54 protein-coding genes and 2 tRNA genes are annotated in these 55,462 nt (G+C 31.3%); 39 read left to right on the forward strand and 17 right to left on the reverse strand.

Annotated features, from left to right (window positions below; translation table 11 throughout):
* Positions 1 to 53: 53 nt before the first annotated feature.
* From IX290_RS01640 to IX290_RS01650, 3 genes are all read left to right on the forward strand, one after another.
* Complete coding sequence (locus IX290_RS01640) at positions 54 to 218, forward strand: hypothetical protein (protein WP_211491461.1); 165 nt, start codon at positions 54 to 56, stop codon at positions 216 to 218.
* A 43-nt stretch (positions 219 to 261) separates the two neighbouring features.
* Positions 262 to 321: transfer RNA gene (locus IX290_RS01645), tRNA-OTHER, on the forward strand.
* 90 nt (positions 322 to 411) lie between these two features.
* Entirely contained in the window at positions 412 to 582 is a 171-nt protein-coding gene (locus IX290_RS01650; protein ID WP_211491462.1) for a BC1881 family protein, read from the forward strand.
* Here the strand turns inward: IX290_RS01650 and IX290_RS01655 are convergent.
* Positions 579 to 857, reverse strand: coding sequence for a KTSC domain-containing protein (locus tag IX290_RS01655; protein WP_211491463.1), 279 nt, complete (start codon positions 855 to 857; stop codon positions 579 to 581). The genes IX290_RS01650 and IX290_RS01655 overlap by 4 nt on opposite strands.
* A 93-nt stretch (positions 858 to 950) precedes the next feature.
* On the opposite strand from IX290_RS01655, the gene IX290_RS01660 reads away from it, so the two are divergent.
* From IX290_RS01660 to IX290_RS01785, 26 genes are all read left to right on the forward strand, one after another.
* A tRNA-Lys gene (locus IX290_RS01660) sits at positions 951 to 1,023 on the forward strand.
* Between the two features lie 200 nt (positions 1,024 to 1,223).
* Positions 1,224 to 2,078: a replication initiator protein A gene (locus IX290_RS01665; protein WP_211491464.1), complete on the forward strand. Its 855-nt coding sequence runs from the start codon at positions 1,224 to 1,226 to the stop codon at positions 2,076 to 2,078.
* Positions 2,078 to 2,689, forward strand: a complete 612-nt coding sequence (locus IX290_RS01670; protein ID WP_211491465.1) for a DUF6475 domain-containing protein — start codon at positions 2,078 to 2,080, stop codon at positions 2,687 to 2,689. Before IX290_RS01665 ends, IX290_RS01670 begins: the two co-directional genes overlap by 1 nt.
* Complete coding sequence (locus IX290_RS01675; RefSeq protein WP_211491466.1) at positions 2,690 to 3,049, forward strand: hypothetical protein; 360 nt, start codon at positions 2,690 to 2,692, stop codon at positions 3,047 to 3,049.
* 183 nt (positions 3,050 to 3,232) lie between these two features.
* Positions 3,233 to 3,472, forward strand: coding sequence for a hypothetical protein (locus tag IX290_RS01680; protein WP_211491467.1), 240 nt, complete (start codon positions 3,233 to 3,235; stop codon positions 3,470 to 3,472).
* Positions 3,473 to 3,733: 261 nt separating this feature from the next.
* On the forward strand, positions 3,734 to 3,961 hold the full coding sequence (locus IX290_RS01685; RefSeq protein WP_211491468.1) for a hypothetical protein: 228 nt from the start codon (positions 3,734 to 3,736) through the stop codon (positions 3,959 to 3,961).
* A 9-nt stretch (positions 3,962 to 3,970) separates the two neighbouring features.
* Positions 3,971 to 4,594: a hypothetical protein gene (locus IX290_RS01690; RefSeq protein ID WP_211491469.1), complete on the forward strand. Its 624-nt coding sequence runs from the start codon at positions 3,971 to 3,973 to the stop codon at positions 4,592 to 4,594.
* A gap of 238 nt (positions 4,595 to 4,832) precedes the next feature.
* Entirely contained in the window at positions 4,833 to 5,450 is a 618-nt protein-coding gene (locus tag IX290_RS01695) for a hypothetical protein (protein WP_211491470.1), read from the forward strand.
* Entirely contained in the window at positions 5,443 to 6,702 is a 1,260-nt protein-coding gene (locus IX290_RS01700; RefSeq protein ID WP_211491471.1) for a PBSX family phage terminase large subunit, read from the forward strand. Before IX290_RS01695 ends, IX290_RS01700 begins: the two co-directional genes overlap by 8 nt.
* Positions 6,703 to 6,705: 3 nt before the next feature.
* Positions 6,706 to 7,125 carry a hypothetical protein gene (locus IX290_RS01705; protein ID WP_211491472.1) on the forward strand — a complete coding sequence of 140 codons (420 nt, stop codon included), beginning with the start codon at positions 6,706 to 6,708 and terminating at the stop codon, positions 7,123 to 7,125.
* On the forward strand, positions 7,100 to 7,612 hold the full coding sequence (locus tag IX290_RS01710) for a cell envelope integrity protein TolA (RefSeq protein ID WP_211491473.1): 513 nt from the start codon (positions 7,100 to 7,102) through the stop codon (positions 7,610 to 7,612). The genes IX290_RS01705 and IX290_RS01710 overlap by 26 nt, the downstream gene beginning before the upstream one ends.
* Positions 7,613 to 7,620: 8 nt before the next feature.
* Complete coding sequence (locus tag IX290_RS01715; protein WP_211491474.1) at positions 7,621 to 9,273, forward strand: portal protein; 1,653 nt, start codon at positions 7,621 to 7,623, stop codon at positions 9,271 to 9,273.
* The gene (locus IX290_RS01720; RefSeq protein WP_211491475.1) at positions 9,263 to 9,469 is read left to right on the forward strand and encodes a hypothetical protein; all 207 of its coding nucleotides are present in this window, start codon (positions 9,263 to 9,265) and stop codon (positions 9,467 to 9,469) included. Before IX290_RS01715 ends, IX290_RS01720 begins: the two co-directional genes overlap by 11 nt.
* Positions 9,469 to 10,191: a hypothetical protein gene (locus IX290_RS01725; protein WP_211491476.1), complete on the forward strand. Its 723-nt coding sequence runs from the start codon at positions 9,469 to 9,471 to the stop codon at positions 10,189 to 10,191. Before IX290_RS01720 ends, IX290_RS01725 begins: the two co-directional genes overlap by 1 nt.
* A 19-nt stretch (positions 10,192 to 10,210) precedes the next feature.
* Positions 10,211 to 11,059: a phage major capsid protein gene (locus tag IX290_RS01730; RefSeq protein ID WP_211491477.1), complete on the forward strand. Its 849-nt coding sequence runs from the start codon at positions 10,211 to 10,213 to the stop codon at positions 11,057 to 11,059.
* Positions 11,060 to 11,120: 61 nt separating this feature from the next.
* Positions 11,121 to 12,665 (forward strand): tail fiber domain-containing protein, encoded by a 1,545-nt coding sequence (locus IX290_RS01735; protein WP_211491478.1) that lies wholly within the window; start codon positions 11,121 to 11,123, stop codon positions 12,663 to 12,665.
* Positions 12,649 to 13,068, forward strand: a complete 420-nt coding sequence (locus tag IX290_RS01740; protein WP_211491479.1) for a hypothetical protein — start codon at positions 12,649 to 12,651, stop codon at positions 13,066 to 13,068. The genes IX290_RS01735 and IX290_RS01740 overlap by 17 nt, the downstream gene beginning before the upstream one ends.
* A gap of 12 nt (positions 13,069 to 13,080) precedes the next feature.
* A complete protein-coding gene (locus tag IX290_RS01745) occupies positions 13,081 to 13,791 on the forward strand; it encodes a penicillin-binding protein (RefSeq protein ID WP_211491480.1) in 711 nt (236 codons plus the stop codon).
* Positions 13,791 to 14,333: an N-acetylmuramoyl-L-alanine amidase gene (locus IX290_RS01750; RefSeq protein ID WP_211491481.1), complete on the forward strand. Its 543-nt coding sequence runs from the start codon at positions 13,791 to 13,793 to the stop codon at positions 14,331 to 14,333. The genes IX290_RS01745 and IX290_RS01750 overlap by 1 nt, the downstream gene beginning before the upstream one ends.
* Positions 14,330 to 14,707, forward strand: a complete 378-nt coding sequence (locus IX290_RS01755) for a hypothetical protein (RefSeq protein WP_211491482.1) — start codon at positions 14,330 to 14,332, stop codon at positions 14,705 to 14,707. The genes IX290_RS01750 and IX290_RS01755 overlap by 4 nt, the downstream gene beginning before the upstream one ends.
* A 3-nt stretch (positions 14,708 to 14,710) precedes the next feature.
* Positions 14,711 to 15,037: a hypothetical protein gene (locus IX290_RS01760; RefSeq protein WP_211491483.1), complete on the forward strand. Its 327-nt coding sequence runs from the start codon at positions 14,711 to 14,713 to the stop codon at positions 15,035 to 15,037.
* Positions 15,038 to 15,060: 23 nt separating this feature from the next.
* The gene (locus tag IX290_RS01765; protein ID WP_211491484.1) at positions 15,061 to 15,564 is read left to right on the forward strand and encodes a hypothetical protein; all 504 of its coding nucleotides are present in this window, start codon (positions 15,061 to 15,063) and stop codon (positions 15,562 to 15,564) included.
* Positions 15,565 to 17,412, forward strand: a complete 1,848-nt coding sequence (locus IX290_RS01770; RefSeq protein WP_211491485.1) for a hypothetical protein — start codon at positions 15,565 to 15,567, stop codon at positions 17,410 to 17,412. It begins immediately after the preceding gene.
* A 9-nt stretch (positions 17,413 to 17,421) separates the two neighbouring features.
* On the forward strand, positions 17,422 to 18,330 hold the full coding sequence (locus IX290_RS01775; RefSeq protein WP_211491486.1) for a hypothetical protein: 909 nt from the start codon (positions 17,422 to 17,424) through the stop codon (positions 18,328 to 18,330).
* A 9-nt stretch (positions 18,331 to 18,339) separates the two neighbouring features.
* Positions 18,340 to 20,169, forward strand: a complete 1,830-nt coding sequence (locus tag IX290_RS01780; RefSeq protein WP_211491487.1) for a hypothetical protein — start codon at positions 18,340 to 18,342, stop codon at positions 20,167 to 20,169.
* A 3-nt stretch (positions 20,170 to 20,172) separates the two neighbouring features.
* Positions 20,173 to 23,970 carry a hypothetical protein gene (locus IX290_RS01785; RefSeq protein WP_211491488.1) on the forward strand — a complete coding sequence of 1,266 codons (3,798 nt, stop codon included), beginning with the start codon at positions 20,173 to 20,175 and terminating at the stop codon, positions 23,968 to 23,970.
* Between the two features lie 40 nt (positions 23,971 to 24,010).
* On the opposite strand, the gene IX290_RS01790 is transcribed toward IX290_RS01785, so the two are convergent.
* A complete protein-coding gene (locus IX290_RS01790; protein WP_211491489.1) occupies positions 24,011 to 24,412 on the reverse strand; it encodes a hypothetical protein in 402 nt (133 codons plus the stop codon).
* 451 nt (positions 24,413 to 24,863) lie between these two features.
* Here IX290_RS01790 and lepA point away from each other — a divergent pair, with 451 nt between their 5' ends.
* The 5 genes from lepA to IX290_RS01815 all read left to right on the forward strand — a co-directional run bounded on the left by lepA (position 24,864) and on the right by IX290_RS01815 (position 32,444).
* A complete protein-coding gene (lepA, locus tag IX290_RS01795; protein ID WP_211491490.1) occupies positions 24,864 to 26,666 on the forward strand; it encodes a translation elongation factor 4 in 1,803 nt (600 codons plus the stop codon).
* A 105-nt stretch (positions 26,667 to 26,771) separates the two neighbouring features.
* Positions 26,772 to 29,618, forward strand: a complete 2,847-nt coding sequence (gene uvrA, locus IX290_RS01800; RefSeq protein ID WP_211491491.1) for an excinuclease ABC subunit UvrA — start codon at positions 26,772 to 26,774, stop codon at positions 29,616 to 29,618.
* Positions 29,618 to 30,208 carry a Holliday junction branch migration protein RuvA gene (gene ruvA, locus IX290_RS01805; RefSeq protein ID WP_211491492.1) on the forward strand — a complete coding sequence of 197 codons (591 nt, stop codon included), beginning with the start codon at positions 29,618 to 29,620 and terminating at the stop codon, positions 30,206 to 30,208. Before uvrA ends, ruvA begins: the two co-directional genes overlap by 1 nt.
* A 9-nt stretch (positions 30,209 to 30,217) precedes the next feature.
* Positions 30,218 to 30,706 (forward strand): thioredoxin family protein, encoded by a 489-nt coding sequence (locus tag IX290_RS01810; RefSeq protein ID WP_211491493.1) that lies wholly within the window; start codon positions 30,218 to 30,220, stop codon positions 30,704 to 30,706.
* A 331-nt stretch (positions 30,707 to 31,037) separates the two neighbouring features.
* Positions 31,038 to 32,444 (forward strand): alanine/glycine:cation symporter family protein, encoded by a 1,407-nt coding sequence (locus IX290_RS01815; RefSeq protein ID WP_211491494.1) that lies wholly within the window; start codon positions 31,038 to 31,040, stop codon positions 32,442 to 32,444.
* A gap of 116 nt (positions 32,445 to 32,560) precedes the next feature.
* Here the strand turns inward: IX290_RS01815 and nhaC are convergent, their stop codons facing one another.
* From nhaC to IX290_RS01890, 15 genes are all read right to left on the reverse strand, one after another.
* Entirely contained in the window at positions 32,561 to 33,973 is a 1,413-nt protein-coding gene (gene nhaC / locus IX290_RS01820) for a Na+/H+ antiporter NhaC (protein ID WP_211491495.1), read from the reverse strand.
* Between the two features lie 142 nt (positions 33,974 to 34,115).
* A complete protein-coding gene (locus IX290_RS01825) occupies positions 34,116 to 34,679 on the reverse strand; it encodes a hypothetical protein (RefSeq protein ID WP_211491496.1) in 564 nt (187 codons plus the stop codon).
* Between the two features lie 28 nt (positions 34,680 to 34,707).
* Positions 34,708 to 35,934: a U32 family peptidase gene (locus IX290_RS01830; RefSeq protein WP_211491497.1), complete on the reverse strand. Its 1,227-nt coding sequence runs from the start codon at positions 35,932 to 35,934 to the stop codon at positions 34,708 to 34,710.
* Positions 35,935 to 35,952: 18 nt separating this feature from the next.
* Positions 35,953 to 37,293, reverse strand: coding sequence for a replicative DNA helicase (gene dnaB / locus IX290_RS01835; RefSeq protein ID WP_211491498.1), 1,341 nt, complete (start codon positions 37,291 to 37,293; stop codon positions 35,953 to 35,955).
* Positions 37,294 to 37,311: 18 nt separating this feature from the next.
* On the reverse strand, positions 37,312 to 37,761 hold the full coding sequence (gene rplI / locus IX290_RS01840) for a 50S ribosomal protein L9 (RefSeq protein WP_211491499.1): 450 nt from the start codon (positions 37,759 to 37,761) through the stop codon (positions 37,312 to 37,314).
* A 15-nt stretch (positions 37,762 to 37,776) separates the two neighbouring features.
* A complete protein-coding gene (locus tag IX290_RS01845) occupies positions 37,777 to 38,583 on the reverse strand; it encodes a hypothetical protein (RefSeq protein ID WP_211491500.1) in 807 nt (268 codons plus the stop codon).
* A gap of 20 nt (positions 38,584 to 38,603) precedes the next feature.
* The gene (gene dnaX / locus IX290_RS01850) at positions 38,604 to 40,058 is read right to left on the reverse strand and encodes a DNA polymerase III subunit gamma/tau (protein WP_211491501.1); all 1,455 of its coding nucleotides are present in this window, start codon (positions 40,056 to 40,058) and stop codon (positions 38,604 to 38,606) included.
* Between the two features lie 6 nt (positions 40,059 to 40,064).
* Positions 40,065 to 41,456: a sigma-54 dependent transcriptional regulator gene (locus IX290_RS01855; RefSeq protein WP_211491502.1), complete on the reverse strand. Its 1,392-nt coding sequence runs from the start codon at positions 41,454 to 41,456 to the stop codon at positions 40,065 to 40,067.
* Between the two features lie 29 nt (positions 41,457 to 41,485).
* The gene (locus tag IX290_RS01860) at positions 41,486 to 42,361 is read right to left on the reverse strand and encodes an energy transducer TonB (RefSeq protein WP_211491503.1); all 876 of its coding nucleotides are present in this window, start codon (positions 42,359 to 42,361) and stop codon (positions 41,486 to 41,488) included.
* Between the two features lie 9 nt (positions 42,362 to 42,370).
* Positions 42,371 to 42,802: a biopolymer transporter ExbD gene (locus IX290_RS01865; protein ID WP_211491504.1), complete on the reverse strand. Its 432-nt coding sequence runs from the start codon at positions 42,800 to 42,802 to the stop codon at positions 42,371 to 42,373.
* A gap of 14 nt (positions 42,803 to 42,816) precedes the next feature.
* On the reverse strand, positions 42,817 to 43,428 hold the full coding sequence (locus tag IX290_RS01870; protein ID WP_211491505.1) for a MotA/TolQ/ExbB proton channel family protein: 612 nt from the start codon (positions 43,426 to 43,428) through the stop codon (positions 42,817 to 42,819).
* Between the two features lie 21 nt (positions 43,429 to 43,449).
* Positions 43,450 to 43,794 carry a hypothetical protein gene (locus IX290_RS01875; protein WP_211491506.1) on the reverse strand — a complete coding sequence of 115 codons (345 nt, stop codon included), beginning with the start codon at positions 43,792 to 43,794 and terminating at the stop codon, positions 43,450 to 43,452.
* Between the two features lie 12 nt (positions 43,795 to 43,806).
* Positions 43,807 to 46,635: a tetratricopeptide repeat protein gene (locus IX290_RS01880; RefSeq protein WP_211491507.1), complete on the reverse strand. Its 2,829-nt coding sequence runs from the start codon at positions 46,633 to 46,635 to the stop codon at positions 43,807 to 43,809.
* A 31-nt stretch (positions 46,636 to 46,666) separates the two neighbouring features.
* The gene (locus tag IX290_RS01885; protein ID WP_211491508.1) at positions 46,667 to 47,194 is read right to left on the reverse strand and encodes a DUF116 domain-containing protein; all 528 of its coding nucleotides are present in this window, start codon (positions 47,192 to 47,194) and stop codon (positions 46,667 to 46,669) included.
* A 187-nt stretch (positions 47,195 to 47,381) separates the two neighbouring features.
* Complete coding sequence (locus IX290_RS01890; protein WP_211491509.1) at positions 47,382 to 47,939, reverse strand: hypothetical protein; 558 nt, start codon at positions 47,937 to 47,939, stop codon at positions 47,382 to 47,384.
* 199 nt (positions 47,940 to 48,138) lie between these two features.
* On the opposite strand from IX290_RS01890, the gene IX290_RS01895 reads away from it, so the two are divergent.
* From IX290_RS01895 to IX290_RS01915, 5 genes are all read left to right on the forward strand, one after another.
* Positions 48,139 to 48,756, forward strand: a complete 618-nt coding sequence (locus tag IX290_RS01895; protein WP_211491510.1) for a helix-turn-helix transcriptional regulator — start codon at positions 48,139 to 48,141, stop codon at positions 48,754 to 48,756.
* Entirely contained in the window at positions 48,756 to 51,356 is a 2,601-nt protein-coding gene (ppdK, locus tag IX290_RS01900; RefSeq protein ID WP_211491511.1) for a pyruvate, phosphate dikinase, read from the forward strand. Before IX290_RS01895 ends, ppdK begins: the two co-directional genes overlap by 1 nt.
* On the forward strand, positions 51,347 to 53,305 hold the full coding sequence (locus IX290_RS01905) for a fructose-1,6-bisphosphatase (protein ID WP_211491512.1): 1,959 nt from the start codon (positions 51,347 to 51,349) through the stop codon (positions 53,303 to 53,305). The genes ppdK and IX290_RS01905 overlap by 10 nt, the downstream gene beginning before the upstream one ends.
* An 87-nt stretch (positions 53,306 to 53,392) precedes the next feature.
* Positions 53,393 to 54,787 (forward strand): outer membrane protein transport protein, encoded by a 1,395-nt coding sequence (locus IX290_RS01910; RefSeq protein WP_211491513.1) that lies wholly within the window; start codon positions 53,393 to 53,395, stop codon positions 54,785 to 54,787.
* Positions 54,788 to 54,824: 37 nt separating this feature from the next.
* The gene (locus IX290_RS01915) at positions 54,825 to 55,397 is read left to right on the forward strand and encodes a TetR/AcrR family transcriptional regulator (RefSeq protein ID WP_211491514.1); all 573 of its coding nucleotides are present in this window, start codon (positions 54,825 to 54,827) and stop codon (positions 55,395 to 55,397) included.
* The last annotated feature ends 65 nt before the right edge of the window (positions 55,398 to 55,462 follow it).

The raw sequence follows: 55,462 nt of genomic DNA on the forward strand, positions 1-55,462 counted from the left end.
TTTAAGTTGACAATCAACAACTGAAATTATATAATTTATGTAGAGGTGAGCCGATGAGGTTTGAAGATTTAAAAATAGAGTTAATAAAAAAAAGATTAAAATTTATTGATTTAGTTCGTGCTGATGGTAGAAGTTACCAGTATTTACATAGAGAATGTAGCAGTGAGAACGAAAAAGTATTAAATGAATTATTTAAACTTTTAAAAGATAAGTTTTAATTTTTTTTGCTCACTAAGTTGTTACTTGACAACTTAGTGGTATGGGAGTGTAGCTCAGATGGCTAGAGCTAAAAGGTCGCAAGTTCGAGTCTTGCCACTCTCTATTATTCATAATTAATAAAAAGAGGTAAATCAATCGAAACCAAATATATTAAAAAACATTACTAATTTTATTTATTATTAAGGAGGTACTATGGACAACAAAATATATTCATATTCAACTAAGGAGTTACATGATGAATTAATTAAACGTGAAGCGGTTGAAACATATTTTTTAGATCCGTATGAAAAAATTGAGTTGGTCCTAGAAAATGAAAAAATACAAATTGAAGGACCAGCCACAATTTTAGTTGTTACAGATTAATCTAGTAGTTCATAAGGATATAAATCTTCATGAGATTTTACTAATCTATGAAAACACTTTCCATGAGAAAATTCAAATTTAGGATTTGATTTTGCTTCAATAATTGTTTCATAAATTTCTTGTGGTACATGATAATAAATATATCTTTTTCCAACTTTAATTCTCCCATTTTTAAGAGTGTGGTCCTGAAATCTGATTATCATAGTTTGATTATTTGTATCATATTGTATGTCTCTTAATTGGGAAGAATCCAAATTTTTTTTCATTAACAACATAAATATCCCCTCCTTTCTTAAGTAAATATGTTGTAGCAAATATATTATAACTTTTTAAAGGAGATAAAACAACCCCCTCACGAGGGGATATAAGGGAGTGTAGCTCAACTGGTAGAGCGACAGACTTTTAATCTGAGAGTAGTAGGTTCGACCCCTGCCATTCCCCATTTTTCATAATTTTTCCCAATATGTTAATTTTTTGGTAAGGTTTGGCAGTTTATCCTTAAAACTGCCACCAATTTTTAGTTTTATATCTGTTTATCATTTCCGAAGCCACTAGGTCAAAACTTAGGAGATGGTAGACAGGCATAAGATTAAAAATAAATAGAGGACCTGGTGGCACAGATCCTCAAGGAGGATAAAAAAATGAGAACTATGACAAGTACTGATTTAGAAAATCTTGACTATTATCAAGTGCCGAAATGGTTAATGAGGATGTTTCTTTCTGGGGAAATAACAGCAGGGGGATTTAAAACTTACACTTTAATGTATAACAGATTAAGAATATCTTCTAAAAATGGCTGGGTTAATGCTGAAGGAGAAGTTTATATCAAATATTCTTATGATGAAATGGTAAGCGATTTGAAGTGTAACAGCAAAACTACAGTTTCTAATAATATCAAAGAACTGTTAAAATTAGGTATGATAATACAGAAGAAAAAATTTAATGCAAGTAGTTGTTATTTTTTAACTGTTTATGATGGTGAAAAAAATACTAATAATGAAAGTACAGAAGATTATACTAGTACAGAAAATTGTACTACTACAAAAAATTGTACTACCATTAGTACAGAAGATTGTACTTACACTAGTACAGAAAACTGTACTCACAGTAGTACAGAAAACTTGTACGCTAGTAATAACAACAGAGTAAGAATAACTAAGAGTAAGAATAACTTTAGTAAAAATAACATAGGGGACCAATTACAAAACGAAAACATAAGTTCTGAATTAAAAGAAAAAGTAATTGAGTATATTGCATACAGAAAAGAAATTAAAAAGCCATTAAAAACATATAGGTCTATAAAAGCAATGTTAAATCAAATTGGAAAAGATTTTATAGATGAGCAGCACTTAATTGAAAGCATAGATGCCAGCATAGCAAAAGGATATCAGGGAGTTTTCCCAACCAAAATACATAATTATAAAAATGCCAATACAACAGTAGACCAGGAAAGTTATATTGATAAATGGTTAAGAGAAAACGGGGGTGCAAGATAATGGAAAAGTTACTATTTATGCAAGGTATGAAACTAATAGAAACTGTACATAGAGCAACGAAAGGAGAAAAAGCGAGTTTTCTAACACCCGAACAAACAGAACTATATAAAGCATTGCTTGATGATATCCCAGGAGACCAATTTATTACAGGGATAAACATGCTTTTAAGAGAGAGGGTATATAGTAATATACCTAGCCCTGGAGAGATACGAGAATTCTGTTTAGGAATGAAGGACAATGAATTGAGTATAAAAATATTAACAGCTAAGAAAAAAATAAAAGATGCAATAGGGTTGGTCGGCGTATATAATTCAGTTGCATTTGATGACCCAGTAATTCACTTAGTAATTAGGGATATAGGAGGATGGATAACTCTTTGTAAAATGGATTATGAAGAGTTAGAATCCTTTTTAAAATGGGATTTACCAAAGTTATATAAAGCATATTCAAGCCGTAAAAATACCAATATACCAGTTGAATTCAATGGTATAGGAATTGAAAAAAGAGTCAGATATATTGGAGATAGACAACAGGCTGAAAAATGGATTTTAGCATATAAAAAGGCTAATAACTTAATAGAAAATAAAGAAATAGGATTATTGGAGGCTTAAATGATATATATATCTGGAAATGTACCAAGTTCAAAAAATTCTAAGCAGTGGACAGGAAAGTTTTTAATCTCTTCTAAAACAGTTAGGGAGTATGTAAAAGAACACGATATAGACTGGAAACTGAAAAAAGAAGAGTTTAAAAAGCTAATATCAGGAAAGGAAAAGCCCTATAAAATAGGATTTTACTTTATACGGAGTACCAAAAGAAAATTTGATTATATAAATGCCTGTCAATTACCTTGTGATTTAATGACTAAACACAAGTGGATTGAAGATGATAATTGCGATGAAATTATTCCCGTGTTCCTGGGATATAAAGTTGATAAGGAAACAGCGGGAGTAATAATAAAGGTGTTGTGATATATGAAGATTAAAGTAAGTATATTAACTGATACAGACAGTTATGGGTTAGAAAGGCAAATGAACTTGTATTTAAACGGTGTAAGCGGTGAAATAATAAGCATTAAATATAGTACTTGCCCAATGGGCAATTATATTAAGTATTCCGCGATGATTATTTTTAAAGATTAGGAGGCAAAAGGAATGGAAAGAAGAGAAGTACTAAGAAAGCAAATAAAAATCTTGTGTAGAGATTTAAACTTACAAAGGACACCAGGGCTAGAGCTTGACTCAGTTCCTGAGTGTAGAAAAGAAATTATTAATCTTGTAAAGGCTTATCACAAAAAACAGATGGAGAGTATTGCAAAGCATGGAAATATAGTAGTTGTGGAATTGCAGCAGCAAAAGAAAAAGAACTTTTTAAAACGTTTATTTGGATTTTAAAACAGGCTATAAAATGAGGTAATATGAAATATAGGTGTAGAGGTTGTAATAGATTTATTGGGCAAATAAAAAGCCCAAATAATATGAATTTAAATGGAAAAAGCATTGAAATAAGAAATAATACACTTGTTATCACTTGCAAGTGTGGCGAGGTCAATATAATAGATTTAGAAAGGTATTTAAAAAAGTAGCTTTATTGACAATAAGTAAAAAATAGTGGTATAATTACAATACATATAAAACTATTTGGAAGTGATTTTTTTGTTAGAAACTATAATTTCTGTTTTAACTGAACATAACATAATTTCTGCAGTGTCTTTTGGTTTTGTGGGTATATTCTTTATGCATAGCAGAAAACAGATGGATGTTCTAGTAAAATTACATGAAAATTCGATAAAAGAAATTAAAGAGGCTTATTCAGAGTCCATGAATACATTAAAAGAATTTATAGAGGGGCAAAATGAAAAGCAGACTAAAGATAAGAAATGAGGGAGTGTTATGGAATTATTATTCATAGTTTTTTTCTTAGTATTTACTGCACATTATTATTATTATAAAAGAACAAAAAAAAGAATGATTTTAACTACTGAGTATGCAAAAATTTATAAAAGGTATATTAATGCTCATGTACTTTATCATACTTTAATGAAAAAAAATGCTATGAAAAAGGTACCGCTAACAAGAGAAATCATTGAGGGTAGTTTAAATAAGATGAAAATATTAGATACATCTTATACATTCAGGGAAATATGTTGTGTAAAAGTGTCTTCTTATAAAGGAAAAGGAGAAAGTAAAAGTCGAAATAAATTTATAAAAAAGTTTTGTTCTGAACAAAAACATATACCAGCTAACGTCAAAAAACTATTAGATGACGTTGTAATGATTCAAAGAGATATGCTTAAATATACTAATCCTATGTTATATTGGGTTTGTGAAAATCAGTATGTAATAAGAAATAAATTTATAATTACACTATTTTGCTGTATAGTTGTATTTATAAAAGGTATAATTTATTTACTTAAATTGATAAAAGTTGAACAGATAAAACTTGAAAAGCCGGAACTTAGTTCATGTAATGAAATAATCAAAGAGTATAACTTTTTTGAAAAAATATTAGTTTAAAAAAGAGAGATGTTTTATATCTCTCTTTTCTTTAATTTTTTTTTAAAATTATTGAAAAATCTTGAAATATAAAGGGTTTTAGAGTATAATATATTTATAAAATAAAATAGAAAAGGGATGAAATTTTTAAAAAAGAATATGAAGGTCTAGGAAATAAGGGACTATATTTTTACGTACTAAATGTATGTAGATTTATAGTCCCTTTTTTTATTTGCTTTTTAGGAGGTGTTGAAATGACGTGAGTAATAAAGAAAAAATATTTCTGTTAATTGCAGCAGGTAAAAATAATGAAGAGATAACAAAAGAAACAAATATATCTCTTAGATCAGTACAAAGATATAGAAAGCAATTTAAACAGGCAACAGAAAAACGACACGACAAGACGACACGAGGAATGACAGCGACAAGCGACAGGAAACAGAAAAAAGAGGTTGTCAAGGCATTAATCACAACAGGGGCAACAATAAAAGAAGCAGCGAATAAAGTAGATATTCCACTGGGTACTGTAAATAGATGGACTTATGAAGATGACCTTATAAAAAAGCAAGTTGAATTTTTAAAAGACTTTAGAGATAAGCAAAGAAAAAGAATTTTAAATAATAAACTGAAAAGACTAGAAACAAATGAGAAGGCCTTAGAAGCTATACAACATGAAATAAACAACTATGAGGAGAATGGCCGTATAAGTAAGTCAGCAATGGAAAAATTACTTATAAATGAGCAATTAGAACAGCTAATATTTGAATTAGACAGAATAGAAAGACTGGAGAAAAACGACACGAGCGACACGACAGAAAATAAAGTTATGGAGTACCTGGAAACACTAAGAAACGGGCTTGGTGGTAAAGATGACTAATAACATTAAACTACTTTATACAGATAAACAGATTGAGGCCTTGAAAAGTACAAATAAAAACTTTTGGGTACTTATCCAACACGGAGCAAAGAGAGCAGGGAAAACCATTTCAAATAATGACCTTTTTCTGATGGAACTTATAAGAGTACGTAAAATAGCAGATAAATTGAAGGTCAAAGACCCTCAATATATTTTAGCTGGTAATAGTCTAGGAACATTAGAAAGAAACGTATTGATTGAGATAACAAATAAATATGGAATAAGATTTAAATTTGATAAATTCAACAGGTTTAAATTGTTTGGTGTGTTGGTGTGTTGCTTTGGTCATGGGACTATTAAAGATTTAGAAAGAATACGTGGAATGACTAGTTACGGGGCTTACATCAATGAAATTACAACATCAGTAGAGGCAGTATCAAGAGAGATTTTTAACCGTTGTAGTGGAGAAGGGGCAAGACTTCTTATAGATACCAACCCTGAGCACTGGGTAAAAAAAGAGCTGGTAGATAAAGCAGACGGAGAAAAAATAATCTCTATACATTACACACTAGAAGATAATACTTTTTTAAGCCCTAGATATATAGAAAATATCAAATTTACTACACCAAGTGGGCAATTTTACGATAGAGATATACGAGGCCTTTGGGTAAATGCAGAAGGGACAGTATATGCAGATTTTGACAAAGAAAAAATGACAGTCAAGACAGTAGACAGGAACACAATTGTTAGATATTTATTTGGCGTTGACTGGGGCTATGAGCACCCTGGGGCAATATCTGTAATAGGAATAGACAATAAAGGGAACTATATCTTACTGGAAACACATAAGAAACAGCACAAAGAAATTGACTACTGGGTACAGGTTGCAAGAGATATAAAAACCAAATACGGAAATTATCCATTTTATTGTGACGGGGCGAGACCTGAGCACCTTGCGAGGTTTATAAGAGAAGGATTTAATGCCTCAAATGCCCGTAAGGAAATATTGTCAGGTATAGAGTGCATAGCAACCCTAATAAAAACTGGTAGATTTTACGTATTAGAGAGTTGTAAGCCTTATTTTGATGAGGTTTATAGCTATGTTTGGGATACTAAAAGTGGTTTACCTATAAAAGTGAATGATGACGTACAGGACTCAATAAGATACGCAATATATACGGATTATATAACAAAACTAGATGTAGGAGCACAAAAGGGACAGCAGACTAATTATTTTAATAATCAAGGCTTTTATAGCTATATAGGAGGATAAAGCATGATTAAGAGATTATCTGGAAAAGAAATAAAAGAAGTTATAAAAGCAAGAGACAAACTTTCTAAAATAGATTATTACAAATATTATTTTGACGGGAGTATTGAAAATAAGCCAGATGAGGCCTATTTGATAGATAACTACTACATAGATTTTACTCTTTACGATGGTTTATGCTTTGTAGGAGTTATAAGGCTTACAGGTAAAAAAGGTAATTACATACATGAATTTATAAATCTTTTACTTAACAGGCTTAGAAAATACAAAGAAATATATATGTGGTGCAAGCTGGACAATAGAATATCTTTAAGATTTCATAAGTATCTAGTTAAAAAATATGATGCAGAACAGCTTATAAAAGCTGATTTAAGCATAGTTAAATTGGAGGTTGAAAAAGTTGTTAAAAATAGAAAGATTTTATAGTTTAAAAGAATTGTACAGAAAAGAAAAAACTTACTATAAAGGCGGTGGGGTTAGTACTTTTGTTGGAGATTTAACAGGGGGATTAATAGGAGACAGTCACGCAGAAAAAGCCCAACGGAGAGCAATGGAAGAGCAGGCAGAACAGGCAAGACGGCAAGCTGAACTATATCAGAAACAAATGGAAGAGGAAAATAAAAGACGTATAGAAGAAGCTAAAAGAGCAGCAGAGGAAGCTAAAAGAGCAAGAGAAGCTCAGGAAAAAGCAATAAGAGAAGCTGAAGAGAAAAGAAAAGCAGAAGCGGACTTCACAAGACAGGTAGCACAGGACAGTCAGACACTGGATAAAACAGCAATAAATCAACAACAGACTTTTAATAAAGCAAGTACAACGATAGATTATAGCAATACCCAAGATAAGACCTTTAAAAATGATGATGAGGATAAGGACAAAGATAAGTTAAGAAAAGCCTTTAAATACAGATTATAGGAGGCCTTATGAAAGATATTACAGTAGATAAAATCAAATATTATTTTGAAGTAGCTAAAAAGTATAAAGATGACATTAAGTCCTCGTATAACGAGACTTACAGATATACAGATGTTAATTTTACAATATCAGATGCAGAAACGCAACAAAATACACCAGCTAGGGACATTGACAGTACTATATTAAAATCTCAAAAGTTCTTATGCAACTTTATTATGAGTTCAGTTTTCAGTAAAACTGGAAGTTGGGCAACAATAAAGGTCAATGAGAACTTGTTAAAAAAAATTGTAGGGAATGACCAAATAACACAAGCTAGAGCTGACGAGATAAATAAGGTTTTAGATGAAAACTCTAATACTGTTTATCTTACAAATGACATTACAAACTATTATACCGAGACTGTAAAAGCATTAGCTGACTGTATAAAAGTTGGAACAGGAATAAGAAAAATAATAGAGTTAAAATCCAATTCCAAGCCTTTTACATATGCTTATCAGAATTTAGATAATATTTATTTCTTAGAAGACAACCTAGGAAAGCCTAATATCATTTTTAAAAGATTTTTACAGAAGAGCCAAAGTGATATTGAGGATATGTTCGGTCACCTAGGAATAAAGACCGCTGAGGACTTTTTAAGCGAAGATAATGACTATGAAACTAGAATAAACGTAATTGAATGTATAATATCAGATTTTGACGAGATGACATCAAGTTATAAATACCACCATTTCATATATACTGACAATTTTGAAGAGATGTTATACCAAGGGATTTTAGAATATAATCCCTATACTATTTTCAGATGGCAGGTAGACAGTTCAAACCCATGGGGTATTGGAATAGGTAGAGAAAACCTTGACCTGTTCAAAGACCTTGAAAAAAAGAAAAAATTAAGAAATAAACACGCACAAAAAATAGTAGATCCACCAGCAAATTTTTATGGAAGTATAGACTTAATAAACAAAGTCAGCTTAGCAGCTGGGGCACTAAATTATGGTGGTAGTGGTATTGGAACTGATAAATACGGTGTTGAGCCTATTAATTTAGGTAGTAACCTTCTACCAGTAGACCAGGATATCGCAGATTTAAGAGAGAGAATACGTGACGTATATATGGCACAACCTCTTGGAGATGTTGGAGATACTAAAAATAGAAGTGCAACAGAAATGACATTACGTCATGAAATGTTTAGAAAAGAATGTTCAGGAACTTATGAATTGATAAATACTGAACTTCTAGAGCCTACTTTTATGAACGCTTATTACATTTTAAGCAAGAAAGGGCTTTTAAAAGCTATTGATGACAAAATGGATTATTTACCTATTACACAGATACAGTACATAAATGAATTGACTAGAAGTGCAGGGGCAAGCGAAGTAATGAATGTAATAAATTATTATAACTCCATTGCCTTATTAGTTCCTGAAGCTGAAAGAGAATACATTTTAAAAGTCGAAGAGTTTATAGACTGGAGTTCTAAAAAAATGAATATCCCATTGAACATTTTAAACACTAAAGAAGAGTTTAAACAATTAACAGCTAAACAGCAACAAATGGAACAATTACAACAAATGGCTGAGGTACAGTCAGATATTGGGAAACGTAATGATGTTGGACTTAATGACGAAATAAGTAAAGGAGTGAAAAACCTTGGAGTTTAGAAAAGAATATGAACTTATGCTTGATAAATTTACAGGGAATAGTGAGTTACTAAAACTTATTGAAGAGTGCATTTTAGATAATGTAAGGCAACGTGAAATTTATTATTTGAGTAACGGAAGATACCCACAACAGCGGGATTTACTTATGAAACTTAAATTTGACTTAAATATTAACATGATGAAGGAGGCTAAATAATGGACCAAGAGAATACAGGACAAGTAGAAATGAACACTCTAGAAACAGATACCCAAATACAAGATAATGCACAAATTAATGTTGATGAAGTACCACAACAAGAAGATAATCAAGAGCAACCCCAAGACCAACAACAACCTTTTTCAGTTGATGACCTTGACTTTGAAGGGACTTACAAGGTTGGGGAATATGATTTATCCAAGTATAAAGAAATAATCCCAGAAAGTAATTTAGGGCAGTTAGAAGAGTACGCAAAGAAATATCAAGAAAAAGGATTTACACAAGAACAAATAGAGTACCTAATTGATAACATGCTTGAAGATAGAAACCAACAGTTTAATAGGGAGGAGGTGGAAAAAGAACTAAATAGAAGTCTTACAGTAGAAGAAAAAAGAAACTATAAGGCAGTAGGAAGTCAGTTGAAAAGTGCACTAGAGGCTGATGGACTAGGACAATACTATCAGGAAGCAATGGCAAACCCAATAGTTTTTAAAATAATCAATAGTGTTTTAAAGACTAAAGGCGGAGTAAGTGTCGGAGTAAATACCCAAAGGGAAGTAAGGACACAAGGAATGACAGGGTACCAGGCAGTGGAAGAGTTCAATAAGTATTTAAGAAAAAACTTAGGGGATACAGATATCCCGAAAAAGCAAAAAGAACTTTTATCAAAATTAAGAAATGACGAAGATATTAACTATTTTAAAGAAGTCTTAGGATTATAAGACAAGGAGGATAATAAAAATGGCAACAACAACAAATACAAGACAACAAATTTTTGCTACATCGGTTTTAATGGCTATGGACCAATTGAAAGCAGCAGGACTTAAGAAATTTGCAGAAAGAGGAAATGCAAAAGGTGGAGAGTCATATACATTTTACAGAAAGAAAAAATCAACTGCTCAGGATGGAATTCCATCAATGTATGGTTCATCAACTTCTTCAAATGGTGGAGATTTTGACAAGTTCACAGCACCAATAGCATTTATATCATCTCAAGATAAATTATCTGAGGAAGATATGAATAAAACAAAATTAGACCTAAAATCACCTATTGTTGCAAGCATGACAAATGCAGTATTGCAAAAAGAAGATGAAAAAATAGTAAATGCAATAGTTGCAAAAGATGGGTCACTTACCAAGATTGGAACATCAACAAAAGCAATTACTGACATGGACAATATAAGAGCCTTAATAGCAGCAGTTAGAAGAGCACATGTTTGGGCTAAATGTGGATTAGACCAAAAAAAAGGTGTTGCCCTTGTAATGTCAGAAGATGATTACACTGATTTATCTACATCAGATGTATTTATAAACGGAGATTATAAAGATGCTTTCGGTGGCGGAACTGGTGACCTTCCATTAACATTTTACGGGGCTGAAATTGTAATTACTGAACAAGCTACAAAAGGTACTCTATATGTAGTACCATCATATACTTTTGGATTTGCAAGCTGGGAAAACTCAGTGGGAACAGATACAGTATTTGTACCAACTGATGGTAGAAAGTGGCACTTACAAGTATATGAGTCTTGTGGAGTTGTAATAATAGAGCCTACAAAAATTACAAAAGTATCAGTTAAAGCAGCCTAATATTTTAATTAATTGAGAGGTGGAGGTCTAAGCCTCTACCTTTCATTTTTTAGGAGGTAACATGGATTTTAAAACAGGCAAATTAATTGAAACAGTTAAAGAGTGGTTAGCAGACAATAAAAACAAATTTGAGATAAATGGAATAGATTTAAGCAGAACTGTTTTTATGTATAGAGAAAAAAGCAAACCTTTTACTCCTATACCAAAGGGCAATTATAGGATTGAAGAGGAAAGTAATAATAAATACTTGGTAGTTGATGAGGAAATACAAAAGAAAGCATATGAATATCAAATAATTTATAACACAAGACTAAAAGGCAGTACATACGATGAAGACTTTCCTGAACTTACAGTTTTAGTAAAGAAATTTAATGAGTTAGTAAAGGACACTAAAGCAATAGAACAATATCTTACAACTGTTGGAATAAAATCAGATACTTTAAAAATGTCACAGGTATTAACTCCATTAGAGCCAAATACCATGTGGTACGCAAATAAGGAAGGAATAATTGAGAACTTTCCTATTGGCCAATTAAATGAAAAATATGACGAAATGGTTGAATACATTAGAGCATTAGGAGAGAAAAGTGTAGCAGATAAAACAGCATTATATAAATCCCAACTACTTGAATATTTCAATCAGTTATCAGAAAATTTGAACTCACTAAAAGAACAGTATCAAATAACTTTAGGAAAACTGGCTGACACTCACACTGATGGGATAAATAAAAAATATAGTGATACTCTTAATGAAATAGAGAGATACAGCACCACAGCAACAGAAACCATAAAGAATAAAGTGGAAGATACAGAAACCTATATAAACGCCATCAAAGAAAGCACAAACGAAAGTGTAAAACAAGCAGGGCAAACAATACATACAGAATTAAATAATTTTTATCAAGATGCAAATAGCAAATTATCCAATAGTAAAAATGAAATGGAAAGCCTTTTAAACCAGGTGGAACATCAAAAAAATGAAATAAAAGATGATATCATTCCAAATTTTAATATTAATGCTGATAAGAAATTACAAGCATTTAATAATAATGTTGTTGAACAAAAGAAAGAATTTGATAAGTATGTCCAAGCACATGCAACAACACTTAAAGGAGAAAAAGGAGACCGTGGAGAACGAGGAGAAAAAGGGGAGAGAGGAGCCACTGGGGCTACTGGGGCAACGGGAGCACCTGGGACAACAGATTATAACCAACTTAGAAATAAGCCATCTTTAAATTTTATTCCTAAAAGTGGTAATTCAACCTTAAGTGGTAGTTTAACAGTTACTGGAAATTTTTATGCTAATGGTGATGTAACAGCCTTTTCAGACAAGAGATTAAAAAGCAACCTAGAGAAAATAAAGGACCCTTTAAATAAAATAACACTTATAAACGGATATACCTTTAATATGCAAGGTTTTAAAGACAGAAAAGCTGGAGTAATTGCACAGGAAGTAATAAAAGTATTACCAGAAGTAATACATGTACAAAATGGATTTTATACAGTGGCATATGGGAACATTGTGGCCTTGCTTATAGAGTGTATAAAAGCACTGCAAAAGGAAATAGAGGATATAAAGGGTGGTAACTATGGCATTACCAAGTAGCGGAAGTATTAGTATGTCACAAATACGTAGAGAGGCTAATTTAAGCGGTTCAGTTAATCTTGGAAATTCAGCAATAAGAGAAATTGCAGATAGACCTAGCGGAAGTATTAGTATGTCGCACCTTAAAGGAAAACATAAAAAAGAATGGGTTTTAATCGAACAATACAGAAGTATACACGGAGAAAGTAGTAATAATGATAGAAAAAAAGTTAGATATTCATTAGAGAAATTAAAGAATATAATAAATGAAAACTACCCTCCTAAATTTAATAATATAGATGAAAGCAATTGTAAAACAGGAGCAATTTTTATTGACGGTATTTATAAAATACATTTCACTAGTGTAGATTATGAAACATTTGCAAATGCAAGAATTTTTGCAGATTTATATAGATGGCAATAGGAGTGATAAAAAATGATATTTTACTATGATAAAGAAAAAGCAAAAAGTGGCCAACTGTTTTTACTAGGGCAGGAAGATGTAGAACTGACAGAAAAACAGATGCAGGAACAGGGAAAAGAAATATATAAACAGTGTGTTATTTATAAAGGGGAAAGCCCTTTAAGTGGGTATCCTGTTATAGATAAAGGGGAACTTAGGGCAGCAACTGACAGGGAATTAATAGACATGGGACTTAAAACATTAGGAGTAGGCGAAGTTTTAAGTGGTGATTATATACTTGGAGTAGAAAAACCTAATCCATACAGTGTATGGGATGGAACTAAATGGGTAGAGGATGCAGAACTAAAAAAAGATTATTATTTTAATCTTATAGATACCTATAAAAAAGAATGCCTAGAATATGGATTTGATTACAATGGGCATCAACAAAGATGCCGTGACAAAGACGTTGCCTTTATGGTAGCAACAGTAGTGGCATTATTAATAAGCCGTCTAATTAAAAAGCAAGAAAAAAGTGTTCCATGGTATTTTGAAGATAACCACGGGGAAACAATGGGACTGGATGAAATGGCAATGTTGATGGCATATGGAACTACATTTATCCAAAGTGTTTATGATACTGAAAATTATTTCAAGACAATTGAAAAAATAGAAATGATAGACAGTGCCACATTTGAAGATAAAAGAAAAGAAATACACAAGAAATTGGCAGGTGAGGAGTAATGAAAGTTGCATTATTAATAGGGCATAACCCAAAAGATAAAGGGGCTTATTCAAATGTATTAGGGCAATATGAATATGAATATTATAGAGATGTATGCAGTATTATCAATGAAATTGATGACAGCATAGATATATATACAAGAGAGCCAATAGTAGGCTATGTAGCGCAAATGGTACCAGTTATAGAGGAAATGAATAAACATAATTACGATTTTATACTTGAATTGCATTTTAATGCAGTAAAAGACACCAATGTAAGAGGATGTGAAACCTTAGTATATAAGGATAGTAAAAAAGGGCATGAGTTGGCTTTAAACTTCTTAAAGAAAGTCCATGAAACATTTGATATCCCATATAGAGGTGGAAAACTTATTGAAATAAAATACCAACATGAAAGGGGCGGATATGGTATATGCAATACTAAATCTCCTTACATCCTGGTAGAGCCTTTCTTTGGAACAAATGACATAGACAGTAGCAAGTTTAAAAATAGACAGGATATAGCAGAATTTATAGTTGATTTTATAAGGGGGCAATCATGAGTTTAATACCTGGATTAGATGAGATATTAAAAATAGCTAATAAATTTATTCCTGATAAAGATGCACAAATTGAATTACAGAAAAAAACATTAGAAGTAAATGAGGAAATAATAAAGGGTAATAAAACATTGCTTGAAAAAGTTGTCCCAATAACTTTTCCACTTTGTGTATGGATCTTTCTGTTAATACCTACATTGTCATTTTTAGTAGGGCTTATAAAATATTTAACTACTGGAACATTTTATGAAATACCACTACCATGGGAATGGTTAAAATCATTATTCCAATTGTGCATGGTGTTCGTGTGTGGATTGGTTGGAAAGTGGAACATTGAAAAATTCTTTGATGGTAAAAACAACAATAAAAAGGAGTAGCCTATGGATTATAAAGAATTAAAAGATAGACTAGTATACCCGATATTATTATCAGCTATACTGGGAGGATATGCAGCATGGCAAGCAAACGACAAGCAAACTACAAAGAATACCAATGATATTAAATATATCAATAAACAAGTAGATGAGATAAGTGGAAAATGCAACGGGACAGAATATGAACTCAATAATTTGAAGATACAACTACCTGACAGTTATATAACAAGAAGGGAATTCAACAAAATTATGGAGTTGCAAACTGAAAAGATGAATGAAATTAATAGAAATATTGAAAAGTTACTTGATTTACAGTTAAAGAAGAGGGGTTAATAGCCCCTCTTTAAGGAGGTTAAATGATAGATAAAGGGCAAGCTATAAAAATGGTGTTTTTAAAATTAGGAGAGAACACAGTTTATAACGATAATAAAAGTGATTTATACCAAGTATGTGAAGTCATATTTGACCAAGTAGTAAAGAATTTAGCCTATTCAACAGCCTTTTTATTCAATGCAACAAGTTTAAAACTGAATAAAGTATCTGAAAAAGAAGATACTAATGAGTACCAATTTAATATCCCAATAGACTTTTTAAATATCCTTAGATGTAGACAAAATTATAGAATTGAGAATGAATTTATTTATTCTGACCAAGATGAGATAGAAATACAGTATTGTAGAGATATTCCACTTAGTGAATACCCTAACAACCTGTTTAATCTTTTAGTCGCCATGACAGCACGTGAAATGGCACTTGCATTTAATACCTATAATAAAAAGCTAGAATTGATAGATAATGAAGTTATGAAGTTAAAAAATGATGTTATAGCTCAGCAAGGTTTTCAATATTGGGGTGATTAAATGATAAATAGAATGAATATGTTTACCTATGGAGAGGTAGGCGAAAGACTAGGTGGAATAAGAGAGTCTGAAATATATCAGCAATCAGCACAAATAATTGAAGATTTAGTAATAAATGAAATGGGAAACTTAAAAATAGCAAAACAATTTAAAAGCACTCCTTTTAACTATGATTTTAAAGAGATTATTGATACCAAATACGCATTTTATATATGTGTTATGGCAGATAATAAGGTATGCACTTTTAAAAAGAATAACGGGCAAATAGGAAGTTTAATTTCAGAAAATAGTTCAACAGTAAGCAATATAAAAGTAATAAAAATGGTTGATGATAAACTATTTGTAATTGGAGATACTACCAAGGTTTATGAGTTTAATAAGGATAACGGGCAAGTAGGAGTATCTAACTTTTTAGACCTTATAAAGCTGCCAATGAAAAACAAAGAAGTTTTAAAAATTGATGTTTACAGAACTTACCAAGTACAAAATGAAATGAGAGTATCACTCCTAGGAAGTTATGAAAATCCTAGATTTGATACAACAAGTGGAACTATAAAAATAGATGGAACTAACACAACATTAACAAGGATATATCCTGAATATAAGGCATCAGTCACAAATGAAAATATAGAAGGATTATCAAATGGGCTTACTTTTGGAGTTATGAGAAATTTTTATAAGACAGATAACAATAAAAAATTCTATATAGGAAATACAGAAATCACTTTTACAGGCGAAAAAAATGATAGTAAATATGGTGGAAAATATTTTACTGGAATAAGTGGAAAAGGGAATGGAGTTCTTAAATATGGAGAATTAATAAAGATTAATGAAGGACTGACCACTGTCGGTCTTTATCAAGACAGATTAATTATTATACATAATGGAACTTTTTATTTCTCAAAGAAGTCAGATTATTTTGATTTTACAAATGATATTAAGACTGACAGTGCATTTTATTTTAAACCTACTCCAATTGACAATATTTTCCCTGAAATTTATGACATGTATATAGGGGATAAAATCTATATTCCAAATAGTAGAGGTGTGTATGTAATATCTACCAACAACATACTTTCGAATAATTCCTATGGGGTATTCATAGCCTCAGAACTGCCAGCTAATATAAATGCTAAGTATACTTATAAAAATAATTGTGTCTTATTAAATAATACTTTTTATTACCTTACTGAAAATAATGAGTTAAGAAGTATTGAGCAGATACCAACTAGTGTTGGGATTGAAAACTATACTAGCGGTATAGTTGAAAAATATGAGATAGTAAATAAATTTGATAGTATTTATAAATTTAAATATAACAACAAATACTACCTGATGGCAAGAAGAGACACACAAAAAGATAAAATTTATATGTATGAACAGCTTGATTATAAATTGTTTAGGAGATTTTCTCTTAAACTAAGTAATGGTGAGTCAGTATTAGCTAAAAAGAAGGAATATAATCATCTAGTAATTATAGGAGATAATATTATAACAGATAATGCCATATTGAAAGAAAGTACAATAAATGGGAATGGTAGATTAAGAATAAATCCACCTTTTATGAAGTCAGAAAAAGGTGGAAGTTATTCAAATGATTATAGTTCAAGAGTAGTGAGAGTCTTTATAAAGGTTTTAAACCAGGATAAAGAAGCTATAAAAGGTATTAAGATAAACAATACTCTTATTACTAAGAACGCAATAGAAGATGATTTATTCAGCGTTTTTAAGATTGAAACATCTTTCCCAGTCCTTAATGGATTTGATATCGGTATAATCTCTAATGAAAATGACAAGATATTTGAAATATTGGGTATTGACTTAAAAATTGAAGTGGTGAGTGACTAAGGAGGCTATATGATAGGTGGAATTTTAACAGGAATGGCATTTGGAATTGCTCAAGGATTTAATTCTGTACACCAAGGTAATAAGATATACAAGGTTGGTAAAGAAATACAGAATACATATTCAAGTTTAAGTAAAAATGCTAGGAAGTTTAAAGAAAGTGAAGAGAACACTAAAAAGGCAATTAATTTTATAAAGGGAGAGCAAAATAAACAGGCTGATGTTCAATTTGACTTTAATAAAAAACAGATAAGAACAGCCTTGGAAAGCAATATTAGGAATATTATATCAAATTATGTATCATCTCGTGAAGATTTAGCAAGTGAAATTGAAAATGCTAAAATAAAAATTGCCTTTACTGGCGATATAAAGAATGTAGAAAGCAGTTCTTATAAAACTGATATGAAGAACAAATTGAAAGTTGAAGCAGATGAGAAAGCAAATAAAATAATTCAAAATGAACTTAATGATTTAACAGGCCTTGAGGCACAAATTAATGCCCAAAATTACCAAAATAAAATTGGTTATTTAAAGACTAAAGAAGGGATTAATCAAAATTATCTAAGTGCTTTTAGTAATGCAGAAGCACAATATAATAGGGATATGGCTCAATTAAATTCATTTATAAGTGCAGGAATAAACCAAGGGGCAATAGTAAAAGCCCAAGGTGGACAAGTTATGGCCCAAGGCGGGGACATGATAGGGCAAGCCTTTTTAGGTGGAATGGGTAAATTATTCAATGCTTATGGTGGTATAGGAGGCATAAAAAATAGGATTTTTGGAGAGGACCAACCAAATAAAATAAGTTATGGCCAAGAGATTGGCAACTTAAATATTAATAAAATAAGCTATGGAAATGAAGTTGGCAATTTAGATTATAAAGTATATCCAAGTAAATATATAGATGAGTACAAATTATAGGGTGATTATATGAATGATTTTATAAAAAAAGAAATTGTAAAAGAAAGAGAAGGGGCAAATATATCCCCAATAAATGTAGATACACAAAGTAGATATTTAATAAATCCTACCAATGCCCCAGGAGTAAGTGTAGGAACAGTTCATCACATGCCAACACATAAAGCAATATGGCTTGATGAGTTAGGGAAAGTAGTAATTGATGCACAAAATTTAAAAGAGCAAAATGAAAGAAATCTTTTAGATATACAGCTAAAAAAAATGGACTTGAAGTTTAGAGAAGACTGGCAAGGAATACATGACAAATATTCTGATAAATACCATGATTATCTATCAGCTTATAATAATCTATGGGCAGAAAAGAAAAAATTAATACTTGATAATAAGTACTTAATGAATGACGAAAAGCAAGAGTATTTACAGAAAAAAGACTTGGAACAATACAAAGGTAGATTAGATATACAGGAAACTAGGGATAAATATTACATTCAAGAGCAAACTGACAACAGTTTAAGTGCTATTGATGAGTATGTAAAAATAGCTGAAACTTATGATAGTAAAGATGATAAAAAAGCTGAGGAAGTATATAAGAGTATAGCAGATACAGCCAATGGGCTAAAAAAACTTACTGGAATGGCTGACGAAAGCTATATAGTACTATTGGGCAAAAAGATTGGTGGTGCAGAAAGTAATAGACTACTAAATGAGATGAGTAAAATACAGGCTGATAATATCCCATTAGCCCAAAAGAAAGCCAAACTTGATAACCTTTATAATTTATTTAGTACCAAAGGAATTGCAGAAACTCAGGCAACAGAAATAGTAGATAAATATTACAAAGGTGATAATAGAGAAAGAGCCATAGAATATATGACCGCTCAGATGCAAGGGAATAACAGGCAAGTAATTAACAGGGCACGTATTGAATTTGGAAGATTAGAGAGAGAGGAAAGGGCAAGAACTAAGTTACAACATGTAGCTAGACAACAACAGGAATATTTGAGAGAAAGACAGATAGAAGATGCTTGGAATAAAAAAGATGCCCTTACTTTATCTGAATTGTATGATGGAAGGACTTCTAAAAATAGACTAAGTATGCAAGAGTTTTTATCTGACCCAAAATATATGGAAAGTGTAACAGATAAACACTGGGACACTTTTGGAGATAGCCAAAATGGAGAAACTTTAAAAATTTTAACTCCATCAGCATTACAAGGATTAAGAAATCAAATGATAAATATTAAAAATAATGGTGGTAGTTTAGCTGACCAATATCAACCTTTATTTGCTTATGCTACTGAATTATCAAATGGAGATGAAGGAAAAAGGAATAATATATTAAAAGATTATGGATTATCTACTGGAATGGATCCAGCTATTATCATAAAAGGCGAAAAAAATCCAGATTATTTTAAATTAGCCCAAACTGTAAATGATGGAGTAGGCTATATTAATAATATTGGAATAGATGAAGGACAAAAAAGAAAAATACTTGATAATAAAGATTTTAAAGAAATAGCAAGTAAATTTGCAGAAAATGGAGTAGTTGGAGAGGCAACCGCATTAAAATATCTTACTGGGATAGCCCTTAAAACTAATAATTTTAGAGAACTAACACAAGACTATTATTATATTATCAAAGATACAGCAAAACAGCTAAATAATAAAAATAAAAATGATTATGATGCTCTACAAAATGATATCAAGATAGTTAGTGAGTTTACATCAAAAAGAACTAATTACAGATATACAAATTTAAAAAATAGAAATATGAAAGAGATTAAACCAGTTGAATATAAATCTGAATTTTTAGACGAACAAAACGAAGTATTCGGAGGGTAAAATATGAATGAAGATAAAGATAAACAATTAACAGCACTAGGACAATTAGGGAATTCAATTTTAAATGGGGCGGACATGTTCGCTTCTAAAATTGATGATATAGGGAGTTTAGCAACTGGCCTTATTTTAATGCCCAGTGAATATCTAGACAAGGATATGAAAAGCGGAGAAGTTACAAAATACCTTAATGAAAATGATGATATAAAAAGAACACTTGTAACTAATATAAGAGATAGAAGAGATGAACTGGATAGATATGCAGAGCAAAACCCAATAAAAGGAAGTGTTGTTAAGATAGCCAGTGGATTTGCTGAACAAACAGTTGACCCACTTCAAATGGGAATGAATATAATGACACAAGGATTTGCAATGAATGCTATTCAAAATACATTAGATTATATCTATGAAGAGACCTCAATAATGGGGAGACAACTAAGTGATTTTGATACAAACGATGCAATCAATATAGGAACTGGTATTGCACTAGCTGGGGTAACATCTAAATTTGAAGCCAAAGATATTGCTAAGCCTTTATACGAGGATATACCTATATCCCAAAAAGGGGTAATGCCAATAAAAACTGAACTACCACAAGAGGATTTGCCTTCCCTTGATAAATTAGCAAAAGTTAATGAACATGAAAACAGGGTGATAGATCATCAAATACTAGCAGATATACAAATAAGACAAGACAATGGCCAAACTTTATCAATACCCAAAGGTAAGAATTTAAGTGTGGACATAGAAAAAACAATTGATGATGGAGTAATCCCAGGATTAAGAAAGTTGTCCAATACACTAACTGATGACCAAATGAATAAAGGGGGTAAATATCAGTATAAATACAGTGATGGAGTAAAAAGCACTGAGGGAGATGCACTTGTAAAAGCAAATATAGTTAGAATTTTAAAACCTATATATACAGAAGTTGAACTTGGAAAAGACCAGGCATTAGGAGAGATAGCCGAGGATTTATCTAAGTATGTTTATAATAAGCCGTACAATGAAATTACACCGCTAACTGATATTATAAGCAATACAATAAAAGATATACAGCCTGATGAATTTGTACGAGTAATACAAGGTAAATCACAAAATGAAAAATATAAGCCTTTACAAGATATACTAAGAAAGTACATTAACGAATATATCAGTCTTAAAAGTGGTATTGATTATACAGGTAAACAAGATGGTTTTTTTCTTGAAACTGTATATAATAAGCAGCACTTAATGGGAGGGATAAGAAATGTTTTGGACGACCCAATCAGTACAAGTGAATTTATAAAAACGCAATTAGCTAATATAGGGCATAAAGTAAAACTGACTGATAATGAAGCAAAAAATATAGGCCTTGCTAAAGGGGGGACTTATAATATTGAGGAAACTCCTCAATTATTGAAGCAATTATATTATGATATAAACTCAACTACAAAAGATGTATCAAAAGGTAATAGAAAAAGCACTGTAAAATTAAGCGAGAATACTTTATTTGATATAGCTTATAAATGGGTAAATATGGATGATAAGGAAAAATATTTGAAATTGCTTAACAAAAAAGAAAAGACACAGCCTGAGCTTGATTTTATAAAAGATTTTCAAAATGAGATGTTAGGAAAATTTGAAAACTTATTTAAAGGACATGAAAGCGACCCTAAAGAAATACTTGAAAGAATTTTTTCAACTGTTGTAGATGAGAGAAGTGGATATAATAAAGTTATGGAAAAGTTTGAAAATTTTACTACTGCTTATAAAACTAACGGAGATGCAACTGATGATATCAGATGGCTTGATTTTACACTAAATAAAAGCATGGCTAGTTCTTTCTTTGGAGAACTTGACAATTTAAGAAGTTTATCAAGTTATAGAGATATCACACCAAAGAAATTTGAAGACTTAAAACTTGATGGAAAGATGATTAAGTTCATGAAGGACCGGTCGGCTTGGAAGTTATTATTTGGATTGAGGCACTTAAGAGAAGCTAGTCCAAATACTGCTCTTGCTAATTCAGGGGCGATAAGATTAGGCTTTGATAGTAAATATAGTTTTTTAAAGGGTAACTATGAAATGGCTAAATTACATTATGAACTTGCTAAAAACTCAAATAAAGCAATAAAAGAAGGTCTATCTAGTATCAGTAATCCAGTAGAAAGATTTGAGGCAGAGATGTATTTAAAAAGAATACTTCAAAATAGATATAAGTTTACTGGCAAGAACATTTTTAAAGGAGTTGAAAAACTTGCTGAAATTGGTGGTAACGGGCAATTAATCTCGGATGTCCACCGTACAGCTATGGCTATGAGATTTACATCAAAAGCGATGTTTGATGAGTTTCCTAAAATGAAATTTGAAAATATGACCCCTGAAATGAGAACAGTACTAAAAAATAGCGGTATAGATGAACTGGCATTACAAAATATACAAAATCAAATAAAAAGTTTTAAAAGCTATGATGCCTTTAATGAGTTTATTATGAACTCAGATATAATAACTGGTGGAAAGCTAAAATCAATATTTGAACAGTTCACCGATATAATGGGAAGAGAATTTGAGCCTTATGATAAAAGATTTGTTTCTATTGATGCAAAAAATCCTCTAATTAATTTATGGCTTGAAAGCAATCTGCTATTTAGAAGATACTCTATGGGGGCTTTTAGTAGGGCTTGGAATAATGTCAGCACTTATTATGATGCTAATGATATTTTAAGAAGTAGATTATCTAACCCTAGAAATATATTAAGAAATGCTAATTTTAAAGGGGGAAAGAATAATTTCGTTAATCTTTCTAAGATGTCGATAGGATTTTGGTTAAGTACCCAATCAATATCATGGCTACACGGAAAAATATCAGGAACAAGTGCAGATGATATAGTTGAAGCAAAATACGAAGCAATAAAAGAAGGAGATATATTACCCATAATTGGTGATGGAGTAAAAGATAGTTTAGTAGATTATAGTGGATTTGATATCATGTTTGGTGGCGCACCTGCTTTTTTTTCAATTATAACGAATAACATTATTACTTCGCAACATGCAGCAACATCTGACAATTTAACATCATCAGAAAAAGTCTTATATGGGCTTGCATATGTATTAGCACCAAGTAATATATCACGTGGGATAGATAATATTAAATTCGGTAGAACTATACCAACAAAAATAAATACTTGGAGTGAAGAGGCTCAATTTCAATGGAAAAAACATAATAGATTAAATGCCCTTCACGAGCAAAAAGATGGAGAATTGCCAATTGAAAAGCTAGTAAAAGAAAGTTATCAATCAATATCAGATTGGACATCTTTTTTCAAGAAAAACCCAGATAAGGCCTATGAAGTTACTAATTTTGACGATGAGAAAGTCAATAAAGATATTGCAGTTGCAACAGCCAGTGGGCTAATGGAAATAGCAGAACAAGGAGTAAGACAAGACCATATAAATTTTGCTTTGTCTCAAGATACAGTTGAAGAGCGAGAACAACAGCTTATTGATTTTGGACTAGACTATAAAACACAATTAAAAAGATTAGATCCTGAAATAAGAGATTTGTTTAACTATGTAATGAGTTTTAAACAGGTAGAAGACCCACACTATTTACTTGTGGCACTGGAAGAGATGACAGAAGCTAAAAATAAAAAAGCTACTTTGAAATCATTTTTAAAGAATGAAGAGTTACCATTATTTGATAATTATGTCAGAAACATAAAGAATAATATAGCTTTAAAGAAAAAAATAGCTAGAAAAGGATACCCAGATAATACAGATGGATATATAGAGTTTTTAAAGGAATTAAGGGCAAATTTTTAAAAAATAAGCATGAAGGAGAGTGAATAACAATCACTCTCCTTTATAATGATTTGTATTTTTTATAACTTTTTTCTTTGAAAAATTGGTATACATAAGCACTAAATAATGGCATGGTAATTATAAATATAAAAAACCTAATCACTTGTGTTATCATTGGAGATGCTTGAATGACAATATTTAGAATGTCATTCAATATCAGCATAGTAAATCTTACACACATAAAATTTAATAAAAAATATAATAATTTATAATCATTATCTCTTAAAAAGTATATTAATATCATGGCTGAAGAAATCATTGTGGGTATTTTCATATATTCAACAGTGAAAAGTTTTCCAGTTATAAAAATAGGTTCTTTAGTCAAGAATGCTAAAAAAATAAAAAGATAAGGGATACCTATACCTGCAATATTGCACCAAAAAACAAATTTATCCATTTTCATATTTTATGCCTCCAAGTTTTTATTTGAATTATATCATAAATAAAGAAGTGCTATCAAGTAAAAAACGACCTCGTAAAAAGCTATTTAACACATTTTATAAGGCATACCCATATAATTATATACCTAAAAAGGGAGCATAAAAACTCCCTTTTATACTAAAATATCAATTTTGATATTTCTTAGTTTTATAGAAAAAAACACATGTAATAAGAAATATTTTATTAAATCATTATGTTCAATTTTTTATAATAACTTAATGAAATAGTCCTCTTTTTTTACTTGAAATTTATTGTAGCTAACATGTAGCTAACATTTACATATTATTATATCATTCAAACACCAGCAATACAGCATTTAAGAAATTAGTGCCACTATTCTCTTTATAGTTGATTTTTTCTGTAATATCTCTTATAATATTATGTGAATATAAATTTGTAAACGGGAGGGAAACATGTTACAAAAGCATAAAAGAAACTTCTCTATTATTGCTCATATAGACCATGGAAAATCTACTATAGCAGATAGATTGTTGGAATTTACAGGTACAGTCTCACAAAGAGAGATGAAGGAGCAATTATTGGATTCCATGGATTTGGAGAGAGAAAAAGGAATAACTATAAAGGCTCATGCAGTTACACTTTATTATAAAGCAAAAGATGGAATAGAATATGAATTAAATCTTATTGATACTCCAGGACACGTTGACTTTATATATGAAGTATCAAGATCCCTTGCAGCATGTGAAGGGGCACTTCTAGTAGTGGACGCTGCACAGGGAGTAGAGGCACAGACACTTGCAAATGTATATCTTGCAATTGATAATGACCTTGAAATTATCCCAGTAATAAATAAAATAGATCTTCCAGCAGCAGATCCTGAAAAAGTAAAACATGAAATTGAAGATGTAATTGGACTGCCTGCAGATGATGCAGTATTATGTTCTGGAAAGACAGGAATTGGAATTGAGGATCTTCTTGAAGAGATAGTAAAGAAAGTTCCAGCACCAAGTTACGATGAAGAAGCTCCTTTAAAAGCTCTTATTTTTGACTCTATATTTGATGATTATAGAGGGGTAATAACATATGTAAAAGTGTTAGATGGAAGTATTAAAAAAGGAGATAAAATCAGAATCTGGTCGACTGAAAAAGACTTTGAAGTATTGGAAGTTGGAGTATTCTCACCTGATATGAAACCTAAAGATGAATTAGGTACTGGATCAGTTGGATATATCATTACAGGGGTTAAAACAATTCATGACACAAGAGTAGGAGATACTGTTACTCATACTGATAATCCTTGTGTATTCCCATTAGCAGGATTTAAACCAGCTCAATCAATGGTATTTGCTGGGGTATATCCATTATTTACAGATGATTATGAAGACTTAAGAGATGCACTTGAAAAACTTCAATTAAATGACGCATCACTTACATTTACACCTGAAACATCTCTTGCATTAGGATTTGGATTCAGATGTGGATTCTTAGGACTTCTTCATATGGAAATTATAGTTGAAAGACTTAGAAGAGAGTATAATATTGACCTTATTTCTACTACCCCATCAGTTGAATACAAAGTTAACATGGACAATGGAACTGTAAAAGTTATAGACAACCCATGTGAATTCCCTGAGCAAGGTAGAGGAAGAATGTCTGTAGAGGAACCATTTATCAGTGCTAAAATAATAGCACCTAAAGATTTCGTAGGAAATGTAATGGAACTTTGTCAGGAAAAAAGAGGAACATTTGTAGGAATGGATTATATTGATGATAATAGATCTCTGCTTACATATGAACTTCCACTTGCTGAAATAGTTATAGATTTCTATGATAAATTGAAATCAAGAACAAAGGGATATGCATCACTTGAATATGAAATGATAGGATATAGAGAATCAGATCTTGTTAAAGTTGATATTTTAGTTTCTGGAAAACCAGTGGATGCTTTCTCATTTATTGCACATAAAGATGGAGCATACTCAAGAGGAAGAGCTATCTGTGAAAAATTAAAAGAGGTTATCCCAAGACAGCAATTTGAAATACCTATTCAAGCGGCTCTTGGAGCTAAAATAATAGCAAGAGAAACAATTAAAGCCTACAGAAAGAACGTTATTGCAAAATGTTATGGTGGAGACATTACAAGAAAGAAAAAACTTCTTGAAAAACAAAAAGAAGGTAAGAAAAGAATGAAGAGTGTAGGAAATGTTGAAATTCCTCAAGAGGCATTCGTATCAGTATTAAAATTAAATGATTAATATAAAGATGTCAGGTACTAGGGTACTTGACATTTTTTTTTAATATTGTCTAAAATAGTGTATAATATGTAAGGAGAGGTTTATAATTAAAGAGGTGTAATACTGATGTTAGAAAAAATAGTAATAAAAGGTGCCAGAGAGCACAATCTAAAGAATATAGATATTGAAATACCTAAGAATAAGTTTGTAGTTATAACAGGAGTAAGTGGAAGTGGAAAGTCTTCTCTTGCTTTTGATACAATCTATTCTGAGGGTCAGAGAAGGTATGTAGAGAGCTTGTCTGCATATGCAAGACAGTTTATCGGTCAGATGACAAAACCTGATGTAGATAGTATAGAGGGGCTTTCACCAGCTATTTCTATAGAGCAGAAGACAACAAATAGAAACCCACGTTCAACTGTTGGAACTATCACTGAGGTATATGATTATATGAGGCTTTTATTTGCTCATATTGGAACAGCACACTGTCCTGTGTGTGGTAAAAAAGTTGAAAAACAAAGTATTGAAGAGATAGCAGATGGAGTCCTTGAAAGATTTAATGACGGGGATAAAATGATGATTCTATCTCCAGTTGCTAAGGATAAAAAAGGGACACATAAGAATCTCTTTTTAAATCTTCTAAAAAAAGGTTATGTAAGAGCAAGAGTAAATGGAGAGATATTATATCTTGAAGATGAGATAGATCTTGATAAAAATAAAAAGCATAATATAGAAGTGGTAATTGATAGACTTGTGTTAAAAAAGGATGACAGTGAATTTGCAAGCAGATTTACTCAGGCAGTTGAAAACTGTTCTGAACTTTCAAGTGGAAAGATTATCATAAATATAAATGGTAAAGACTATCATTTTAATGAAAACTATGCCTGTCCAGACCACGAAGAGGTAAGTATTCCAGAACTTACACCACGTTTATTCTCTTTTAATGCTCCATTTGGTGCATGTCCAGAATGTAATGGGATAGGTAAAAAACTTGAAGTTGATGAAAATAAATTGATACTGGATGAGGAGCTTTCAATTAATGATGGTGGAATGTATATACCAGGTGCTTCTACAAGGAAAGGGTATAGCTGGGAGATATTTAAGGCTATGGCTGGAGTATTTAAAATAGACCTGGATAAACCTGTGAAAGATTTGAGTAAAAAAGAGATGGATATTATTTTCTATGGAGCTCCTGGAAAATTCAGATTTGACTATACAGGAAGTGATTTTAAATTTCATGGTTATAAAGAGTATGAAGGAGCTGTAAAAAACCTTGAAAGAAGGTACTATGAGACTTTTTCTGATGCTCAAAAAGAAGAGATTGAAAATAAGTATATGATTGAAAGGATATGTAAAGTCTGTGGTGGAAAAAGACTTAGAAAAGAGGTCCTTGCAGTAACTGTGGGAGATAAAAATATTATGGAGATATGTGATATGAGCATAAAGGATGCATTGGCATTTTTTAATGCTTTGACACTTACTCCAAAACAGGAACATATTGCAAAAGAGATTTTAAAAGAGATAAGAGAAAGACTTACATTTATGATCAATGTAGGACTTGACTATCTGAGTTTAGGACGTGAGACTAAGACTCTTTCTGGAGGAGAATCACAGCGTATAAGACTTGCAACTCAGATAGGATCAGGGCTTACAGGGGTATTATATGTACTTGATGAACCAAGTATTGGACTTCATCAAAAGGATAATGACAAACTTCTTGCTACACTTGGAAGATTGAAAGACCTGGGAAATACTCTTATTGTAGTAGAACATGATGAAGATACTATGAAACAGGCTGATGAGATAATTGATTTGGGACCTGGTGCAGGAGAGTTTGGAGGAGAGATTGTAGCTTATGGTACTCCTCAGGAGATAATGAAAAATAAAAACTCTCTTACTGGGCAGTACTTAAAAGGAAAGCTGAAAATTGAGATTCCTGAAAATAGGAGAAAATGGAAAGAGACTATAAAAATATGTGGTGCTAAGGGAAACAATCTTAAAAATATAGGTGTAGAGATACCGTTAGGAGTTATGACTGTTGTTACTGGAGTAAGTGGAAGTGGCAAATCAACACTTATCAACCATACTCTTTATCCGGCACTTTTTAACAAACTTAATAAGGGAAAACTGTATCCTTTAGAATACAAAGAGATTATAGGAATTGAAAAGCTTGAAAAGGTAATAAATATAGACCAGAGTCCTATTGGTAGAACTCCTAGATCTAACCCAGCTACATATACAAAGTTATTTGATGATATAAGAACTCTATTTGCAGAGACTAAAGATGCAAAGATGCATGGTTATAATAAAGGAAGATTCTCATTTAATGTAAAAGGTGGTAGATGTGAGGCATGTCAAGGTGCTGGAATAATTAAAATAGAGATGAACTTCCTTCCAGACGTCTATGTAGAGTGTGAAGTATGTAAGGGAAAAAGATATAATAAAGAGACTTTAGGAGTATATTATAAGGGTAAAAATATATCAGATGTCTTGAATATGAGTGTAAGAGAGGCTTATGATTTCTTTAAAAATATACCATCTCTTGAGAGAAAACTTAAGGTTTTGGTAGATGTAGGACTTGATTATATAAAACTTGGTCAACCAGCAACTACACTTTCAGGAGGAGAGGCTCAGAGGATAAAACTTGCAACAGAGCTTTCTAAGATGACTAAAGGAAAGACAATATATATACTTGATGAACCTACTACAGGTCTTCATTTTGAGGACATAAGAAAGCTTTTAGAGGTGTTAAATAGACTTGTGGATAAGGGAAATACAGTAGTTATTATAGAGCACAATTTAGATGTAATAAAGACTGCAGATCACATTATAGATATAGGTCCTGATGGAGGAGATAGAGGAGGAACTATTGTTGGATGCGGTACTCCTGAAGAGATTGCAAAATTAAAGAATAGCTATACAGGAAAATATATAGGAAAAATACTAAAAGAGAATGAAAAGAGGAGTAAATAATGTTTGAATATTTAAAAGGAAAGATTGAGTACAAAAAAGGAGATTATGTAGCTTTAGATGTAAATGGAATAGGATACAGAATAAATATATCTTTAAGAGTTTATGATGAAGTAAAAACTGGAGATACAGTAAAATTCTTTATCTATAACTATATAAGAGAGGATACATATAAGCTTATTGGATTTTTACATGAAAGAGAAAGAAAGGCATTTGAACTTCTCTTAGGAGTAAAAGGGATTGGTATGTCCCTTGCACTCTCTGTAATGTCTACTTTTGATGTAGATACACTGTCTACGCTTATTGTAAATGAGGACTATAAGACTTTAAAAAGAGTGCCAAAGCTAGGAGAAAAGAAGGCTCACCAAGTTATACTGGACTTAAAAGGAAAAGTTAAAAAATTAGGTGGATTATTTGATCAGGATAATGATATAATAAATACACTTGCTATAGAAGATGAGCTTTATGATGCACTTGAAAGCCTTGGATATAGCAAAAAAGAGATAGATTCTTTAGTTTCTAAAGAGGAACTTTTAACATTTAAAAATGTTGAAGAGGCTATCAAAGCTGTATTAAAAAAAGTAAGATATTAGGAGGGAAATATGGAATTCAAAGAGTTATTTGAAACTGGAATGAGCTATGGGACTTTTTTAAGTATTGGAAGTGAAAGTGAAGTTGCTAAAATAAGAGAGATTACTAAAAATCTTGAACTGAGTGAGGAACATATAAAAGCTTTAAAAGCTATTGATAAGAGAGTAAATCTGTTATTGAGTGCTGAATCATGGTGTCCATATGTAAGAGCTACAGTTCCTGTTCTTGCAAGAATTTCTCAGATAAATGAAAAGATAAGATTGGGAATAATTACTCAGGGAAGAGGAATAATGTTTTTAGCAGATAAACTTGGAATAGAAGAGGATGATTATGTAATTCCTACTTTAGCAATATTAGATGCTGATTACAATCTTATAAATAAATATGTTGGAAAACCAGAAAAATATGAAAATATAGGATTTGAAAATGTAAGCAGAGAGTTCTTTAAAGGGTTTAAAGCTGATGATATTGTTGAGGAATTATTAAGAAAAATAGGATAGATATAGTAATCTTTAAGAGAGAATCAATCTTGGATATGTTTTTCTAGATTGATTCTTTTTATATTTTTAATTAAATTAATATATGAATTGTTTTTATATTATTTTTATATATTTCAGTATAGTTAAATATATATAGTATATATAGAAGTATACAAAATATGAATGAAGAAACCGCTTAAAATAGCGATATTTATTTGACATTGTATTAGAAAAGCAGTACTATTATTAGTAATAAGATATAAAGTCAATACAAAACATACTCAAATACATCAGTTGTTTTGCTGGCTTTTTATTTTAAACAATAAAACCAGGGAACAGAAGGGGGAAAATTATGCAGTTTATTAATACGTTAAATGGCTTCCTATGGTCATATGTACTAATTGGATTGTTACTAGCATCAGGAATTTACTACACAGTAAGAAGTGGTTTCGCTCAGTTCAGATTATTTGGTAATACTATTAAACTTATTTTAGGTAAGGCTCCAGCTATGAGAGATGGACAGACAGCTACTGGAAATCAGGTTTCAGCTTTCCAGGCATTCTGTATCAGTATTTCATCGCACGTTGGAACTGGTAACCTTGCAGGAGTTGCTATTGCAGTTGTTCTTGGAGGACCTGGAGCACTGTTTTGGATGTGGATTACAGCTCTGATAGGTTGTGCAACAAGTTTGATAGAAAATACTTTGGCTCAAGTTTATAAAGAAAAAGAACCAGATGGATCATTTAAAGGTGGTCCAGCATATTATATGTCAAAAGCTTTAGGTTGGACAACAATGGGTAAAATATTCTCATTCATAGTTGTATTCACTTTCGCATTTGCATTTAATACTGTTCAAGCTAATACAATAGCTCAGGCTCTTGAAGGAACATTCAACCTTGATAGTTCAATAGGTGGAATAATAATAGCTATATTAACTGGTCTTGTAATATTTGGTGGATTAAAGAGAATAGCTCATTTCTCATCACTTATAGTTCCAGTAATGGCAATTGGATATGTTGTTGTTGCAATATTAGTTCTTGCTATGAATATCACTCATATACCAGCTCTAATAGTTTTAATTGTTAAGAGCGCTTTTGGTATGGACGCTGTATTAGGTGGAGCAATGGGTGTTGCAATGCTTCAAGGGGTAAAAAGAGGACTATATTCAAACGAAGCTGGTATGGGATCTGCTCCAAACGCAGCTGCTACTTCAAATGTTTCTCACCCAGTAAAACAAGGTTTAATGCAAGCATTTGGTGTATTCGTTGATACTATATTAATATGTAGTGCTACTGGATTTATAGTTTTATTACTACCTAACTATGCTAATGCAGGTGAAACAGGAATAAAATTAACTCAAATAGCTCTATCACATGAAGTTGGAATGTGGGGAAATCCATTTATCACAGTATGTATTTTCCTATTTGCATTCAGTTCACTAATTGGTAACTACTATTACGGTGAAACAAACTTATCATTCCTTCTTGGAGATAATAAGATATACATGGCTATATTTAGAATTCTATGCGTTATAACTGTTTATATCGGTTGTGTTGCTGAATTATCAGACGTATGGGATGTTGCAGACTTAAGCATGGGTACAATGGCAATTATGAATATTGTAACTATTGCAATATTGTCGCCTAAAGCCTTCCTTGTTATAAAAGACTATATAAGACAGAGAAAAGAAGGAAAGAACCCTGTATTCCATGTAAAAGATACTCCTACTATTGTGAATACAGAAGCTTGGGACGACTAGTTCGTGAACATAAAATAAACTTCTATTGAAAACGGGCCGGTTATACCGGTCTGTTTTCATAAATATATATAATAAAAAGCTGTCAGAAAATTATCTGGCAGCTTTTTGCGTTTATATTAATTATTATTGCTGTTATCTTTATTTCCTTCAGGATTTAACTTCTCTATAGTTATTCCTGTGAAGCCGTAAAATAGTGAAATTAGAGGAGATGTAAGATTGAATAGACAGTAAGGCACATATACCCACGGTCCCACTCCTAAGGCCCCCATCATGAAAGCTCCGCATGTGTTCCATGGAATAAGTGGAGATGACATGGTTCCTGAATCTTCCAATGCTCTTGAAAGATTTTTAGGTGCAAGTCCTCTTTTTTCATAGCTTTCTTTAAACATTCTTCCTGGAATAACTATTGATAGATACTGGTCTCCAGCTACTGAGTTTATAAAAATTGGAGTTAAAATTGTTGCAAATATAAGTTTTCCTGTAGTATTTGCAAATTTCAGTATCTGATCAGCTATACATCCAAGCATTCCTGATTTTTCCATTATTCCACCAAAAGTCATAGCACAAAGAATAATAGATACTGTCCACATCATTGAGTTAAGTCCACCTCTATTTAGAAGTTCATCAACCATTGCGTTGCCAGTACTTCCACTATAACCATAGTGAAGAGAATATAGGGCAGTTTTTAGTGTAGCTCCCTGGAATAGTACTGCTACTGCTGCTCCTAAAAGTGATCCTACAAATAGTCCTGGAATAGCTGGAACTTTCATCACAACCATTCCAATGACGAATACAGGTATCAATAGAAGAAATGGATTAATATTAAATGATCCTGAAAGAGCATCTAATATAGAATTAATCTGAGCTGTATCAACCTCTCCGCCATTTGTATGCCTTATACTTAAAATTATAAAACCAATTAAAGTTATTATATAAGATGGTATTGTTGAATAAAGCATATGTTTTATATGATCGAATAAAGTTGCCCCTGCCATTGCTGGAGCTAAAGTAGTCGTATCAGACATTGGGGATAGTTTATCTCCAAAATATGCTCCTGAAATGATAGCACCTGCTATCATGGGTCTTGGAAGTCCTAAACCTTCACCTATTCCCACAAGAGCAATTCCAACTGTAGAAGCAGTACTCCACGAACTTCCTGTTGAAATTGAAACAATAGAACAAATTATAACCGCAACTGGTAAAAAGACCATTGGGTTAATAATTTTTAAACCATAGTATATCATAGAAGGAACAATTCCTGATAAAATCCAACTACCGATAACCATTCCTATTATCATTAGAATAAGAATAGCCCTCATAGACATCTTTATCGTCTCTACTATGCCGTCTTCTAATTCATCCCATGTTGCATATCTACATACTAATGCAACAAAACCAGCAAATATTGCTGAAATAAAAATTGGTATATGTACTTCTAGTTTAGCTATCTGTACAGAATAAAAAAGTATTGCAACCAGAAATATTACTGGTAACAAAGCACAAGAAAGGGATACTTGTCTCTTTTTCATCTCTCTTCTATCAACTCCTTTGTTTGTGTAAGATAATTTATTTTTTTGTAACAACTTACTATACTTTACATATGTTAAAAAGTCAATTGTTTTTTATTAAAATATCGTTAAAAATTTAAGCAGCCATAAAGGCTGCTCAATGTCAGTTTAATATGCTTCTATTTTCCTTTATCCATTCTATGAGCTTTGGATAAGTTTTTATAATTGATTCCATATATTTTTTCTGAGCAACATAGTTGTCAGGATACAATTCTTCAGCACTTTCTTTATAAAGATTTAGCACTTCTTTTGGAACAATATTTGTATTCTCTATTGTAGAGGAAAGTTCTCTTTTAGCCTCTTCATTTACACTTGCATCAGGTTTTCCAGCTGCAACACTTTCATTTACTCTTCTTACCAATTCTTTATAGTCATTTATTTCATCATCTACAACTTGTAACTGTTTTCTGTAATTGCTTCCATACATCTGGTGAAGTCTGTTCATAATTCTTCTGTATTCATTAGCTGGAAGGTCAGATTCTTCTCCAATTTTTTCAAGTTTTAGGTATGCTCTTTTTTGCCACATGATATAACGATTTCTTTCAGATCCAGACATAGATCTTGCACTTTTAGTAAGTTCTTTATCAACTTCTTCTGGAACTTCTAGCTGTGCAGCTAAAAGTGCTGAACTCAGTAGTAAACATCCTGCTATAATTTGTAATTTCATATATTTCCCCCTACAAATAAATTATAAATTAAATTCTTTTTCTTAGCATATCCAACTCTTCAAGATTTTCATCAAGTTTTATTTTAACAAATGAGTTTGGATTTGCTGATTCTATCTGTTCTACCTCTTTTGTAAGATCTTTATTAAGCAATGTCATAGGTGGAAGAGTAATCTCTCTTGTGCTTATTCCAGGGCTTACAACTTCCAATTTTTCTCCAACAAATAGCTTGTTTCTAATAGCAAGTATATACTCATTTGGTGAAAGTTTCTTCTCAACTTTTGCAACCAATTGGTGAGATTGACTATAAGAGTTTCTATCATTATAGTTTTGTCCTTCTGCTCCAGGTCTTCCCATATAGAATCCAGTAGTGTATGATCTATGAGATACTGATTCCAGCTCTTCTAACCATTTAGGATTATATTTATAGTTTCCAGAGTAATAACTGTCTATTGCATCTCTATATACTTTTACACAGTTTGCAACATAGTATATACCTTTCATTCTTCCTTCAATCTTTAAAGAATCTACACCTAAATCAAGAATTTTATCTAAGAATTCAATACAGCAAAGATCTTTTGAGTTGAAGATATATGTTCCATGGTCATCTTCAAATATAGGCATATATTCTCCAGGTCTTGTCTCTTCTACAATATTGTATTTCCATCTGCAAGATTGAGCACAGTCTCCTCTGTTAGCATCTCTTCCAGTCATATAGTTGCTAAGTAAGCATCTTCCTGAAATAGACATACACATAGCACCATGTACAAATACTTCCAATTCAATATCTGGTACTTTAGCTCTTATTTCAGCGATATCTTCAAGTGTAAGTTCTCTAGCAAGAACTACTCTTCTTGCTCCAAGATCTTTCCACATTTTTACTGAACGCCAGTTAGTGTTACTTGCCTGTGTACTAACACTTATAGAAAGATTTGTATTTTCTTTTACTATTTGGAATACTCCAAGGTCAGCAACTATAACACCATCTACTCCAATTTTTTCTAAAAATTTTACATAATCAGGCAATAAATCAAGTTCATTGTTGTGAGGAATTACATTTAATGTAACATATACTTTTTTTCCTCTTTCATGTGCATAATTTACTGCATATTCTAATTCTTCATCAGAAAGATTGTTGCTTCCTGCTCTAAGGTTGAACATCTTTCCTCCTAAGAATACTGCATCTGCTCCATAATGAAGAGCCATTTTAAATTTCTCCATGTTTCCAACTGGAGCTAATAATTCTACTTTTTTCATTTAATCATCCTTCCTAAATTAATCAACCATTGTAGTAAAGCCTTCAAATTTGGTGTATTCGTGGAAATATCTAAGTTTAACTGTTCCAACGGGTCCATTTCTCTGTTTACCAATGATTACTTCTGTTATACCTTTATCTTCAGACTCTTCATTGTAATAATCATCTCTGTAAAGGAATATAACCATATCTGCGTCTTGTTCTATGGCTCCAGACTCTCTTAAGTCTGAAAGCATAGGTCTTCTATCAGCTCTCATTTCTGGGGCTCTCGAAAGCTGTGAAAGAGCAATTATAGGTATATCAAGTTCTCTTGCAATACCCTTTAATGCTCTTGATATTTCAGAAATTTCCTGTTGTCTGCTATCTCCCTTGCTACTGCTTCCTCTTATAAGTTGCAGATAGTCAATTATTATCATATCAAGTTTTCCAGCAGCTTTAAGTCTTCTGGCAATAGCTCTTATCTCAAGAACATTGACATTGGGCAAATCGGCAATATTTATTTCAGAGTTAGATAATTTCATACTTGCAAGTCCTAACTTTCCCCAATCATCAGGATCTAAAAATCCATTTCTAATCTTTTGCAAAGCGATTCCAGCTTCAATAGCTAAAAGTCTTTGCAACAATTGTGAACTAGACATCTCAAGACTGAAAAGAAGAACAGCTTTTTCACTTTTCATAGCTGCATTTAAAGCGATGTTAAGTGCAAAGGCTGTTTTTCCCATAGCTGGTCTTGCGGCCAATATTATAAGGTCAGATTCGTGAAATCCACTGGTCATCTGGTCAAAATCAGAATAACCACTTGAGATTCCAGTGGCTACTCCTTTATTTTGATATACTTTTTCAAGTCTTACAAACTCCTGAGCAATAACATCTTTTAAGCTGACAAGATCTTTATTGTCTGCATTTTCTGAAATCTTAAATATAAGTCCTTCAGCTTTATCCAGGATGTTATCTACTTCTTCATATCCTTCATATGCAAGTTCAACAATTTTAGTTCCAACTTCTCCAAGCTTTCTTAATGTTGCCTTCTCTTTTACTATTTTAGCATATTCCATAACGTTTGCTGCAGTAGGGACCTCTGTAATTATTTCATAAAGAAGCTGATCCCCAATTATCTCATCAAATTTTTCATTTTTTTTGAGTTTATTAGCAACAACTACAGCATCGATTTTAGTTCCGCTATTATAGACATCACGCATAGCTTCATATATAAGAGCATGGGCATTTTTATAGAAGTCTGCAGGACTAAGCATTCCTACAATATCACCAAAGGCATCTGGCCGTAAGAATATTCCTCCTAGAACTGATCTCTCAGCCTCTATACTGCTTGGAATTCTTTTTAAATCTTCTATATTTGGCATATTGAACTCCTTAATTTACTATTGAGCTACAGCGATTATTTTTACCTCAGCTTTAACATCTGTGTGAAGTTTTACAGTAGCTACGTGGTCACCTAATGATTTTATATTGCAATCAATTTTTTTTCTGTCAATTTTAATATTGAAAGAATATTCAATTGCAGCAGCAACCTCTTTATTTGTAATAGCTCCAAATAATTTTCCATTGTCTCCTGTTTTAACAGGTACTTCAATTTTTCTGCTTTCTAATATTTTTTTAACTTCTTCAGCTTTAACTTTTTCTTCAGCTTCTCTTTTAGCTGCTTTTTTCTTTCTATTTTCTATTTTTTTCATTTCTTCTGGTGTTGCAATTATACCTTTATTATTTTTAACAATAAAGTTGTGTGCATATCCGTCAGATACAGATATTACGTCTCCTTTTCTTCCTTGTCCTGCAACATCTTCTGTTAAGATAACTTGTACTTTTGCCATATTTTTGTCCTCCAATTATTTTATGTTTTTTTGTGGTTTTTTAAGAAAAAATCCTCCAAGTACTCCAATTATAAATGAAGCAAATGGGAATGATAATGCAAGTCCAAATGAGACAAAGTTATTTAAAAATCTAAATTTTACAAACTTTGTTAAAAAACTGTAAACTGTTTTTACTCCAAAGAATATAAAAATAACCTGTCCAATTTGTAATAAATTATGTGTATAAAAATTCTCAAGTTTGAAAATATGGATGAGAAAGAATGGCACAATGTATAAAAGAAGCCACTCAAAAGATACATCCCATTTTTTATAATTATCTACATCTACTGAGATATACATAAAAAATACAGATATCATAGCGTAGTCAAATAGATAATAAAGAGAATTATTTTTAATATAAGTTATAAACTGTCTTGTTTCAATAGAATCAAAATCCAGATATTTACTGTAAAATTCAGTAAACACTGCATCAAAGTTAATATCTATATGTGTAACAAGGGTATATAGAAATACTCCCATTAATACTGTTACTGCTAATGACGTAATAATAATCCTATCAAATTGCTTAGTATTAGGTCTCAAATAATTGAAGTAGTGATAAAGTGCTTCAATTAATATAAAGAACATGAGATAGACTCCTAAAAGGATAGGGTCTATAATTCCAATTATTACCATAGCTAAAATATTAACTATTAGTTTTGATTTAAATGTCATATTTTTCATTTTTTTTATTTTATATACTGGCAATAAAAAACCTGTAATTGGCAGTAATAAGGATAAAATAAATAATATAACTATTGTAAAAGTATTTAATAAAAACATTGTTTCCTCCTAAGTGTTTATTATACCATGATTTCTCCACCGAAAAAATCAACTATTTTTTTAGTAAAGTCACTATTGTCATCTTCAGTTGCTTTTTTCTTCCCAACAGTTATATATTTTATCTTAATTTTAGGATTAACTAATTTTTTTACAACTTCTAAGAAAACTTCGTGATACATTTTATTTTCCATCTGTTCCTTACAGAAAGTGCTCTCTGGATTAAACCCAATATAGAGAGTATCACCTTCAACTTTATAAGGTTTAGCAGCAATTAAGAAAGCTCCTAAAGTAATCTTCTCTTTTTTTGCTTCTTTAACAATGTCATTCCATTTTCTAGAAATTTGCTCTAAAGTGACACCTTCTAAAGAATCAGATGGTGCAGGTGAAGCGGCTTTAACAGGTTGTGCTTCAACATGCTTTTCTACTATTTTTTCAATAACTTTTTCAGCAACAGGCTGAGTTGATTTTAAAAGATTATCAATAATTACATATCCAACAAGTCTTTTATCTTCCTCATATTTAAACTTGCTAAGAGATGTAAATATATTATCAATTATCGATAATCCCTCTTTTATATCAAGCTGATTTTTTGACATAAGATTTTTACAATATTTTGCAAAATCTTTAAAAAAGTCCTCTATTTCAATTGATTCATTCCAATAGTTGTCTAAAGTTTTAACTAAAGCAACATAATCTCTTTTTTGGACTTTTTCTAAAAAGTCTTTCATCTGTTTGACAGGGGTAACACCTAATACAGTTTCACATTTTTCCACTGTGATTTTTTCATTGAGACATGTTACCATCAATCTTTCTAAAATTGATATGGCATCTCTCATACTTCCCCCAGAGTTTTCATATATTATTTCAAAAATATCATCTTCAGTGTCAATCTTTTCCTGTTCACAAATATATTTAAGTTTTTCTTTCATCTCTTCCATAGAAAGAGCTTTAAAATCATATCTTTGACATCTTGATACTATTGTTGGAAGAATTTTGTCCACTTCAGTAGTAGCAAGAATAAAGATAACATGTTCAGGAGGTTCTTCTAAGGTCTTCAAAAGAGCATTAAAAGCTTCCTTTGTAAGCATATGAACCTCGTCTATTATGTATATTTTTTTACGTCCTTTAACAGGCTGATAATTTATCTTTTCTTTAAGCTGTCTTATCTCGTCAATACCTCTATTTGAAGCTGCGTCAATCTCTATCATATCCATAAAGGTACCATTGTTTATTGCAAGACAGTTTTCACACTTGTTGCATGGCTCATCTGTCACTTCACTTTCAAGACAGTTTACCCCTTTTGCAATAAGTCTTGCAAGAGTAGTCTTTCCAACTCCTCTAGGTCCTGTAAAAAGATAAGCATGGGATGTTTTTCCATTTTTAAGAGAGTTTTTAATAGTTCTAACTATCTCTTTTTGACCAGCCATCTCTTCAAAGTTTTTAGGACGGTATTTTCTATATAAAGTTATATGCATATTTCATTACTCCAAACCATAATTACTCATTTTTGTCCTCAAAGTATTTCTTGTTATTCCAAGTATCTCTGCAGTTTCTACTTTTTTACCATTAGTAATTTGCAATACCTGACGAATAAGCTCTTTTTCTACTTTGGAAATTATATTACCATAATAATCCTTCTGATTATTTTTCTTAAAGACATCGATTTCACTTTTAATCCATTCTTTTAAATCAGATGTAAGTGCATCTCCCTTTTTCTTTGTTATCTTAGTACCAAGTACATTGCTAGGTAAATCATCTATTAAAACAGATGTACCACGGCAAAGTGCAACAGCAGATTTAACTGCATTTTTAAGTTCATTTACATTGCCAGGCCAGTCATATCTTAATATTTTTTTAAGTGCTGGTTTACTGATACCTTTGATATTTTTATGAAGTTCATCATTACATTCAATAAGATAGTGGTCAATTATAAGTGGAATATCATCCTTTCTATCTCTTAAAGGTGGAATATTTACTTCTAAAACTCTTAATTTTCTATAAAGTTCATCTATAAATTTTCCTTGATTTATAAGTTCCTCAAGGTTTACACAAGTTGTAGCTACCACTCTTATATCTATCTCTATAGGTTCTGCTCCACCTAATCTGAAGAATTTACCCTCTTCAAGAAAATAAAGTATCTTAGATTGCATATCTAAACTTAAAGATTCAATATTACCAAGGTGTAGTGTTCCACCATTAGCTTTTTCAAGTTCTCCAATTTGTGGGAAAACTGCTCCTTTAAATGCTCCTTTTTCATATCCAAATAATTTTCTAGCTAGTAGATCATTTTGGTATGAAGTACAGTTAAGACTTATTAAAGGTTTGCCAGACCAATCGCTAAATTGGTGTATTGCTTTAGCCACACTTGTTTTTCCTGTTCCTTTTTCTCCAAATACTAGAACTGGAAGTCTACTCATTGCCACTTTACCTATCATTTTATAAAGTTCAACAATCTGTTTAGTTTGTCCTATCAGCTTATCTCCTGTGCTTTTATGTTTATCTATTCTTTCAGCTAACAGTTTAAAATCTTTTACAGACTTTTCCAGTATTTTTACTATTTCAGGAGCCTCTAAAGGTTTTAGTACATAGTCATATGCACCTGCTTTAATACTTCCAGCTACGACTTTTAAGTTAGAAGTTTCTCCAAGTACAATTATAACACCTTTTTTTTGGTGCTCTCTTACCATTTTAATAAGATTAATCAGAGCTTCTTCCTGTAAATTCTTTTCTTCAATTACTATAATCTCGTATTTTTTTGTCTTTAGACAGTCAACAAATTTTGTAATGTCCTCAGCAAAAGTAAGTTCATTTTCAAAATTGTTTTCTAATTCCTCTCTCAAGCTCTTTTCTAATCTAAATCCTAAAAGAACCAATTTTAGCCACCTCTTTTATTCTAATAAAATTATTTTAAAACAAAGTTATATTCTAGTATAACATCACCTTGGACATTAAGTCCATTTTTACTTAAATAAATTTTCCATGTTCTTCCAACTTCTTCAATAGCGTTATTAATTTCAGGGACTCCACTACCTTTTTCAAGTTTTAAACTACGAACATTTCCATTTTCATCAATATTCATTCTTATTTTAACTGTTCCATGAAGACCTCTTGCCTGAGCACTTTCAGGATATACAGGCTCCTTATTACTATTATCCCATCTAGCTACAATATCTCCATCCTCTGTTCCAAGCCTATAACCACTTGGAAGTCCTTCTGTTCCATCTGAAAAATGTAGAATTCTATCAAATTCCTGATCCTTTCCTGCTTCTGAGTTAAATTTAATCTTATCATTATTTAAATCAAGATTTTCTATTTTTTCAGGGATAGGTTCTTTTTCCAGCTTAATATCATTTTTCAGTTCTGGTTTAGGAGTAGAACTTTTTATCTGTTCATACTGTTTTTTAGGAGTTACAAGAGTTTTATTTTCTCTTTCAGCTTTTGCAACGCTTAAGACATCAACTTTAGGAGCTACAATTTTTTTGGCAATACTGTCAAGAGCTGCCAAGTCGACTTTATTTGGGTCCTTTTTAGGTTTTTCATCTTTTTTAGGCTCAGCAGTTTTTTTATTTTTATCAATTTCAGAAGTGATTTTTTTCTGTTGACTATTGCTGTTTTTCTTTCCATCAAAGACTTTTTTATCCCTGTTGTCATAAGCTACAAGTCCAATTTTTATTTTTTTATTAGCTACATGCTTAGCACTTAGACTTGGTATCAGGAGAAGAATAATGATATTGATTATAATGGATAGGAAAAAACTTATGCCATCTTCTCTTCTCATTTTGTCCTCCTATCTTTTGCTAGAAGTATCAATATCTAATGATTGTGCTCCTGCCTCTTTAGAGATTGTCATAATATCTACAATGTAACCATAGTCTAATTTTTTATCAGCACTTATAATAACATTTTTATCCTGCATTTTGTCAAGTTTTTCTGCAAGTTTGCTTTTTAAACTATCCTTGTTTACAGGAATCTGTTGTGTTTTACCATTTTCTTTGAAATTCATAACCATGTTTTTATTTCTATCAACCAGGATTTGAATCTCTTTAATATCTGAAATCTCCTTTATAGTAGATTGTGGTAAATCTATTTTAATACCAGCTTTCATATCATCAAAGGTGGTAGCTACCAGGAAGAATATCAGTAAAAGAAACACAACGTCTATCAAAGGAGTAAGTTCAAGAATTAGCTCTCCTTTTCTTCTTTGTCTTTCAATTTTCATATCTAAATCTTCTCCTACCCTCTATAATGATTAATAAGTTCAGTTGTAGTTATCTCCATATCTCCAACTATTCTATCTATCTTTTTGTTGAAGTAGTTGTAGAATATCAAAGCCGGAATAGCTACAAATAATCCTCCTGCTGTTGTGAAAAGAGCTTCTGAAATACCATTTGCAAGGACTGCTGGATCTCCAGTTCCATGTAATGCCACTGCCTGGAATGCTTTAATCATACCTGTAACTGTACCTAGTAATCCAAGTAGTGGAGTAAGGTGAGCTGTTAAAGATATAATCCACATATTTCTTTCTAAGTATTTAAGTTGAATCATAGCCTTTTCTTTTGCTTTTTCTTCAAGTTTTGCAGGACTTGCACTTGGATTTTTATATATCTCAATAAGTACATCCTTTATTACTTTAGATGTTGAAGAATGCTCCTTATTTACAATTATAAGAGCATTTTTAATATCTCCGTTATCAAGGCACCCTTTAACTTCATTAGGAAGTCCGCTTTTATTGTTTTTTTCATTTCTAAAGAAGTATATCAGCCTCTCAATAATAGCACTAAGACCAATTATTGACATAATGAGGATAAAATACATTAGTAATCCGCCGTTTGTTAAATAGTACATGATTGTTAATTACCTCCTGGATTATAGAGCTATTATTAAAGCTACTACAGCGATTCCGCCGATTATATATTTTATGAAAGATTTCTCTTCTACACCTTGTGAAAGTTCTTTTTCAAGAGCATTTTTTTGTCCCTGAACCACTTTTATCTTTTGATTCTGATTTTGAAAGTTATCGTTAGTAACTTTAATTGCACCAGATTGAATATTTTGATTTTTCAAAAGCACGTCGTTAGTTTCAATCTCTTTCATTTCAAGTTGTTCCTTATTTACCCCTTGTACCTCTTTACCTATTGTTGTAACATCCTCTTGTGTACCTAATGCTACCATTGTTGATACTAAAAATAAAGCTGCCATTATCTTTTTCATATTGAGTACCTCCTAATTATTAAAAAATTGATTATATTTACTTGCTGCTTGTTTATCTAACTTTTGTAATTCTGTAAAATATTTTTTAGCCTGAACTTTATTTTGTCTTTTTAAAGAGAAATAGAGTAATTTCTCCAGAGCAAAATCTCTGTGTTCAAAGTCTTTGTCATCATAAAGCTCTTTATAAAGTTTTTCAGCTTCTTTATTGTTTTGAAGTTTTTCAGCAACTTGTGCTGCTTTAAATTTTGAAATCTTACTGTAATTTCCGTTATACATTACATATCCTTTTGTATAACCTCTCAATGCATCTTTATTTTTTCCCTGCAGTTCATTAATAGTGGAAAGCTGAAGTAATACAAAATCTTTATATCTACTATTTTCAAGTTCATCTACTCCAGTGTAGTAGATTTTTGCCTTGTCATAGATTTTCTTATCAAAATAGTAATCTCCAAGTTTTATTCCAGCCATCTCTTTGTATTTAGTTCCCTGGAATAGTTTTTCGTACTCTTTTATAGCTTCCTCTTTCTTATTTTCTCTTTCAAGAATTAAAGATTTGTAATATCCTTTAATCTCTTCATTTTTAACATTTGAAACACTTTCCATTGCTTCTTCTACTTTATTTTGTGCAAGAAGTGCATCTAATATTTTAGTAGCTGCCTCTTCTTTTACATTATCATTTTTTGCATTTTCATAAAGTGCTCTGTAGTTCTTAATTATTTTATCAGCATTTCCGCTATTTTCATAGATTTGACCTGAAAGAATATAGATATTCTCTTTCATAGGACTATTTGGATATCTTTCCAGAAAAGCCTTTTTCTCAATCTCAAACTGATCTATATTTCCAAGATTAACAAGAGAATTAAGATACCAGTAATTAGCATTTTCAGTATACTTTCCATTTGGGAAATTGTGTGCTACTAAAGAGTAGTTTTCCATAGCTTTTTCATAATTTTTCTGTCCATAATAGCTGTCAGCAATTTGGAATTGAGCATACTCTTCATATCCTGGAATAGTTTTTAAACGTTCATAAGTTTCTCTACTCTTATCAAAGTCATCTAATCTGAAATAACTTATTGCCATCTTATCTAATGCTTCTCCAACATTTTCTCCCTGTGGATATTCATGTATATAAACTTCAGCATTTCCTATGGCATTTTTATAATCTTCTGCTAAGAAACGATTTCTTACTTTATTTATTTGAACCTTTTCCAAAAGCTCTGGTGATACATTTGGAGTTTCTTCTATTTTTTTAAAATACTCAGCAGCTTCATTATATTTTCCAATACCTATATAGGCTACCCCTTTTAGATACATGTTATCAAGTGCGTCATCCATTTGAGATAAGTATTCAAGCATCTCATCATATTTTTTTCCTGCAAGTAAAGTTGTAATAAGGTTATTTAAAATATCAAAATCCTGGCTTGTACCTAAATATTCCTTATATACATTAGCAGCTTCATCTAACTTGCCTTTTTTATAATAAAGCTCTCCCATTGCAAGATATATATTTTTCTTTTTCTCTCCAGCAGCAGAGAATTTATTCTTATACTCATTAAATCTTATCTGCATATCTTCAAGATCTTCTATTTTGTTATCTATGATAAGTATTCTATAAAGATTTTCAGCATTTGGATTAGCTGCATACATTCTTCCATAATAATCTCTGGAAAGATTCAGTTTTCCAAGTTCATATGCTGAGTTAGCTATAATAAGATTTATGCTTTCAGTATCCTGTTGATTTACAATAACCCTTTTTATCTCTTCTCTATTATCAATTATTTTTTTGTAATTTTTTAACTGATAGTCTATTGCAAATATATAGTACATAGCCTGATTGTAGTATGATGTATTTTTAAGACTTTCAAAATATGTCTGAGCTTCTTTAAGTCTTCCTAATTTAAAAAGTGAAAATCCATAGCTGTATAGTAGCTTTGGATTATTTAGATCTTTTATTTGGCTATAATACTCTATTGCTTTTTCATATTCTCCTTTTGTAGCATATGAATCACCAAGTATTCTTAATCCTTCATTATAGTCAGTTGGATTTTTTAAAAGTGCAATTTTTTCTTCAGTTGTTTTAATATCCCCTCTGTTACTATAAATTTCAATTAGGTTAAGGATTGCTCTTTGGCCATATGCACTATCTTTATCTGCATCAATAGCCTTATCAAATGCCTCTATTGCAGAATCAATATTATTCTTTTTGTAATATGCAGAACCAAGAAGATAATACATAAACTCCTTGTGCTTTTTACCTCTTTCATTTGAATATTTTTCTACATAGTTTATACACTGATCATAATTTTTCTGATTATATGATAGTAAGGCCATGTTTAAAAGGACATCACTGTAATATTTGCTATCTTTACTGATAAGTGCATATGCATCTTCTGCATCTTTATAATGTTCTTTAGCAAGATAAGCAGTAGCACTGTCTAGAATAGCTTTATCATAATAATCATTTTTAGGATCTATAAGTTTTAAATATTCCATACTTGTGTTTTTATCACCAAGGGCAGCATAAGATCTTACAAGATAATACTCTATCTCTGGTTTTTCTTTTCTTCCCAAATCCCCAGTCATAAGAAGCATTTTAAAATATTTAATCGCATCGTCATAGTTTTCCTGTAAAAAATATACCTTTGCAATTCTATCCATAATGCTTTTATTATATTTAGATGTTGGATATTTATCTAAAAACTCTTTAGATTCAACAATAGCCATATCAAAGTTTTTCTGTTTATAAAGTTCGTCTACAAATTTTAAGTCATCTCTTTCAGAAGCGAAAGAGGCCATACTCAATGCAAAAATAAGAGCTGTTGCAAAATATTTTCTTTTCAAGTCCTACCTCCTGAATGTTTGTGCCATTAATTTAGAATATCTCATTTAAATACTCTTCAATTTTCTTTATTGAAACTGTTGTATTAACACAGGGTTCATTAGGAATTTCATTAAAAATACCTAAAACCTTTACTGGAAATGCATCATGAATACCAGACATAAGATCACGTTTACAGGCAACGGCCATAACAAGATCTGGTCTAATATCCCGTATATGCTTTCTTGCAAGGGTTCCCCCAGTTGCAATTTTAATTTCTACAGGAAACTTAGATTTTATGTTCAAAAAATCACCTATCACACATTGTCCACATTTCTTACAGTTTTCTATATCAGATGTAATTTTAAAAGGACAATTATAATTTTGAATACAGTGTGGTAGTAAAATTAAAACTTTGTTTATTTTTTTACCTTTAATAGCATCTAAAACCCTTAAGTTATTATATTTTAAAAATCTTTGAGCTACTGGATTTGTTTCTTTTTGCTCCTTTTTTCTTTCTGAAAGGATAAACATCAAATAATAGGCATTATATTTTAATTTTGTCAAGAAATTAGTATTCATAGATTACCTCTTTTTATTCTCTATCTTTAGAAATTATATCATATTTAAATTCATATTTCAAACATTCAATTTTTAATCATAACCATATTTTTTTATAGGAAATTTGCTCGATTTTTATACCTATTTTTTTAAAAGAGAATAAAAAAACCAGCATATTTATTTTAAATAGCTGGATAAAAATTTTTTATTATTTTTTATGATTCATAAAACACTTAAGACAGACACCTTTAAAGTGGTTTCCAATTATTATTTCTCCACCATCAACATTTTTGCTGTCATCAATTAAAAGATTCATAGTAGCTTTTGCATCTCCACACATCTCGCATACAGTTGGGATTTCTACAATTTTAGTTACAAAGGGAAGCATATATCCTACAGTTTCAAATAACTGTCCCTTGAAGTTAGACATAAGTCCATATGCAAATACCAGAGTTTTAGAATCTTTAATAATCTTTACAAGTTCATCTACCTGTGATTTTGTAATAAACTGTACCTCATCTATAAGAATAAGATTGGGTTTGTGTTCCAGCCACCATTTATAAAGGTCAAAATCCTTAGTGAGGATTATTGCTTTACAGCTCTCTTTTAATGCCCGACTCTTTATTACCCCTCCATCACGAGTATTTGTTTCTGGTTGGAATACAGCAACTTTTTTTCCAGCCATATTATTTCTATGAGCAGTTAAAATAAGTTCAGCACTTTTTCTTGCTCCTACAACTGAGTAATAAAAAATAAATTTTCCCATTTCAGCACTCCTTGAATAAAAATATATAAATTTATTATATCACTAAAACACCAATAAATACAAATGATTAAATAGTGCACACTTATAAAGAGGTTGACTTATTCTTTTAATAATGTTATATATAACGTATGCAACAAAAGAGATTTGTGCACAATAAAACAATTATAAATAATGTGCACTAATAAAAATAGGAGGAAAAATGTTACTAACACCCAGGCAGGAGAAAATAGCGGAAATTGTAAAAAAATCTCAGCCTATTACAGGAGATGAGATTGCTAAAAAATTATCTCTTACAAGATCAGCTTTGAGAACTGATTTTTCAGTACTAACTTCAAAGGGGATATTAAAATCTAAAACCAGAGTTGGTTATATATATCAGGGACAGGATGAAAGAAAATATATAAAGGATATTATGGGAGAAGTGGTTTCAGTAGATTCCAAACTATCTGTATATGATACAATTCTTGAAATGTTTTTAAAAGACGTTGGAACTATATTTATAACTGAGAACGAAAGTCTAACAGGAATTGTATCTAGAAAAGACTTGTTAAAGATAGCTATTGGAAAAACAGATATAACTAAAGTTCCAATAAGTATAATAATGACAAGAATGCCTAATATAATTTTCTGTGAGGAGGATGAAGAGATAATTGCTGGTGTAAGAAAAATAATAAACCATCAGATAGACTCTTTGCCTGTAGTAAGAATAGTGCAAAATAAAAATAAAGTTATATATAAATTAGTAGGAAGAGTAACCAAAACAAATATTACAAAATTATTTTTGGAATATTTTGATAAAAATAAGGGGGATAATTGATGAAGAAAGTCTACTCATTTAACGAAGGAAACAAGGGAATGATAAACATTTTAGGTGGAAAAGGTGGAAACCTTGCTGAAATGTCAAAAATAGGTCTACCTATACCAGAAGGTATAATAATCTCTACAGATGCGTGTAAAGATTATTATAAAGATGGAGAAAAAATTTCAAAAGAGCTTGAAAGTGAAATTCTAATTAAATTAGATGAGCTTGAGAAAAAAACAGGAAAACAATTTGGTGGAAAAAATCCGCTTCTTGTATCAGTTAGATCAGGGGCTCCAATCTCTATGCCTGGAATGATGGATACAATTTTAAATCTTGGGATGAATGATAAGACAGCAGAAAGCATGATTGAAATTTTTAAAGATGAAGATTTCGTATATCAGTCATACTATAGATTTATTCAGATGTTTTCAGAAATAGTAATGGGAATAGATAAAGATTTGTTCTTTGAAAAGAAAAGAGAAATGAAAGAGTCAAAAGACTTTACTCATCAAAAATTAATAGAAGCTGGAAAGAAAATATTTGAAGAAAAAACAGGACAAAAATTCCCTGAAGAACCAAAAGATCAATTATTCCTGGCAATTAATGCGATATTTAAATCATGGAATAATGAAAGAGCAATAGTTTATAGAAGAATTCATAAAATAGATGATAATTTAGGTACAGCAGTAGTTGTTCAAGAGATGGTATTTGGAAACTTAAATGAAAAATCTGGAACTGGAGTTGCATTTACAAGAGATCCATCTACTGGAGAAAATCATGTATTTGGTGAGTACCTTCTTGAAGCTCAAGGTGAAGATATTGTTGCTGGTATAAGAACTCCAGAACCTATTGAAAGATTAAAAGAGCAACTACCAGAAATATATGATGAATTTATTAAACTTGCTGGTATTTTAGAAAAACACAATAAAGATATGCAGGATATAGAATTTACAATTGAAAATGGAAAATTATTCCTTTTACAAACTAGAAATGGTAAAAGAAGTCCATATGCAGCAGTTAAAATTGCAGTAGATATGGTAGAAGAGGGGCTTTTAACTCAAGAGGAAGCAATATTAAAAGTAGATGCAAATACACTTCCTCAACTGCTACATGGTAACTTTAAACCAGAAGCTGTGAAAAAAGCTACACTTTTAGGAAAAGGACTTCCTGGATCAGCAGGAGTTGCTATTGGAAGAGTTATGTTCTCATCAGAAAAAACAGATACTAGAGCAATGACAATACTTGTTAGAGAAGAGACTTCTCCAGAAGATATTAAAGGGATAAGTGAAGCAGAAGGAATTGTTACAGTAAAAGGTGGAGTTACATCTCATGGAGCAGTTGTTGCACGTGGAATGGGTAAATGCTGTGTAACTGGTTGTGGAGATATTAAAATAAATGATATTAAAAAAGAGATGTATATCAATGGATATACTGTTAAAGAGGAAGAGTATATCTCTATCAATGGATATACTGGTGAGATATTCCTAGGTAAAGTTGAACTTAGTGCTCCTCAATTTGATGATAATCTTAAGAAATTTGTAAAATGGTGTCAGGAAATAAAAAGACTTAAAGTTAGAATGAATGCAGATACTCCTGCAGATGCAAAACTTGGTAAGAGCTTTGGAGCAGAAGGAATAGGACTTTGCAGAACTGAGCACATGTTCTTCCAGGAAGATAAAATCTGGACAATAAGACAGATGATACTTAGTAAGGATCCGAAAGAGGTTGAAAAAGCACTGCATGAAATGCATGATATGCAGGTAAAAGATTTCTATGAAATATTTAAAGTTGTTGAAGATAATACTGTAATAGTAAGACTTTTAGATCCACCTCTACATGAATTTTTACCAAAAGAACCAAAGGATAAAGAGAAAATGGCAGAGATTTTAGGTGTATCTTTAGAAGAGATGGAAAGAAGAATAGTAAATCTTAAAGATGCTAACCCTATGTTAGGGCACAGAGGATGTAGACTTGCAGTAACACGTCCAGAACTTTATAATATGCAGGCTAGAGCAGTTATAGAAGCTGCAATAGAGTGTGCAAAAGAGGGAATTACAAAACTTAAACCAGAGATAATGCTACCTCTTATTATAGGTGCTAAAGAACTACTATTTATTAAGAAGAATATAAAAGAAGAGATAGAAAAAGTATTAAAAGAGCATAATATCAGAATAGATTATAAGATAGGAACTATGATGGAAACACCTAGAGCTTGTCTTCTAGCTGATGAAATAGCAAGAGATGTAGATTTCTTCTCTTTTGGAACAAATGACCTGACTCAGACAACTATGGGACTTTCAAGAGATGACTCAGTTAAATTTATGACTGAATACTCAGAAAATGGAATATTAAAAGTTGAACCATTTGCTACTATAGATGAAAGAGGAGTAGGAAAACTTGTTAAACTTGCTGTTGAACTTGGAAGAGGATCAAAACCTGAACTTGAAATTGGTATCTGTGGAGAACATGGTGGTGACCCACAAAGTATTGATTTCTTCGAAAGTGTTAAATTAGATTATGTAAGCTGTTCTCCATTTAGAGTATTGGTGGCAATAGTTGCAGCTGCACAAGCAAATCTAAAACAATATAAAGGGATAGACTATAAGTGGATTTAAAAAGAGAAAATCCGGAATTAAAATATTTAAAGCTGCTATCAAGCAGATTTAAAAATATTCCTGATACTGCAACTGAGATAATAAACTTGCAGGCAATACTCAATCTACCAAAGGGAACAGAACACTTTTTAACAGATATTCATGGAGAATATGACGCTTTTAATCACGTTTTAAAAAATGGTTCAGGATCAATAAGAGCAAAAATAGATGATATATTTCAAGACACAATAGGAAATTTTGAAAAAAAAGAATTAGCAAGTGTGATATATTACCCTAAGGAAAAAGTAGAGTATGTATCAAAGACAATGATGAATATGGATAAGTGGTATAAAAAGATTATCTATAGAATGATTGAAGTTTGTAGTGTTACAGCTTCAAAATACACTAGTTCTAAAGTTAGAAAAGCAATGACTAAGGATTTTGCCTATGTCTTGCAGGAAGTTTTGTATGAAAGAAGAGAGCTTCCAAATAGAAAGGAATATGTAGAGAGCATAATAGATACTGTAATTGCATTGGGAAGAGCTAAATACTTTGTAATAGCAATATCAAACTTAATACAAAGACTTACAATTGATAAACTGCATATAATTGGAGATATTTATGACAGAGGACCTTTTCCACATCGTATTATGGAAAAACTGATGGCACATCATAACGTTGACATTCAGTGGGGAAATCATGATATGCTATGGATGGGAGCTGCACTTGGAAATAAAGCATGTATAGCCAATGTAATAAGAATCTGTGCAAGATATTCAAATACAGATATATTAGAGGAAGGTTATGGTATTAACCTTCTTCCTCTTGCAAGATTTGTAATGTCAGAGTATAGAGATGACAAATGTGAAAGTTTTAAACCTAAAGATGGCAGCAATGATGAACTTATGTCAAAAATTCATAAGGGAATTTCAATTATACAGTTTAAAATAGAGGGAGAGATATCAAAAAGGCATCCAGACTTTAATCTTGAGGGACGTCAGTTATTGGATAAAATTGACTATGATAGGGGAATAGTTAATATAGATGGAAAAGAGTATAAACTTAATGATACCAATTTTCCAACTATTGACAGGGAAGATCCATACAAATTAACTGATGAAGAGAAAATGGTAATGGATACTTTAACAAGATATTTTGTGCACAGTGAAAAGCTTCAAAGACATATCAAGTTTTTCTTGACACATGGTAGTATTTATCTAAAATATAATTCAAATCTATTATATCATGGATGTATACCACTTACAGAGAATGGGGATTTTCGTGAAGTGGTATTAAAGGGAAGAAAAGTAAAGGGAAAAAGTTATCTAGATGAAATAGAAGATATAGTGAGACAGGCATATTATTTTCAAAATAAAAATATAAAAAATAGTTATGAGATAGATTTTTTATGGTATCTGTGGTGTGGAAAAAATTCTCCACTATTTGGAAAGGATGCTATGAAAACATTTGAGAGATACTTTATAGATGATAAAGAATCACATACAGAAAATAAGAATCCATACTATACATTCTGCAATACAGAGGAAACTTGTAGAATGATATTAGAAGAATTTGGTCTTAATCCAAATATTTCTCATATAGTAAATGGACATATGCCAGTAAAAACTTTAAAAGGGGAAAAACCTGTGAAGGCCAATGGTAAACTTTTTGTTATAGATGGTGGTTTTTCAAAGGCTTACCAAAGGCAAACAGGTATTGCAGGATATACACTTGTTTATAACTCATATGGACTTAAAATAATAAGCCATGATCCTTTTGAATCTGTAGAAAAAGCAGTTAGGGAAGGAAAGGATATTATCTCTTTTACTAGAATAGTAGAAGATACAAGTGTAAATAGAATAAGAGTTAAAGATACGGACATTGGAAAAGAGCTACAAAATCAGATAAATGATTTGAAAAAGCTGTTAATATGTTATAGACGTGGTATAATAATGGAGTCATACAGTTAATTATTACAAAAAATTAATAATTTCTTAATCTTATATTAAAAAACATGTGTTATATTACATGTGTTACTAAAGAATATAGGAGGAACAATGAAGAAGAAATTATTATTACTTGCATTGGCAACTGTAATGACTACTGCCGCTCATGCAGCGTCAATAGATCATATTCAAACATATACACCTGAGTACTTAGGTAACCAGGCTCAAAACGGTATGATAAATGGTGCATCTGTTTATTATAACCCAGCTGGTCTTGTACATCTTAAAGATGGAACTTATGTGCATGCTGGTGCAGAGCTGGCTATTGGACATGAAAAGATGGAATACAACGGACATGAGTATAAAGCTATACTTTTACAACCAATTCCAAACTTTGCAGCTTATAGGGTACAGGATAATTCAGCACTTTATTGGACATTTGGTGGAATTGGTGGAGGTGGAGACCTTAACTATAAAAGTGGAGTAGCTGGAACTGCTGTAATACCAGATTTGGTAAATAGGGTAAATGGTTTTTCTCTTTTGACGAAAGGTGAATATGCTTTTCCTTTTAAAAACTTAACAGATAATGGTTCTTCAGCTGAAGGAAAAAATATATATGCTCAAACAACTATAGGAAAAGCTTGGGCATTTGATGACAAACTTTCAGTATCTGTTGGTGGTAGAGTGGTTTATGGACTTAGAAGTTTAAAAGGTAAAATTAATCTTCAAGGGACTCCAGTGCAGCCAGGTAATCCTGTAATTGATGCATTTGCTAAAAATATTCATGCTGATATAGACTCTGAAAGAACTGCATGGGGTTATGGTTTCCAATTTGGACTAAACTATAAAGCTACAGAGAAATTAAACTTGGCAATGAGATATGACAGTAGAGTAAAACTTAATTTTAAAGCTAGTGGAACTATGAATAATGTTCCATTATCTCAATTAGGACCTGACTTTTCAGATTTAGGATTTGGAAATTTCTATCCAGAATATATTCCAGGACATAAACAAAGAAGAGATTTACCAGCTATTCTTGCTTTAGGAGCATCATATAAAGTAACAGATGATTGGACAATGGCACTTGCTGGAAACTATTATTTTAATAAAGATGCTAAGATGGATAGAATAGCAGGAAAAGTAGATTTAAAAGGAGTTGTCATCAATGGATTAGAAGCAGAGTACGACAATGGATGGGAAATAGCACTTGGGACAGAGTATAAATTAAATCCACAGTGGGCTTTCCTTGGAAGTGTTAACTATGCAAATACTGGAGCTAAGAAAACTTCTTTTGACGATGTTGAGTATCCATTAAATTCATTAACTTTAGGAACTGGTTTGAAATATAATCCAGATGAAGATACAGAGTGGGTATTCGCAATATCACACTTTATCTACTTTGAAAAAGGTGGCCATTTTAATGAAAAATACCATGGAGCTGTACCTAATCCAAAATATGATAAGAGTATAACAGCATTTGGACTTTCATATACAAAAAGATTTTAATGAAAATGTTTTATAAAATATAAAGAGGAGGAGAGGAATGCCTAAGAAATCAATATTTACCAAAGAGCAGGTTTATCAAAAGGCTTTTGAGCTTTTTAAAGCCAATGGGATAGATGGTATTAGCGCTAGAAATCTTGCCAAATCACTTAAATCATCACCTGCACCTATATATAGTTTTTATGCCTCTATAGATGATTTGAAACAGGAACTATTAGAAAAAGCTAAAGAACTGTTTCTTGATTATGTAAATCGCGAGCCAACAGACCTTATATTTCTTAATATTGGGATGGGCATATGTATATTTGCAAGGGATGAAAAAGAATTTTTTCAGGCAATCTTTTTGAAAGAGAGTTTAGGTAAAAGAAATGAGATAATTAGACAGTTTAGAGATCTGATAAAAAATGAGATGTCTAAAGACAAAAGATTTGAAGGGTTAGATGAGGAGTTTAAAACAAAACTTTACATGGATGCCTGGATGTATGCTCATGGATTCGCAACTCTTATAGCTACCAATTATTATGAAAGTATTACAGATGAAGAGATTAAAGAGAGATTGATGGAAGGCGCAGCTACAATGATATATAAAAGACTTGCCGACTACAAAAAATAATATAAAAGAAAAAGGACTACACATCTGATGCGTACCCCTTTTACTGGACAAACAGTAAAGGGGGT

The sequence above is a fragment of the Fusobacterium sp. DD2 genome, from assembly GCF_018205345.1.
In the GTDB taxonomy this organism is placed as follows: Bacteria; Fusobacteriota; Fusobacteriia; order Fusobacteriales; family Fusobacteriaceae; genus Fusobacterium_A.

Excerpts from the sequence above, each read along its gene's own strand:
- IX290_RS01640 (WP_211491461.1), top strand. The coding sequence starts at position 54 with ATGAGGTTTGAAGATTTAAAAATAGAGTTAATAAAAAAAAGATTAAAA.
- IX290_RS01650 (WP_211491462.1), top strand. The coding sequence starts at position 412 with ATGGACAACAAAATATATTCATATTCAACTAAGGAGTTACATGATGAA.
- IX290_RS01655 (WP_211491463.1), bottom strand. The coding sequence starts at position 857 with ATGTTGTTAATGAAAAAAAATTTGGATTCTTCCCAATTAAGAGACATA.
- IX290_RS01665 (WP_211491464.1), top strand. The coding sequence starts at position 1,224 with ATGAGAACTATGACAAGTACTGATTTAGAAAATCTTGACTATTATCAA.
- IX290_RS01670 (WP_211491465.1), top strand. The coding sequence starts at position 2,078 with ATGGAAAAGTTACTATTTATGCAAGGTATGAAACTAATAGAAACTGTA.
- IX290_RS01675 (WP_211491466.1), top strand. The coding sequence starts at position 2,690 with ATGATATATATATCTGGAAATGTACCAAGTTCAAAAAATTCTAAGCAG.
- IX290_RS01680 (WP_211491467.1), top strand. The coding sequence starts at position 3,233 with ATGGAAAGAAGAGAAGTACTAAGAAAGCAAATAAAAATCTTGTGTAGA.
- IX290_RS01690 (WP_211491469.1), top strand. The coding sequence starts at position 3,971 with ATGGAATTATTATTCATAGTTTTTTTCTTAGTATTTACTGCACATTAT.
- IX290_RS01700 (WP_211491471.1), top strand. The coding sequence starts at position 5,443 with ATGACTAATAACATTAAACTACTTTATACAGATAAACAGATTGAGGCC.
- IX290_RS01705 (WP_211491472.1), top strand. The coding sequence starts at position 6,706 with ATGATTAAGAGATTATCTGGAAAAGAAATAAAAGAAGTTATAAAAGCA.
- IX290_RS01715 (WP_211491474.1), top strand. The coding sequence starts at position 7,621 with ATGAAAGATATTACAGTAGATAAAATCAAATATTATTTTGAAGTAGCT.
- IX290_RS01725 (WP_211491476.1), top strand. The coding sequence starts at position 9,469 with ATGGACCAAGAGAATACAGGACAAGTAGAAATGAACACTCTAGAAACA.
- IX290_RS01730 (WP_211491477.1), top strand. The coding sequence starts at position 10,211 with ATGGCAACAACAACAAATACAAGACAACAAATTTTTGCTACATCGGTT.
- IX290_RS01735 (WP_211491478.1), top strand. The coding sequence starts at position 11,121 with ATGGATTTTAAAACAGGCAAATTAATTGAAACAGTTAAAGAGTGGTTA.
- IX290_RS01740 (WP_211491479.1), top strand. The coding sequence starts at position 12,649 with ATGGCATTACCAAGTAGCGGAAGTATTAGTATGTCACAAATACGTAGA.
- IX290_RS01745 (WP_211491480.1), top strand. The coding sequence starts at position 13,081 with ATGATATTTTACTATGATAAAGAAAAAGCAAAAAGTGGCCAACTGTTT.
- IX290_RS01750 (WP_211491481.1), top strand. The coding sequence starts at position 13,791 with ATGAAAGTTGCATTATTAATAGGGCATAACCCAAAAGATAAAGGGGCT.
- IX290_RS01755 (WP_211491482.1), top strand. The coding sequence starts at position 14,330 with ATGAGTTTAATACCTGGATTAGATGAGATATTAAAAATAGCTAATAAA.
- IX290_RS01760 (WP_211491483.1), top strand. The coding sequence starts at position 14,711 with ATGGATTATAAAGAATTAAAAGATAGACTAGTATACCCGATATTATTA.
- IX290_RS01765 (WP_211491484.1), top strand. The coding sequence starts at position 15,061 with ATGATAGATAAAGGGCAAGCTATAAAAATGGTGTTTTTAAAATTAGGA.
- IX290_RS01770 (WP_211491485.1), top strand. The coding sequence starts at position 15,565 with ATGATAAATAGAATGAATATGTTTACCTATGGAGAGGTAGGCGAAAGA.
- IX290_RS01775 (WP_211491486.1), top strand. The coding sequence starts at position 17,422 with ATGATAGGTGGAATTTTAACAGGAATGGCATTTGGAATTGCTCAAGGA.
- IX290_RS01780 (WP_211491487.1), top strand. The coding sequence starts at position 18,340 with ATGAATGATTTTATAAAAAAAGAAATTGTAAAAGAAAGAGAAGGGGCA.
- IX290_RS01785 (WP_211491488.1), top strand. The coding sequence starts at position 20,173 with ATGAATGAAGATAAAGATAAACAATTAACAGCACTAGGACAATTAGGG.
- IX290_RS01790 (WP_211491489.1), bottom strand. The coding sequence starts at position 24,412 with ATGAAAATGGATAAATTTGTTTTTTGGTGCAATATTGCAGGTATAGGT.
- lepA (WP_211491490.1), top strand. The coding sequence starts at position 24,864 with ATGTTACAAAAGCATAAAAGAAACTTCTCTATTATTGCTCATATAGAC.
- uvrA (WP_211491491.1), top strand. The coding sequence starts at position 26,772 with ATGTTAGAAAAAATAGTAATAAAAGGTGCCAGAGAGCACAATCTAAAG.
- ruvA (WP_211491492.1), top strand. The coding sequence starts at position 29,618 with ATGTTTGAATATTTAAAAGGAAAGATTGAGTACAAAAAAGGAGATTAT.
- IX290_RS01810 (WP_211491493.1), top strand. The coding sequence starts at position 30,218 with ATGGAATTCAAAGAGTTATTTGAAACTGGAATGAGCTATGGGACTTTT.
- IX290_RS01815 (WP_211491494.1), top strand. The coding sequence starts at position 31,038 with ATGCAGTTTATTAATACGTTAAATGGCTTCCTATGGTCATATGTACTA.
- nhaC (WP_211491495.1), bottom strand. The coding sequence starts at position 33,973 with ATGAAAAAGAGACAAGTATCCCTTTCTTGTGCTTTGTTACCAGTAATA.
- IX290_RS01825 (WP_211491496.1), bottom strand. The coding sequence starts at position 34,679 with ATGAAATTACAAATTATAGCAGGATGTTTACTACTGAGTTCAGCACTT.
- IX290_RS01830 (WP_211491497.1), bottom strand. The coding sequence starts at position 35,934 with ATGAAAAAAGTAGAATTATTAGCTCCAGTTGGAAACATGGAGAAATTT.
- dnaB (WP_211491498.1), bottom strand. The coding sequence starts at position 37,293 with ATGCCAAATATAGAAGATTTAAAAAGAATTCCAAGCAGTATAGAGGCT.
- rplI (WP_211491499.1), bottom strand. The coding sequence starts at position 37,761 with ATGGCAAAAGTACAAGTTATCTTAACAGAAGATGTTGCAGGACAAGGA.
- IX290_RS01845 (WP_211491500.1), bottom strand. The coding sequence starts at position 38,583 with ATGTTTTTATTAAATACTTTTACAATAGTTATATTATTTATTTTATCC.
- dnaX (WP_211491501.1), bottom strand. The coding sequence starts at position 40,058 with ATGCATATAACTTTATATAGAAAATACCGTCCTAAAAACTTTGAAGAG.
- IX290_RS01860 (WP_211491503.1), bottom strand. The coding sequence starts at position 42,361 with ATGAGAAGAGAAGATGGCATAAGTTTTTTCCTATCCATTATAATCAAT.
- IX290_RS01865 (WP_211491504.1), bottom strand. The coding sequence starts at position 42,802 with ATGAAAATTGAAAGACAAAGAAGAAAAGGAGAGCTAATTCTTGAACTT.
- IX290_RS01870 (WP_211491505.1), bottom strand. The coding sequence starts at position 43,428 with ATGTACTATTTAACAAACGGCGGATTACTAATGTATTTTATCCTCATT.
- IX290_RS01875 (WP_211491506.1), bottom strand. The coding sequence starts at position 43,794 with ATGAAAAAGATAATGGCAGCTTTATTTTTAGTATCAACAATGGTAGCA.
- IX290_RS01885 (WP_211491508.1), bottom strand. The coding sequence starts at position 47,194 with ATGAATACTAATTTCTTGACAAAATTAAAATATAATGCCTATTATTTG.
- IX290_RS01890 (WP_211491509.1), bottom strand. The coding sequence starts at position 47,939 with ATGGGAAAATTTATTTTTTATTACTCAGTTGTAGGAGCAAGAAAAAGT.
- IX290_RS01895 (WP_211491510.1), top strand. The coding sequence starts at position 48,139 with ATGTTACTAACACCCAGGCAGGAGAAAATAGCGGAAATTGTAAAAAAA.
- ppdK (WP_211491511.1), top strand. The coding sequence starts at position 48,756 with ATGAAGAAAGTCTACTCATTTAACGAAGGAAACAAGGGAATGATAAAC.
- IX290_RS01910 (WP_211491513.1), top strand. The coding sequence starts at position 53,393 with ATGAAGAAGAAATTATTATTACTTGCATTGGCAACTGTAATGACTACT.
- IX290_RS01915 (WP_211491514.1), top strand. The coding sequence starts at position 54,825 with ATGCCTAAGAAATCAATATTTACCAAAGAGCAGGTTTATCAAAAGGCT.